The sequence below is a fragment of the Nostoc sp. genome, assembly GCF_036917195.1.
Taxonomy (GTDB): Bacteria; Cyanobacteriota; Cyanobacteriia; order Cyanobacteriales; family Nostocaceae; genus Nostoc.
This window is the reverse complement of the sequence record NZ_JBALDG010000066.1, coordinates 57,672-115,342: the sequence shown is the minus strand read 5'-3', so window position 1 is coordinate 115,342 and position 57,671 is coordinate 57,672. Positions and strand designations below refer to the sequence as shown.

Annotated in this window: 53 protein-coding genes, 1 tRNA gene and 3 pseudogenes (2 of these 57 cut by a window edge); 36 read left to right on the top strand and 21 right to left on the bottom strand. The window is 40.5% G+C overall.

Features of this window, described 5'->3' with window-relative positions:
• Positions 1 to 1,124, bottom strand: partial view of an NAD(P)H-hydrate dehydratase gene (locus tag V7K40_RS20875; protein ID WP_334963033.1) — the 5' portion only. Its footprint begins 439 nt before the window's first position; only the first 1,124 of its 1,563 coding nucleotides appear in the window; it begins with the start codon at positions 1,122 to 1,124; its stop codon lies beyond the left edge, outside the window.
• A 224-nt stretch (positions 1,125 to 1,348) separates the two neighbouring features.
• Between V7K40_RS20875 and V7K40_RS20870 the strand changes: the two genes are divergently transcribed.
• Positions 1,349 to 1,480: a hypothetical protein gene (locus tag V7K40_RS20870; RefSeq protein ID WP_334963031.1), complete on the top strand. Its 132-nt coding sequence runs from the start codon at positions 1,349 to 1,351 to the stop codon at positions 1,478 to 1,480.
• 348 nt (positions 1,481 to 1,828) lie between these two features.
• Here the strand turns inward: V7K40_RS20870 and V7K40_RS20865 are convergent, their stop codons facing one another.
• Positions 1,829 to 2,122 (bottom strand): hypothetical protein, encoded by a 294-nt coding sequence (locus V7K40_RS20865; RefSeq protein ID WP_334963474.1) that lies wholly within the window; start codon positions 2,120 to 2,122, stop codon positions 1,829 to 1,831.
• Positions 2,123 to 2,437: 315 nt separating this feature from the next.
• Between V7K40_RS20865 and V7K40_RS20860 the strand changes: the two genes are divergently transcribed.
• The 4 genes and pseudogenes from V7K40_RS20860 to V7K40_RS20845 all read left to right on the top strand — a co-directional run bounded on the left by V7K40_RS20860 (position 2,438) and on the right by V7K40_RS20845 (position 4,084).
• Positions 2,438 to 3,643, top strand: a complete 1,206-nt coding sequence (locus tag V7K40_RS20860) for a peptidoglycan DD-metalloendopeptidase family protein (protein WP_334963029.1) — start codon at positions 2,438 to 2,440, stop codon at positions 3,641 to 3,643.
• 65 nt (positions 3,644 to 3,708) lie between these two features.
• A tRNA-Arg gene (locus V7K40_RS20855) sits at positions 3,709 to 3,781 on the top strand.
• 102 nt (positions 3,782 to 3,883) lie between these two features.
• A pseudogene (locus tag V7K40_RS20850) lies at positions 3,884 to 3,952 on the top strand (hypothetical protein); the annotation flags it as partial.
• 6 nt (positions 3,953 to 3,958) lie between these two features.
• On the top strand, positions 3,959 to 4,084 hold the full coding sequence (locus V7K40_RS20845) for a hypothetical protein (protein WP_334963027.1): 126 nt from the start codon (positions 3,959 to 3,961) through the stop codon (positions 4,082 to 4,084).
• Positions 4,085 to 4,159: 75 nt separating this feature from the next.
• Here V7K40_RS20845 and V7K40_RS20840 read toward each other — a convergent pair whose 3' ends face one another.
• Complete coding sequence (locus V7K40_RS20840) at positions 4,160 to 4,405, bottom strand: hypothetical protein (RefSeq protein WP_334963025.1); 246 nt, start codon at positions 4,403 to 4,405, stop codon at positions 4,160 to 4,162.
• 725 nt (positions 4,406 to 5,130) lie between these two features.
• Here V7K40_RS20840 and V7K40_RS20835 point away from each other — a divergent pair.
• The 3 genes from V7K40_RS20835 to ylqF are packed head-to-tail and all read left to right on the top strand — an operon-like array spanning position 5,131 to position 7,877.
• Positions 5,131 to 6,549, top strand: coding sequence for a DUF3370 domain-containing protein (locus V7K40_RS20835; protein WP_334963023.1), 1,419 nt, complete (start codon positions 5,131 to 5,133; stop codon positions 6,547 to 6,549).
• 31 nt (positions 6,550 to 6,580) lie between these two features.
• Positions 6,581 to 6,964, top strand: a complete 384-nt coding sequence (locus V7K40_RS20830; protein WP_334963021.1) for a VOC family protein — start codon at positions 6,581 to 6,583, stop codon at positions 6,962 to 6,964.
• 31 nt (positions 6,965 to 6,995) lie between these two features.
• A complete protein-coding gene (ylqF, locus tag V7K40_RS20825) occupies positions 6,996 to 7,877 on the top strand; it encodes a ribosome biogenesis GTPase YlqF (protein ID WP_334963019.1) in 882 nt (293 codons plus the stop codon).
• A 473-nt stretch (positions 7,878 to 8,350) separates the two neighbouring features.
• Here ylqF and dnaA read toward each other — a convergent pair whose 3' ends face one another.
• Positions 8,351 to 9,733 (bottom strand): chromosomal replication initiator protein DnaA, encoded by a 1,383-nt coding sequence (gene dnaA / locus V7K40_RS20820; RefSeq protein WP_334963017.1) that lies wholly within the window; start codon positions 9,731 to 9,733, stop codon positions 8,351 to 8,353.
• A gap of 154 nt (positions 9,734 to 9,887) precedes the next feature.
• Here dnaA and V7K40_RS20815 point away from each other — a divergent pair, with 154 nt between their 5' ends.
• Complete coding sequence (locus V7K40_RS20815; RefSeq protein WP_334963015.1) at positions 9,888 to 11,132, top strand: HhoA/HhoB/HtrA family serine endopeptidase; 1,245 nt, start codon at positions 9,888 to 9,890, stop codon at positions 11,130 to 11,132.
• 211 nt (positions 11,133 to 11,343) lie between these two features.
• Complete coding sequence (gene def, locus V7K40_RS20810; RefSeq protein WP_334963012.1) at positions 11,344 to 11,874, top strand: peptide deformylase; 531 nt, start codon at positions 11,344 to 11,346, stop codon at positions 11,872 to 11,874.
• A gap of 156 nt (positions 11,875 to 12,030) precedes the next feature.
• Here the strand turns inward: def and galE are convergent, their stop codons facing one another.
• Positions 12,031 to 13,035 (bottom strand): UDP-glucose 4-epimerase GalE, encoded by a 1,005-nt coding sequence (gene galE / locus V7K40_RS20805; protein WP_334963010.1) that lies wholly within the window; start codon positions 13,033 to 13,035, stop codon positions 12,031 to 12,033.
• Positions 13,032 to 14,441 (bottom strand): sugar transferase, encoded by a 1,410-nt coding sequence (locus V7K40_RS20800; protein ID WP_334963008.1) that lies wholly within the window; start codon positions 14,439 to 14,441, stop codon positions 13,032 to 13,034. The genes galE and V7K40_RS20800 overlap by 4 nt, the downstream gene beginning before the upstream one ends.
• A 1,140-nt stretch (positions 14,442 to 15,581) precedes the next feature.
• On the opposite strand from V7K40_RS20800, the gene V7K40_RS20795 reads away from it, so the two are divergent.
• From V7K40_RS20795 to V7K40_RS20715, 17 genes are all read left to right on the top strand, one after another.
• On the top strand, positions 15,582 to 17,801 hold the full coding sequence (locus V7K40_RS20795; protein WP_334963006.1) for a polysaccharide biosynthesis tyrosine autokinase: 2,220 nt from the start codon (positions 15,582 to 15,584) through the stop codon (positions 17,799 to 17,801).
• 261 nt (positions 17,802 to 18,062) lie between these two features.
• On the top strand, positions 18,063 to 19,226 hold the full coding sequence (locus V7K40_RS20790) for a glycosyltransferase family 4 protein (RefSeq protein WP_334963004.1): 1,164 nt from the start codon (positions 18,063 to 18,065) through the stop codon (positions 19,224 to 19,226).
• A 7-nt stretch (positions 19,227 to 19,233) separates the two neighbouring features.
• Positions 19,234 to 20,010, top strand: a complete 777-nt coding sequence (locus tag V7K40_RS20785) for an FkbM family methyltransferase (protein ID WP_334963002.1) — start codon at positions 19,234 to 19,236, stop codon at positions 20,008 to 20,010.
• Between the two features lie 116 nt (positions 20,011 to 20,126).
• Positions 20,127 to 21,161, top strand: a complete 1,035-nt coding sequence (locus V7K40_RS20780) for a glycosyltransferase (protein WP_334963000.1) — start codon at positions 20,127 to 20,129, stop codon at positions 21,159 to 21,161.
• 31 nt (positions 21,162 to 21,192) lie between these two features.
• Positions 21,193 to 22,152: a glycosyltransferase family 2 protein gene (locus V7K40_RS20775; RefSeq protein WP_334962998.1), complete on the top strand. Its 960-nt coding sequence runs from the start codon at positions 21,193 to 21,195 to the stop codon at positions 22,150 to 22,152.
• 100 nt (positions 22,153 to 22,252) lie between these two features.
• Positions 22,253 to 23,341 (top strand): hypothetical protein, encoded by a 1,089-nt coding sequence (locus V7K40_RS20770; RefSeq protein WP_334962996.1) that lies wholly within the window; start codon positions 22,253 to 22,255, stop codon positions 23,339 to 23,341.
• A gap of 50 nt (positions 23,342 to 23,391) precedes the next feature.
• Entirely contained in the window at positions 23,392 to 24,252 is an 861-nt protein-coding gene (locus V7K40_RS20765; RefSeq protein ID WP_334962994.1) for an FkbM family methyltransferase, read from the top strand.
• 19 nt (positions 24,253 to 24,271) lie between these two features.
• Positions 24,272 to 25,048 (top strand): FkbM family methyltransferase, encoded by a 777-nt coding sequence (locus V7K40_RS20760; RefSeq protein WP_334962992.1) that lies wholly within the window; start codon positions 24,272 to 24,274, stop codon positions 25,046 to 25,048.
• Positions 25,049 to 25,183: 135 nt separating this feature from the next.
• Positions 25,184 to 25,867 carry a class I SAM-dependent methyltransferase gene (locus V7K40_RS20755; protein ID WP_334962990.1) on the top strand — a complete coding sequence of 228 codons (684 nt, stop codon included), beginning with the start codon at positions 25,184 to 25,186 and terminating at the stop codon, positions 25,865 to 25,867.
• A gap of 434 nt (positions 25,868 to 26,301) precedes the next feature.
• A complete protein-coding gene (locus V7K40_RS20750; protein ID WP_334962988.1) occupies positions 26,302 to 27,843 on the top strand; it encodes a hypothetical protein in 1,542 nt (513 codons plus the stop codon).
• A 191-nt stretch (positions 27,844 to 28,034) separates the two neighbouring features.
• Positions 28,035 to 29,465 (top strand): hypothetical protein, encoded by a 1,431-nt coding sequence (locus V7K40_RS20745; protein WP_334962986.1) that lies wholly within the window; start codon positions 28,035 to 28,037, stop codon positions 29,463 to 29,465.
• A gap of 86 nt (positions 29,466 to 29,551) precedes the next feature.
• Positions 29,552 to 30,646 carry a glycosyltransferase family 4 protein gene (locus V7K40_RS20740; protein ID WP_334962984.1) on the top strand — a complete coding sequence of 365 codons (1,095 nt, stop codon included), beginning with the start codon at positions 29,552 to 29,554 and terminating at the stop codon, positions 30,644 to 30,646.
• A 100-nt stretch (positions 30,647 to 30,746) separates the two neighbouring features.
• On the top strand, positions 30,747 to 32,618 hold the full coding sequence (gene asnB, locus V7K40_RS20735) for an asparagine synthase (glutamine-hydrolyzing) (RefSeq protein WP_334962982.1): 1,872 nt from the start codon (positions 30,747 to 30,749) through the stop codon (positions 32,616 to 32,618).
• 6 nt (positions 32,619 to 32,624) lie between these two features.
• Positions 32,625 to 33,827, top strand: a complete 1,203-nt coding sequence (locus V7K40_RS20730; RefSeq protein WP_334962980.1) for a glycosyltransferase — start codon at positions 32,625 to 32,627, stop codon at positions 33,825 to 33,827.
• Complete coding sequence (locus tag V7K40_RS20725; RefSeq protein WP_334962978.1) at positions 33,824 to 34,780, top strand: class I SAM-dependent methyltransferase; 957 nt, start codon at positions 33,824 to 33,826, stop codon at positions 34,778 to 34,780. Before V7K40_RS20730 ends, V7K40_RS20725 begins: the two co-directional genes overlap by 4 nt.
• A gap of 1 nt (position 34,781) precedes the next feature.
• Entirely contained in the window at positions 34,782 to 35,621 is an 840-nt protein-coding gene (locus V7K40_RS20720; RefSeq protein WP_334962976.1) for a glycosyltransferase family 2 protein, read from the top strand.
• Between the two features lie 18 nt (positions 35,622 to 35,639).
• The gene (locus V7K40_RS20715) at positions 35,640 to 36,830 is read left to right on the top strand and encodes a glycosyltransferase family 4 protein (RefSeq protein ID WP_334962974.1); all 1,191 of its coding nucleotides are present in this window, start codon (positions 35,640 to 35,642) and stop codon (positions 36,828 to 36,830) included.
• Positions 36,831 to 36,919: 89 nt separating this feature from the next.
• On the opposite strand, the gene V7K40_RS20710 is transcribed toward V7K40_RS20715, so the two are convergent.
• The 4 genes and pseudogenes from V7K40_RS20710 to V7K40_RS20695 all read right to left on the bottom strand — a co-directional run bounded on the left by V7K40_RS20710 (position 36,920) and on the right by V7K40_RS20695 (position 39,939).
• Positions 36,920 to 37,762 carry a methyltransferase domain-containing protein gene (locus V7K40_RS20710; RefSeq protein ID WP_334962972.1) on the bottom strand — a complete coding sequence of 281 codons (843 nt, stop codon included), beginning with the start codon at positions 37,760 to 37,762 and terminating at the stop codon, positions 36,920 to 36,922.
• 93 nt (positions 37,763 to 37,855) lie between these two features.
• Positions 37,856 to 38,053: pseudogene (locus V7K40_RS20705) on the bottom strand (IS982 family transposase); the annotation flags it as partial.
• 166 nt (positions 38,054 to 38,219) lie between these two features.
• Complete coding sequence (locus V7K40_RS20700) at positions 38,220 to 38,480, bottom strand: hypothetical protein (protein WP_334962970.1); 261 nt, start codon at positions 38,478 to 38,480, stop codon at positions 38,220 to 38,222.
• 406 nt (positions 38,481 to 38,886) lie between these two features.
• On the bottom strand, positions 38,887 to 39,939 hold the full coding sequence (locus V7K40_RS20695) for an aldo/keto reductase (RefSeq protein WP_334962968.1): 1,053 nt from the start codon (positions 39,937 to 39,939) through the stop codon (positions 38,887 to 38,889).
• Between the two features lie 481 nt (positions 39,940 to 40,420).
• Here V7K40_RS20695 and V7K40_RS20690 point away from each other — a divergent pair, with 481 nt between their 5' ends.
• Positions 40,421 to 41,368, top strand: coding sequence for an AraC family transcriptional regulator (locus tag V7K40_RS20690; protein ID WP_334962966.1), 948 nt, complete (start codon positions 40,421 to 40,423; stop codon positions 41,366 to 41,368).
• 204 nt (positions 41,369 to 41,572) lie between these two features.
• Here V7K40_RS20690 and queA read toward each other — a convergent pair whose 3' ends face one another.
• Positions 41,573 to 42,757: a tRNA preQ1(34) S-adenosylmethionine ribosyltransferase-isomerase QueA gene (queA, locus tag V7K40_RS20685; RefSeq protein WP_334962964.1), complete on the bottom strand. Its 1,185-nt coding sequence runs from the start codon at positions 42,755 to 42,757 to the stop codon at positions 41,573 to 41,575.
• Between the two features lie 272 nt (positions 42,758 to 43,029).
• Here queA and V7K40_RS20680 point away from each other — a divergent pair, with 272 nt between their 5' ends.
• Positions 43,030 to 43,419: a hypothetical protein gene (locus tag V7K40_RS20680; RefSeq protein ID WP_012412259.1), complete on the top strand. Its 390-nt coding sequence runs from the start codon at positions 43,030 to 43,032 to the stop codon at positions 43,417 to 43,419.
• A gap of 64 nt (positions 43,420 to 43,483) precedes the next feature.
• Here V7K40_RS20680 and V7K40_RS20675 read toward each other — a convergent pair whose 3' ends face one another.
• Together V7K40_RS20675 and V7K40_RS20670 are read right to left on the bottom strand one after the other, a co-directional pair.
• Positions 43,484 to 44,005, bottom strand: a complete 522-nt coding sequence (locus tag V7K40_RS20675; RefSeq protein WP_334962962.1) for a YraN family protein — start codon at positions 44,003 to 44,005, stop codon at positions 43,484 to 43,486.
• An 86-nt stretch (positions 44,006 to 44,091) separates the two neighbouring features.
• Positions 44,092 to 44,607, bottom strand: coding sequence for a hypothetical protein (locus V7K40_RS20670; protein ID WP_334962960.1), 516 nt, complete (start codon positions 44,605 to 44,607; stop codon positions 44,092 to 44,094).
• An 87-nt stretch (positions 44,608 to 44,694) separates the two neighbouring features.
• On the opposite strand from V7K40_RS20670, the gene V7K40_RS20665 reads away from it, so the two are divergent.
• A complete protein-coding gene (locus tag V7K40_RS20665) occupies positions 44,695 to 45,204 on the top strand; it encodes a pentapeptide repeat-containing protein (protein WP_334962958.1) in 510 nt (169 codons plus the stop codon).
• Positions 45,205 to 45,737: 533 nt separating this feature from the next.
• The gene (locus V7K40_RS20660) at positions 45,738 to 46,514 is read left to right on the top strand and encodes a Uma2 family endonuclease (RefSeq protein ID WP_334963472.1); all 777 of its coding nucleotides are present in this window, start codon (positions 45,738 to 45,740) and stop codon (positions 46,512 to 46,514) included.
• Between the two features lie 168 nt (positions 46,515 to 46,682).
• Here V7K40_RS20660 and V7K40_RS20655 read toward each other — a convergent pair whose 3' ends face one another.
• The 3 genes from V7K40_RS20655 to V7K40_RS20645 form a co-directional block, all read right to left on the bottom strand.
• On the bottom strand, positions 46,683 to 47,012 hold the full coding sequence (locus V7K40_RS20655; protein ID WP_334962955.1) for a clan AA aspartic protease: 330 nt from the start codon (positions 47,010 to 47,012) through the stop codon (positions 46,683 to 46,685).
• 32 nt (positions 47,013 to 47,044) lie between these two features.
• Positions 47,045 to 47,317 (bottom strand): hypothetical protein, encoded by a 273-nt coding sequence (locus V7K40_RS20650; RefSeq protein ID WP_334962953.1) that lies wholly within the window; start codon positions 47,315 to 47,317, stop codon positions 47,045 to 47,047.
• 261 nt (positions 47,318 to 47,578) lie between these two features.
• Positions 47,579 to 49,333 carry an N-acetylmuramoyl-L-alanine amidase gene (locus V7K40_RS20645; protein ID WP_334962951.1) on the bottom strand — a complete coding sequence of 585 codons (1,755 nt, stop codon included), beginning with the start codon at positions 49,331 to 49,333 and terminating at the stop codon, positions 47,579 to 47,581.
• Positions 49,334 to 49,418: 85 nt separating this feature from the next.
• Here V7K40_RS20645 and V7K40_RS20640 point away from each other — a divergent pair, with 85 nt between their 5' ends.
• The 3 genes from V7K40_RS20640 to V7K40_RS20630 all read left to right on the top strand — a co-directional run bounded on the left by V7K40_RS20640 (position 49,419) and on the right by V7K40_RS20630 (position 52,879).
• Positions 49,419 to 51,056, top strand: a complete 1,638-nt coding sequence (locus V7K40_RS20640; protein WP_334962949.1) for a CTP synthase — start codon at positions 49,419 to 49,421, stop codon at positions 51,054 to 51,056.
• 125 nt (positions 51,057 to 51,181) lie between these two features.
• Positions 51,182 to 51,604, top strand: a complete 423-nt coding sequence (locus tag V7K40_RS20635; protein ID WP_334962947.1) for a hypothetical protein — start codon at positions 51,182 to 51,184, stop codon at positions 51,602 to 51,604.
• A 564-nt stretch (positions 51,605 to 52,168) separates the two neighbouring features.
• Positions 52,169 to 52,879 (top strand): SDR family oxidoreductase, encoded by a 711-nt coding sequence (locus tag V7K40_RS20630; protein ID WP_334962945.1) that lies wholly within the window; start codon positions 52,169 to 52,171, stop codon positions 52,877 to 52,879.
• Between the two features lie 85 nt (positions 52,880 to 52,964).
• Here V7K40_RS20630 and V7K40_RS20625 read toward each other — a convergent pair whose 3' ends face one another.
• The 4 genes from V7K40_RS20625 to V7K40_RS20610 all read right to left on the bottom strand — a co-directional run bounded on the left by V7K40_RS20625 (position 52,965) and on the right by V7K40_RS20610 (position 55,588).
• Positions 52,965 to 53,150 carry a hypothetical protein gene (locus tag V7K40_RS20625; RefSeq protein WP_334962942.1) on the bottom strand — a complete coding sequence of 62 codons (186 nt, stop codon included), beginning with the start codon at positions 53,148 to 53,150 and terminating at the stop codon, positions 52,965 to 52,967.
• A gap of 58 nt (positions 53,151 to 53,208) precedes the next feature.
• The gene (locus V7K40_RS20620) at positions 53,209 to 54,105 is read right to left on the bottom strand and encodes an ROK family protein (protein WP_334962940.1); all 897 of its coding nucleotides are present in this window, start codon (positions 54,103 to 54,105) and stop codon (positions 53,209 to 53,211) included.
• 339 nt (positions 54,106 to 54,444) lie between these two features.
• A complete protein-coding gene (locus V7K40_RS20615; RefSeq protein WP_273762828.1) occupies positions 54,445 to 54,618 on the bottom strand; it encodes a hypothetical protein in 174 nt (57 codons plus the stop codon).
• A 73-nt stretch (positions 54,619 to 54,691) separates the two neighbouring features.
• A complete protein-coding gene (locus tag V7K40_RS20610; RefSeq protein WP_334962938.1) occupies positions 54,692 to 55,588 on the bottom strand; it encodes an ABC transporter permease in 897 nt (298 codons plus the stop codon).
• 123 nt (positions 55,589 to 55,711) lie between these two features.
• Here V7K40_RS20610 and V7K40_RS20605 point away from each other — a divergent pair.
• Both V7K40_RS20605 and V7K40_RS20600 read left to right on the top strand, forming a co-directional pair.
• Positions 55,712 to 55,990, top strand: a pseudogene (locus V7K40_RS20605) (element excision factor XisH family protein).
• Positions 55,978 to 56,313, top strand: a complete 336-nt coding sequence (locus tag V7K40_RS20600) for a XisI protein (RefSeq protein ID WP_334962936.1) — start codon at positions 55,978 to 55,980, stop codon at positions 56,311 to 56,313. The pseudogene V7K40_RS20605 and the gene V7K40_RS20600 overlap by 13 nt, the downstream one beginning before the upstream one ends.
• A gap of 113 nt (positions 56,314 to 56,426) precedes the next feature.
• Here the strand turns inward: V7K40_RS20600 and trxB are convergent, their stop codons facing one another.
• A protein-coding gene (gene trxB, locus V7K40_RS20595; RefSeq protein ID WP_334963470.1) for a thioredoxin-disulfide reductase crosses the window boundary here: on the bottom strand, positions 56,427 to 57,671 show its 3' portion. The gene runs 126 nt beyond the window's last position; the window shows 1,245 of its 1,371 coding nt (coding positions 127–1,371); the start codon falls outside the window, past its right edge; its stop codon occupies positions 56,427 to 56,429.

Here is a 57,671-nt window from a genome sequence, read left to right as displayed (position 1 = left end):
CCTATTTGTGCCAGGATATTTAAACCATCGGCATCAAGAAGCAAAGTGCGTTCGCTTTCTATGACTTGTTGCACAATGGGCGTAGCATCTCGTGTTAAACCGGGACCACAGGCGATCGCATTAAAGGAACTTAGATCAGTTTTTTCTGGTAATTGCAATTGAGCGATCGCTCCAGTTTCCGTCTCTGGACAACCGATAATTAGAGCTTCTGGTAAGTGTGACACCAAAAGAGATTTCAGCGATTCCGGTACGGCAATCGAAAGCATCCCCACACCACTAGCCCTAGCACCCAAAGCAGTTAAAATTGCTCCACCTGCATAGCGCCGCGAACCGCAAATCAGCAGTAAATGTCCTTCCTTATATTTGTGGGTGACTGCTGGACGAGGTAGGGGTAAAGTAGCAAGTGCCGTTGCTAATGTAATACGTTTAATCCTGGGTGCAGCTTTCAGAACAGCTTCCACATCAGCTAAAGGAATATCGAAATCGATTAACTCAGCTTTGCCGAGATATTCCAACGCCTGATCTTGGAAGAAAGCTAATTTCCATAAACCCAAGCAAAAAGTGTGAGTGGCGCGAATCGCAGTTCCCAATACTTCGCCTGTGTCAGTGTGTAAACCTGAAGGTAAATCGATGCTATAAATCGGCACAGACAATTCATTGAGCTGATTAATTGCAGAGGCAATGGGATCAGTGAGGTTTTTTTCTAAACCATACCCAAACAAGCCATCAATCAACAAATCAGAATCTGGCAGTTGCTCAATTGTTTGATAAATTGGAATGCCCAAACTCTGAGCATACTGCAAGTGCTGCGAAGTTAATTCCTTAAGCTTAGAGAAAGGAGAATAAATCCAAATCTTATACCCGCGAAAGTGTAATTCACGGGCTACTACTAAAGCATCCCCGCCATTATGACCGGGGCCAACAAGAATTCCGACACGAGAAGGAACATCTTCCTTTTTAAGGGGATTTGGGAAGATATCTTGAATGCGACGGGCAATTAATCCCGCGACCTTTTCCATCAAAGCTACTACAGGCATTCCTGCTGCAAAGATCCGCTCTTCAATATCGCGCATCTGACCAGCAGTCACTACCACTTGCGAAATTTTTTCTTGCTTGTTCTGCATCAGTCTTGAGTGCTGAGTTATGAGTTTCACTAAACAAGAGGTTCACTACTTTACTCATCAGCTTACCTTGAATGTGCTTATCACATAGCAACTTTTCACTTTGCTGACTGACGTTATTTGAGTAAATCGCGGTAGTCGATCAATTTATTAATACAGTTTTGCGTAAAAGCCTAGCGTTCTTAATGCAGGGGGACGCATTGGCATTGCAGAGGAACGCATTAATAATGCAGCCGACTACATTAACATTGTATCAAGATGCATTGGCATTGCAGAGGGATGCATTAACATTGTATCAAGATACATTGGCATTGCAGAGGGACGCATTAACATTGTATCAAGATGCATTGTCATTGTAAGGTATTGCCAAATTTAATTCGCTACGAATTAATCAAATGCTCTACTGAGTCAGTTCGTTGATAGGTAGCCTTCCGTTTCCACGCCGATTAGGAGGTACTGCCACAGGCTGATTTAGCACAGTGAAAAATCACTCGGTTTTTTAACCAAACCATTTCCTGACTGTTGCAGAACAGTTCCCATGCCTGATTGACTAAACTCTTCAGTGCCTTAACCAAATTACAGGTGATACTGGCCATGCTGCAAGCGCTTGAAGAATATTTCGATTTACTGTTCCATAGCAGCAAGGCATTCATAAAGTGGCGATCGCCCGATCCGCAAATCTGAAAAGAATATCGATAATCAGATAACTAGGAATTCTCTTTAATAGTGACTAATCCATGTATGCCTAACGCTGCGATTACTCCTTTCAGTAATCCCCAAGTCCCATCGGCAAATACATTGATGCGATGAATGTAGGTGCGATAATAGGCGGACTCTAACTGTCTATCATTTACTTTTCCCACCTCTACCAGGTTTTGCACATACCTTTCAGCTTTGATCAGTGCTGCATAATCGAGATTAAACCAATATAACGATACTCCCACCACTGTCAAACCTGGAAAAACCAAGGTAATTAAGAGAATTCCTATACGTGCATTCATATATCTCATCGGCTGATATACCTGCTTAGGGACTGACATAGCTGGAATCCTTGTATTACCTGAACTTTTCACGGTATCTGGAAAACCTCTCTAAATCTCTCTCCTAAAAGGAGAGAGACTTTAAACTTTCCCCCTTCCCGCGTCGGGAAGGGGGTTAGGGGGTTAGGTTTTTCGTGGACTTTTTCAGATGCCGTGAAAAGTCAGTTGTATTACAACTTGGCAGACCAATTTAATAATGCGTTGGAGTAGGTAAATCAGATTTTGGGAATAATCCTCATAGGGTTTGTAAGCATCGTTTTGGTTGGGCTGCACACTATGAGAGCGCGATTTATCGGAAAAAAGCAGATTTTTGGCTGTTTATTTATTGCATTTTGCTGCATTTTATGTATTTGTTTAGCATTAATTCCAGCCCACGCAACGTCCACAGAGTCTATTGATACTTTGCGACAACAGCAGCAACAAACGAATCAGCAGCATCAGAGTGTGGTTAACGATCGCGATCGCTTAACAAATCTCCAACAAGAGGCCCAAAAACACCTCACTGGTTTGAAGCAAAATCTGCAAACCACAGATAGCTACATTCAAGAGAGCGAATCACGATTACAACTCGCTACCCAACGCCTCCAGCAGTTAGAAGCTGATTTAGCTGTGACGGAACGTTCATATCAGGAGCGGCAAATAGCAACAGTAGCACGATTGCGTTATCTCCAGCGATCGCCTGCATCTGTAGGATGGGCAGTTTTGCTCCAAAGTGAAAATATCAGCGATTTTATCAGCCGCCGTCATCAGTTGAAGTTAGTGTATCAGGCAGACCAGAAAATTTTGGTAAAACTCAACGCTCAAGCAAACCTGATCAATAAACAGAAAACGGACGTAGAACAGCAAAAAAACGAAATTGCTTTGATTCGTGAGCAACTGTTAGCACAAAAAGCCGATTATCAAACTCAGGCGCAATCACAATCAGAATTGATTCAACGCCTCAATAGCGATCGCCTAGCCTTGGAAGCGGCGCAAAATCAGCTAGAAAGGGAATCCAAAAATCTGGAAGTCTTGATTCAACAAAAGGTAGCAGAAGCTAGAGCAGCAGAAGAAGCCCAAGCAAAAACCAACGGCCAGACAAGCATGATCATTCGGGGAACTGGTGTGATGGCATATCCTAGTGATGCTCCTACTAGCAGTCCCTTCGGCTGGCGGATACACCCAATCCTCGGCTATCGTCGCTTTCATGCCGGGTTAGATTTTGCCGCTAGCTATGGTAGTACAATTCGGGCAGCCGATTCAGGAAGAGTGATTTTTGCTGGGTGGTATGGTGGTTATGGCAGAGCTGTAATTATCGATCACGGCAATGGCATGACTACACTGTACGGTCATACCAGCGAGTTGTATGTTTCCGAAGGACAAGCAGTTGAACGCGGACAAGCGATCGGTGCTGTCGGTTCTACAGGTTTCTCAACTGGCCCCCATCTCCACTTTGAAGTTCGTCGGAATGGTACACCAGTAGACCCAGCTAATTTTCTTTAACTCGTAAACCAAGTTTCTCTAGGCTGCAAATTTTATCACAGACATGCTATAATATGGGAGACTAAGGGCGCGTAGCTCAGTGGATAGAGCAACAGATTCCGGTTCTGTGGGTCGGGGGTTCAAATCCCTCCGCGCTCGTTTTTTATTTTAGATTGCCAAATTATTTGTCTGCGTTGACAGATTAATGCTGCTGATTATTTTGTGAAAGGCGATCCGAAGAATATTTTAACAAAATAAGGGATTAAGGCGGTTTGTGAGGTTTATCGCAATTGGGAAACGCGAGAGAAGCTGAGTAAAGTTGTTAAGTTAGAGGAATTGAGGGAAGCGGATTATAATCTTAGTCCGTCGCAGTTTGTGGATGTTAGCGATAAAGTTGTGCATCGGGCGATCGCGGATATTTTGACAGATTTAGCAGCAGCAAGACAGGGAATGGGCGGATAAAGATTTAGATGAGGTGTTAGCAAAGTTGAATTTATAACGTTTTTCATATAAGGCGATGCCTACGGCTGGCTATGCCTACGCATTTGTTATTTCGGCGAACGCATTTGTTATTTCGGCGAACGCATTTGTTATTTCGGCGAACGCATTTGTTATTTCGGCGAACTCATTTGTTATTTCGGCGAACTCATTTGTTATTTCGGTGTTCGCATTTGTTATTTCGGCGAACTCATTTGTTATTTCGGCGAACGCATTTGTTATTTTGGCAAACGCATTTGTTATTTCGGCGGACTCATTTGTTATTTTGGCATCTCCATAACGCACCCTACGAAACTACTAAGTAACCACGCAAAATTAATTACAGTCATTGCGAGCGAAGCGTTCGCGGAGTGTCTCGTTGGCGCAGCCTCTTGTAGAGAAGAGAAGCAATCCCAACCCCTGCGATTGCTTCATTCCGCTTCGCTCCATTCGCAATGACATTGTGTAATTAATTATGTTTAACTACTTATAAGAGTTGAAACTTATGCTGGTCATACTTGTGTGTACACCCAAGCCTACAAGGAGAGAGGCTTTAACGCTTACTCCCCAATGCTAGTAGGGAAGGAGTTGGGGGTTAGAATATTCGTAGGTTGGGGCGAAACCCAACAAACCCTGCAAAATGTTAGGTTTCGTTCCTCAAACCTACCTACACGTCTTATAGTGTTAGTGAGGTTTTTGATTACTTGCCATCTCTGCAAAAAGCATAAAACTTTACAGTTATATCAGCCTGCCAGCAGCGATAGTAATAAGCTAAGGGTTACGCAGAAATGAAAGGTCAAAACTCAAACATATATTTTGCGAGTGCGTAGCAGTTGCGGTCATGCGATCGCTTAAACCATCGACACTCCCTTTGAACATCAAAGCCGCATACTGAACTTGGCACTACACTTAAAATTTAACAGCGATGGCTGCGCCCGCCGTAGGCATCGCATTCTCCGAAATCTGCTTCCAGGAAGTTGTAGTAATAACTTGTTATATTTGACACCACAGCTTTCTTGACGCTCAAATTTATGCTAGCTAAATTACCATCACCTCTATTCATACTTCTATTAGGATTTGGCATAACTCAAACCTTTGGATGTACATCTGATAAAGATAATTCAGCGATCGCTCAAACTTCACCAAAGCCAGCACCCCAAGAAATTGTGCAACCAGGAGAAGTTCTGGCTCTACCAGGTGAGTTGGATAAAATACCCGTTTTTAACAGCAATAGCCCAGAATGGATTAAAACTGAAGGTATTTTACTTTCTACCTTTCCTACAAACGGTAAAAAAGTTCCAGCAGCGCACCTCAATTTTCCCTTTCAGGGACGCTTTGACTTATTCGCCCACCATTACTCCCACACTCCCAAGGATTTACAAACGTTATATTTGGGCGTAATTGTGTATAACCCTGGTAAAAAACCTGTAACACTAGATGTGTTGCAAGCGGCAAGTTATTTAATGCAAGATGCGCCTTTTGTCACCTTATCCCCCTACATAGAAAATAATGATGGTAAGGCTTACTCAGGGCCAGGCGATCGCGCTGTTGGTGATGTACTCAGAGGTGTTCGACAAGCAGATTTTCCCGCAAAGCTGATAATTCCCCCAGGACAAAGCCGGATGTTGTTAAATCATCCTATTCCTGTACGAAATCTAGAAAAGCCAGTGAATGGTCGCTCTACCTTTATGCGGCTGCGTAGTAGCGATCAAGTTTATGCTGCAAGTTTAGCAATGTTTGCCAAGAAAAATTCTGATAATACAGAACGCCCACCGACTCTTGCAGAATGGCAAGCTTTACTAAATACCGGGAACTTCGCCGGGCCGCGAGATAAAACCCCTACTTCTCCAAATGCTACCAGTGGCGCACTGATTTATGGGCGTGTAGCTGGGGTGTCTAGTGGTTCCCAGTGGCAAGCAAAGTTGGTGGATAATCCCCAAACCACAATTCTAACTATTCCCCAGCCTGGCAAAGCTATTTCCTATACTTTAGACACATTGCGAAATGGTCGATTGGGCACTCAACAAATCCAAACGGCCAAAATGCTGGTACGTTATCCAGATACGGCATACGAAGCACATGGCAATTATGCGGTGGAATATAAACTCACCTTACCCTTAAGCAACAATACCAACCAAAACCAGACCGTGACTGTGACTTTGGAAACACCTTTGAAGGAAGATAAATTATCCCAAGGTGGTGTGCGTTTTCGCAAACCATCCCTAGATTTTCCTTTCTTCCGTGGTACAGTACGGCTACGCTACTTTGATGACCAAGGTCAACAAAAGACGCGCTATGTACATCTATGGCACAGAACTGGTCAGGTGTTAGAACCATTGGTGCAGATTGTACTTCCACCTTCGACTAAGCGGATAGTACAGGTAGATGTGATTTATCCACCAGATTCGACACCACCACAAGTGCTGAGTGTAAGAACTTTAGAAAAGTGATCTCAAAAAAATCAAATAACTTAAGGCTTGTATGGTTTTCCAGTACACTAACGCATTTGTCACCATAGCATCGGTTAATTGTGAGGAGTTAGTGAATTTCTATACTAGATTTCTGGAGCAAAAGCCAATTATTTTGATTGCGAATATCTATGCTGAGTTTAATTTGGTTGGTATGCGATTAGGTATTTTTAAACCCAAGAACACAAATGAATCGGAATTTGAAGCGCTCGCCAAAAGTAAGATAAGTTTGTGTTTAGAGGTGAGTAACTTAGAAGATGCGATCGCTGATCTCACAGCTTTGGGCTATCCCCCACCAGGAAAGATTTCCATTGCTGACCACGGCAGAGAAATTTATGCCTATGACCCTGATGGCAACCGTCTGATTTTACATCAAGCCATAGTGAATGATAATTGATAAGTGATAATAATTTATTTGGTAATTGACTATGGCTATAACTCAAAACTATAAATTAAACCTGATTCAATGGTATCCAGGTCACATTGCTAAAGCTGAAAAGAAGCTCAAAGAACAGCTCAAGCGCGTAGATGTGGTGTTTGAGGTGCGAGACGCCCGGATTCCCTTAGCGACTCACCATCCCCAAATAGGCGAGTGGGTGGAAGGTAAAAAACGGGTGTTGATACTTAACCGAGTAGATATGATTACGCCGCAAATGCGATCGCTGTGGATAGATTGGTTTAAACGTCAGGGAGAAGTCCCTTATTTTACTAACGCTCAACATGGTAAAGGTATAGCAGAAGTGGCACGGGCAGCGCAAGCCGCTGGGGTAGAACTCAATCAAAGAAGAAGCGATCGCGGCATGTTACCCCGTCCAGTGCGGGCTGTGGTGATTGGTTTTCCTAATGTTGGTAAATCAGCTTTGATTAACCGTCTGTTAGGAAAGCGAGTAGTGGAAAGTGCAGCCCGTCCTGGGGTGACTCGCCAACTGCGCTGGGTGCGAATTTCTGAACATTTGGAATTGCTAGATGCTCCTGGTGTCATCCCTGTAAGGTTGGAAGACCAAGACGCAGCATTGAAATTAGCCATTTGTGATGATATCGGTGAAGCATCTTACGATAATCAGCTAGTAGCAGCAGCCCTAGTGGATTTACTAAACTATTTGGAAGCTGTAGCCACAGATTTGTTACCAAAAAAACCATTACAGTCCCGCTACCAACTCGATTCGGTATCAGACACCGGAGATGTCTATTTGCACGCCTTAGCGGAGCATCGTTACAAAGGTGATATAGAGCGAGCTGCAAGGCAACTTTTAACAGATTTTCGCAAGGGTTTGTTGGGTGAAATGAGTTTGGAATTACCTCCTAATTAATGATTTGTAAGAAAATTCACCCCCGGCTGTCGCCGTCCCCCCGATCCCTTGGGGAGCCAGTGCGTTGGGCGGTGCCGACTTGAAGCATCACAGGGGGTATTGACAGTACAAAATTCTCATGAATGATTTAGGATTGCTATATATTGTCAAATTGCCAAAAGATATACTTACCTTCAGAGGTTGTTTGAAAAGTCTAATTTATTACTGTTTCTTTTTGATATTAGGCTAGTTGACTATCTGTGGAAAACTTGTGGAAAAACTCAGGTAATTTTCCACAAGGTAATTATACTTAATTAAGTTTTATCAGCAAAATATCAAGTTTTCCACAGAATCTTCCACAAAAAGTAAGATTTTTTCCATAATCTAAGTTAAATTTAATCAATTTTTATACGTTACTTAATATTTTCGACTAATTATTTAGCCGTTAACACTAATGATCGGAGCGCTGGTTGTGGAAAACTTAAAATACATCTTCAGGATGGTTTTTGAGAACGACTAGTCATATTGATGCGATCGCTTAGTTGGCGTAGTGTTTGTGCTAAAGTGCGATCACTCTCATGGAGTTGGGTAATTTTATCGCAACTATAGATTACCGTTGTATGGTCTTTACCACCAAACTCCTCGCCAATTCTCGGCAAACTCAGGGATGTATGTTGACGCATTAGATACATTGCTATTTGACGCGCCCAGCTAATCTCTCTTCGTCGTGAGTTACCTTTGAGGTCGTCTATTGAAACATCAAAATTATGCGCCACAACCTTTAAAATTGCTTCTGGGGTAGCTGCCATTTTTTCGTTAGGCGGTTCTAAAACTGGTGTAATATTTTCCACCGTCATCGGTAAGCCCCAAATAGAAATATAAGCCACCGCCCGAATTAAAGCTCCTTCTAATTCTCGAATATTAGAAGTATAGTTAGAAGCAATATATTCAATCACGTCGCGGGGAAGACAAATATTTTCATCCTCGGCTTTTTTCTGCAAAATTGCCATTCTAGTTTCTAAATCCGGCTTTTGGATGTCTGCAATTAACCCCATAGAAAACCGAGAACAAAGACGTTCTTGCAAGCTAGGAATCTGGTTAGGAGGACGATCGGAAGCAATGACAACTTGTTTACCAGCTTCATGTAAAGTATTAAAAGTATAAAAAAATTCTTCTTGGGTGTATTCCTTCCCTTCCAGAAACTGAATATCATCAACTAATAAAACATCAGCGGCTCGGTAATGTTCTCGAAAACTTTGCATACTATCTTTACGAATCGCTGTAATTAAATCATTAGTAAACTGCTCAGTAGAAACATAAAATATTTTACAATCAGGAGAAATTTCCCAGCGATAATGACCAATAGCCTGCATAAGGTGAGTTTTACCTAAACCTACGCCACCGCATAAAAATAAAGGATTAAACTCCCTACCTGGAGATTCCGCAACTGCCAAAGAAGCAGCGTGAGCCATCCGATTGTTAGCACCAACTACAAATCGCGAAAATATATATTTTGAGTTTAATTCAGTAGTTTTTTGGTTATGATTAGGAACAGCTTCAGAAATACTGCTAGGATTTGGTGATTCCCAAGAAATCTCTCGTTCACTAAAATGAGAAACTTCATCACCTTGAGCAACAGTAATGTAAATACCCACCGGATGACCTAGAATATCTTGTACTACATGAGCAATGGTATTGATGTAATACTTCTGTAACCAATTACGAGCAAATGGGTTAGGAGTACGGATAACCAAACAATTATTTTCTAATCGCTCCGCACTAGCAGTTTTGATCCAAGTTTCAAAGGTGGGTCGGGATAGTTCAAGCTGTAAGCGCTCTAGTACCTGACTCCACAGACTTTCTATAGGAATTTCCATTATCCACCACCTTTGCTGCTAATCGTCACAATAGAAGATAAAGCACCAATTTAGCATTGAGACACGCTAGACCTAGAATAAGCTTTTAAGTTGTAATCATTTTGGGACATACCCGGTAGGCACACCACCGATTGATACGGAGAAGCAACGACACATGAAGACAACAAACCATGATTTGGCGCCCAAAAAGATTTATACCAGGGGTTTTCCCCACAGGTTGTGGATGCTCTCATATGGGGTAGTAGTGGTGTTCTTGGGGAGCTGCTCTCTTCTACCAACCAAGACCTTTGAGACTCAACAAAGCCAGACTCAAGACCAAAAAACAATAGAACCTAATCCGGTAATTGTCCCCCCACCGATTTTCTCGTCGTCGTCTGGAGATCCTAATTTTGTGGTAAAAGTAGTGCAAAATGTGGGGCCTGCGGTAGTTCGCATTGATTCTTCCCGAACAATCACTTCTCGCGTACCAGACGAATTTAACGATCCATTTTTCCGGCGGTTTTTTAAAGACGCAGCGCCACAGCCTAGACAACGGGTAGAGCAGGGTAGCGGTTCTGGATTTATCATTAATTCTTCAGGTCAAATTGTAACCAATTCTCATGTGGTAGATGGTGCTGATAGAGTGACTGTCATACTCAAAGATGGCCGGACTTTTGACGGGAAAGTTTTGGGTGAAGATCCAGTAACAGATGTGGCTACGATCAAAATTGACGCTAATAATCTGCCAACTTTATCTGTGGGTAACTCCGATGCCTTGCAACCAGGAGAAGCAGTAATAGCTATCGGTAACCCTTTAGGCTTGAATAATACCGTCACTTCTGGGATTATTAGTGCTACAGGTCGCTCTGGTAGCGATATCGGTGCTAGTGACAAGCGGGTTGATTACATCCAAACAGATGCTGCGATTAATCCTGGTAACTCCGGTGGCCCATTGTTAAATGCTCGTGGCCAGGTAATTGCGATGAACACAGCTATTATTCGAGGCGCTCAAGGTTTAGGATTTGCTATTCCCATCAACACTGTGCAAAAAATTGCCCAAGAATTAATTGCTAAAGGCAAAGTCGATCATCCCTATTTGGGTGTTCAGATGGTGACATTGACACCAGAAAATAAAGAAAGAATAAAAAATGTAGCAGGCGATGGCTTAAATATTACAGCAGATGACGGCGTTTTGCTAGTTGAGATTGTGCCGCGATCGCCTGCATCTGTGGCTGGACTACGAGTTGGCGATGTGATTAAAAGCATTAATAACCAGCCTGTTACTAAAATTGAAGAAGTACAAAAGCTAGTAGAAAAGAGCAAAATCGGTACTAAGTTACCAATAGAAGTAGAACGCAATGGACAAATTGTCCGAGTAGGAGTCCAACCTGCTCCTTTGCCCGTGAGACGTGAAGGATGATGTTACAAGTAAGGAGTACTGAGTGCTGAGTGGGAGAGAATAACTAATGCCCAATACAACTCTTGGAGAGGCTGCGCCCTAAGCGTAGCTATGCCGCAGGCTTTACGACGTCGGCTCCATCGAGTGTTCGCCCAGCGTCTCGTAGAGAAGCCGAGATGCTCAGTACAAGTGCCCAATGCCCAATACCCCATTACCAAAAGGAGTTTTTATCATGACTGAATTAGCGCCAATAATTCAATTAGGCAATCCAACATTGCGCCAAAAAGCTGCTTGGGTTGAGAATATTCAAGATGAGCATATCCAAAAATTAATTGAAGACTTAATCGCCACTGTTGCCAAGGCTAACGGCGTAGGAATTGCTGCGCCTCAAGTAGCACAATCCTATCGTTTATTTATTGTGGCTTCCCGTCCTAATGCCAGATACCCCAACGCCCCAGAAATGCAACCTACTGCCATGATTAATCCCAAAATCATTGCTCATTCAACTGAAGTTGTCAAAGATTGGGAAGGTTGTTTAAGTGTTCCAGGAATTAGGGGGTTAGTTCCTCGGTATAAATCTATTGAAGTGGAATATACTGACTGTCAAGGCAACTTACAAAAGCAAGAATTAACCGATTTTATCGCTCGGATTTTTCAACACGAGTCCGATCATCTCGATGGTATCGTATTTGTAGATCGTTTAGAGAACACTCTCGATATGATCACTGAGCAGGAATATCAACAACGAGTCGTTAACAATTAATAAAAGGGACTAGTACAGCACTTTCACTCAAGATGTATCATTAAGAACATCAGACTAGATGTTCCTAGATTACATCTGATGTTTCCTTTTTACTTAATAGCGATCGCTTTTCAGGAAAAACTTTTTGGTTTACTGACACTGATTCAGTACTCCGAATCAATATATGGAGGATGTCACCATCAAATCTTTCTGGTGCATTTCCCAAGCTAGGGTAGTGTAGACAATTTGATCTAAGTCATTATATTTTGGTTGCCAACCCAGTAATTTAGAGATTTTATTAGCACCAGCGATCACACAAGCAGGATCACCAGGGCGACGTTCTGTTTCAATAACCGGAAAATCTACCCCAGAAATAACCTTAACCCGTTCGATAACTTGACGGACACTGTATCCTTGTCCATAACCACAGTTGAGAATTTGGCTTTCGTTACCTTGCTCTAGATAGGTTAAAGCATCTAAATGTGCTGTTGCTAGGTCTTCAACATGAATATAGTCTCTAATTGCCGTTCCATCTGGTGTAGGAAAATCTGTACCAAAAATTTTTACTCCTAGTCTGCGTTTGAGTGCAGCATCACACGTAACTCGAATTAAATGAGATGCTCCTTTTGACATCTGCCCCAATCGCCCACCAGGTTCTGCTCCAGCAACATTAAAGTATCGTAAAATTACGTAACGTAAATCAGAAGCCTTTGCATAGTCACGAATCAACCATTCACAAGAAAGTTTTGATCGCCCATAGGGGTTAATAGGTTCAGCTGGTGTAGATTCAGTAACAGGACTCGTTTCTGGTTGTCCATAGACAGCTGCTGTACTGGAAAAGATAATTTGCTTGACACCCATGTTGCTGCAACAACGGAGTAAATTCAGGGTGTTGCGAGTATTGTTAGCGTAATAGTCTAGGGGACGAGAAACAGATTCGGGTACATTCAGACTGCCAGCAAAGTGTAAAACTGCCTTAAATTGATGCTGACAAAATACCTGACAGAGACATTCTAAATCTTTTAAATCACCGATAATTAACTCACCATGCAATACTGCTTGGGGTGAACCTGTAGAACAATTGTCATACACTACAACATCGTAACCTGCTTCGCCCAACTTACAAACTACGTGGGAGCCAATGTATCCTGCTCCACCAGTAACTAAGACTTTTTTATTCATCTGCCTTTACCCAGTAATACTACCCGAATAGTTTTGAAGATGATCGCTAAATCCAAAGCTAGGGAATAATTTTTGATGTAATAGAGGTCGTAAGCTAATTTCTCGTAAGCATCTTCTACTGATGCGCCGTAGGGATACATTACCTGCGCCCAGCCTGTGATTCCGGGTTTGATGACATAACGTAAGTCGTAGTAGGGAATTTCTTGTCGCAGCTTGATATCAAATTCTGGCCGTTCTGGACGGGGGCCAATGAGGCTCATTTCTCCCCAGAGAACGTTTAAAATCTGTGGTAGTTCATCGATTCTAGTCAGGCGTAACCAGCGTCCGAATCTAGTAATCCGAGGATCTCGTTCGTTTGCCCACTGCACTCCCCGTTTTTCGGCATCCTGATACATGGAACGAAATTTGTAAACTCTAAAGGGCTTTCCTTCCAAACCAGTCCGCATCTGTGTGTATAACACTGGGCCTGGACTATCTAACTTAATTGCTAATACTACTAGCAACATCAGTGGAGATAAAAACAGAAATAATGACCATGCCAGAATAATGTCTAATAACCGCTTGAGCTTTTGACTAATGCTGTCACCCGCTAAATTAAAACCAGCACCAAAAGCCAGCCAGTTATCCTGAAGCAGAAATGAGGGAAGTTTGTGCCACAAGGTTTCACAAATATCGGGAATCCCGTAGATGGAGACACCAGATAAACGTAACTGCATCAACTGCTGTATCTCTGCACCAGATAATTCCATTGGGGTTGTTACTACTACCCCTGACCAAGGTTGTTGACTCCATTGGGGTAAGTCATTGAGGCTCCCCACAAAAACTCGATTACTTTTTGCTAACTCATTGATGTTTGGCTCTGCTGTTGCTAGAACAACCAAGCGCCCTAATGAACTGTGTTCTAGAAAAGTTTTGCTAAATAAAATGGCTTTTTTACCTGCACCTAAAATTAGCCAACGGCTGTGTTGAGCTTGCGATCGCACCCACTTGGCTGCCCATATTCTTGATCCCATAGCCCAAATGGTAAATATGCCTAAGCTGGGGAGCAAAATTCCTCGTTTCAAGATCAGATATTTATCCCAAACACCAGTAAAGTAAATCAGAGCTGCAATAATACTACCAACAACAACATTACTAATCAAAATGCGGAATGGAGCGCGTAACCCTGCTATTTGGGTATCTGGATGGTAAGTATCTGCTAAATACAGCCCTGCGAGAACTAGGAAAAAAAATAAATAAATTAAAGGGTCAAAACTATTCAGATTTTGATTCAATCGTAACCATAAAGAGATAGACAAACTCAACAATAAACCCACTATATCCCCTAATAACAGTAATACACAGAGGAGATTATCTGTTTGAGAGAATTTTTTGGTTTCTTTGCCAACAGCAAGAGTAATAGTCATTTGCGGAAATTAGGAAAAATTAGAAAAATTACAGCATAGATATAATGAAATTGGACGCAAGCAATAATTACCATGAAATTTTAATGTGAGATTTCAATAGTTAAAAATATTTTCAAACCGTCAGCAAACTAAATGATAAGCAATCGAAAACAAAAGCCTGGCTTTACTAAAAAAACCAAGTTTCGTGAGTTTAATCAAAAAAGTCATATTGTATGTTTTACCATATCTTTATTAGCCCTTTATTTTTAATCCTTATTTTAGCTATCCAACCATGTAGAAATTACGTAAATATTTGAATTTATATACAAATAGTATTTTATTTTTGAAAAAGCTCCGTACATCTGGAGAGACATAAAATCAGATGATAATTCAATTTCGCTAAACCTTACTGTAAAAAGCTTATGACGAAATTTGTTGTTCATTTATCACTATATATTTATTGATTTACTTGGGACGGTGGTTACTGAGCGGCTTGCCTTGAGCGAAGCCGAAAGGAGCCGAAGTAGTCGAACCTATGTCGTACCCCTACGGGGAAGCAAGCTACGCGCAGCGCGATGCCCTAAGCCGAAGGGTCTCGTAGAGAAGTGCTGGCTATTCGGCGTCGCTAAAATATTCCTTGGGTAAATACATTAGCAGTGTTTATAGTAAATTATACATTAAAAATTAAGTAATATAATCAAGAAAAATCCGTAATAATACGTAGTTTTTTTCACAGAAAAACCTTGATAATCTTTAACTAAATCTTCATGGATTATTCAGATACAGTTGCAATCAATAAGGAGCAATTTTAAAGAACATTACACCAGTTGATAAGTAGGTAGGCATAATTAAACGTAATATGTCATTGCGTTTGCGTAGCTAACGCGATGACAGTCCATATTATATTTATTTACACCCATCCACTTATATCACCTCTCCTGTTCTACTTCTTTGCTCTATATTCAGTTCTAACTTCGGTGCAATACAGTCGAAACGTCATCCTGAATTTGCTGACACAAACACTTCCCTCTCATTGCCAAGGAGAGGGTTGGGGGTAAGGTTTAATAAATGTACTTCATGCAAACAAGAAGTGCTTTATATCAGTACAAATGAGCCAACTAAATGTTTAACAGTTTCCATATGTAGAGTATTAGGTGAATTATGCCTTCTCATCAAAACGAGCAAGACCTGATTAATTTTCAACACTATTGGCTGACTGTAAAAAGACGTTGGTTACTGATAATAACCATTATGGGGTCGGTCTTAGGAGTCACAGTGTTGGTTACTTTTAGTCAAAAACCAATTTATGAAGCCGAGGGCAAACTCCTTTTTAATAAGCAAAGTAGTGTCTCTTCCCTTACAGGTGCAAGTGAGCAGGTGGGACAACTGGGACAACTCAGTGGAGTGACAAGTCTCTCTAACCCTTTGGAAACTGAAGCCGAAATCATTCGCTCCTACCCCCTGAGTCAAAAAACTATTGCTAAGTTGCAGCTCAAGGATAATCTGGGACAACCATTAGCAATAGATAATTTTCTGCCTAACTTGAAAATCAAGAGTATCCGAGGGACGGATATTTTACAACTTTCTTACCGTAGTGCTAATCGTCAAGAAGCCACAGCTATCGTCAATACATTGATGAGTGCTTATCTGGAAAATAATGTTCGGATTAACCGTTCCGAAGCCACAGCAGCACGGAAATTTTTAAGCAAGCAATTACCTCTAATCGAGGCAAAAGTCACAGAGGCGGAAGCAGGACTGCGTCGGTTTAAAGAAAAATACGAGGTTGTTTCCCTAGAAGAAGAAGCTATACAAGGAGTCAAAAGGCTGAATGATTTATCCAGCCAGATAACCCAACTACGCGCGCAGTTGGTTGATGCTAAGAGTCGTTCTGGTGCTTTCCAAAATCAATTGGCATTGAACACACGACACGCTATGGCACTCACCAACTTAAGTCAATCTAAAGCAGTACAACAAGTGCTATCAGAATATCAGAAGGTTCAAGACCAGTTAGCAGTGGAGAGGTCACAATTTACCGATGAACACCCAGTCATTACTAATTTATTAAGTAAAGAACAAGCTCTCAAAAAGCAGCTAGAAGGAAGAGTGACCCAAACTCTGGGTAGTTCACAGCCTATCCCAGAGCAAGATTTACAAATAGGAGAACTCAAGCAGACTCTAACTGCTAATTTGGTGCAAGTGGAAGTAGAACGGTTGGGATTGGAGAATCAAGTTGGTGTGTTGATGAAGGAATTTGTACTTTATCAAGCACGTCTCAGAAGCCTACCCAAACTGGAACAACAACAGCTACAGCTACAACGACAACTACAAGTAGCACAAATAACCTACGAGCAAATACTTAAACGATTGCAAGAAGTTGAATTAGTAGAGAACCAAAATGTAGGCAACGCCACGATTGTTTCTGAGGCTTTAGTTCCTAAGAAGAAAATTTCTCCTCGTATTAGCTTGAATTTGGCACTAGGGGGATTTTTAGGATTCTTCTTAGCTATTGGAGCAGCTTTATTGCTAGAAGCTGTAGACAAGTCTGTAAAGACAGCAGAAGAAGCCCAAGAGTTATTGGACTATCCCTTGTTGGGTACAATTCCGGTTTTTGATCAAAAAGCTAGACTGGCTCGTGGTGAGAGTCCAACCGAATTAGTGGTACTCAATAACCCTTATTCATCGGTTAATGCAGCCTTTGAAATGCTCCAGACTAACCTGGGTTTTACGCTTTCTGATAAGGAACTGAACGTGATTGTGGTTAGCAGCTCTGTGATGAATGAGGGCAAGTCTTTTGTGGCAGCTAACTTAGCAGTTGCTACTGCCCAGATGGGACGGCGAGTGCTATTGATTGATGCAGATATGCGTCGCCCTCGTCAACACGAAATGTGGCAGCAATCTAACTTAATGGGGTTAAGTAATGTTTTAGTGGGGCAAGCTACGTTAGCAGAAGCTGCCAAGGAAGTGGTGATAAATCTAGAATTGCTCAGTTCTGGCACCATACCGCCCAACCCTGTTGCACTACTAGACTCACAGCGGATGAATGGGTTACTGCAACAAGCTGCCCAAGATTATGACTGCGTGATTATTGACACTCCGCCTTTAAGCCTTCTGGCAGATGCCTCGATTATAGGCAAAATGGCAGATGGAATCTTGCTAGTTACACGTCCTGGTGTAGTTAATTCTGATACGGCTAAGACTACAAAGGCACTATTAGAACATTCGCGTGTGACTGTGTTGGGAATGGTAGTGAATTGTGTAACTACTGATCATAATGACTACAGCTACTACTACTCCAATACAAATACTAGAGAAAATAATTCTAGGAAGAAGGATAAGATTAAGTCTAACTTAAGTAGAATCACTGGATTAAGACTGCTTTAACTGGTTAATAATTTGGGGAAATCAGTGGTTTTTCTGAGGTGGTTCCAGATTTAGGTTGTATAAAGTTATAGGCGCAATATGAAGTTAATGTGGATGATTTAGGAATTCACTCATGAATTTTAATATTCATAGAGGATTCTTGTTTACTTTTTGAAATATGCCAATGGTGTTCAACAAACACCAAATTTTAACTTCTAAACTACTTAATTTTTTATAAAAGTAATTTAGAACCCCTAAAAGATACTGGATAAAGTAAATAAAATGTTAATAAAATTGGCAATTCTCCTTACTCATCCAGTTCAGTATTTTGCACCTGTATTTCGTGAGTTAGCACAGCAACCAAATTTACAATTGAAAGTATTTTTTGGTTGTAATCATGGTGTAATACCAAGGGAAGATCCTAACTTTGGCGTAGTCTTCCAATGGGATTGTCAGCCAACAGCAGGTTTTGAACACGAGTTTTTATCTCACAATTATTTGGAAGATTTAAAAGGCTTAAGAGGTATCAGATTAGCGACTAAAGCTTTTACTGCTATTAATCGCTATCAACCTGATGCTGTACTAATTTTTGCTTATTCACCTACTTTTATTACCGTTAGTACTCTGTTGCTATGTCTAGCTGGACACAAATTAATGCTCAGAGCAGATACAACAGATGAGGCCTTATCGCGTTCTTATATTCAGGACAAAATACGTCAACTCTTCTTGTCTTTTTATTATCGTCAATTTACTCATTTTTTTCCTATTGGAACAGATTCTATAAATCATTATTTGCGGATGGGAGTAGATAAGAGTCGTATGACATTAGCTCACTACGCCATTGATACAGAATTTTTTCAAAAACAGGTGGACTTTTGGCTACCACAGAGGGAAACTTTACGAGCTAACGCAGGTATTGGAGAACAAGACCATGTTCTGATTTATTGTGGCAAGATGTTTCCACCAAAAAATCCTTTAATAATTCCTGATGCCTTAGAAAATTTATCACCATTGGAAAAACAAAAAATTTGGTTTTTTGCTGTGGGAGATGGGGAATTAAGAGAAGAGTTTGAACGAAGAATAAAAGTACAGCTAGGTGAAAGAGCAATTTTTGTTGGTTTTAAAAATCAGTCAGAATTAGGTCGATATTATGCAACGGCAGATACATTAATTTTACCTTCTCAAACAGGAGAAACCTGGGGATTAGTTGTTAATGAAGCCCTTCATTTTGGGTTGAGAGTTATTGTAAGTAATAAGGTTGGTTGTGCAAAAGAATTGATAACAGATATTGAACTTGGTAGAATTTTTTCATCTAATAACTTTTTTGAATTGGCAAAGATAATTTCGCAAGACATCTTGCAAAATAACTTAAAACCTAGAGAATTAAAATTATTACCTAATTCAAGTAAATTAGCTAAAAATGTTTATGCTCAATTAATTGCGTAGGTAATATATGATTGCATTTAATTTTAGTAATATTCGCTCAAACAATCCAATTGGGAAAATTATTCGTTTTCCTTTATCTTTATTACCTACAAAATCTATACTTCCTATTCTGCAAGGCCCAGCAAAAGGAATGAAGTGGATTGTGGGAAGTGGAGTACATGGAATGTGGCTAGGCTCATATGAAGTAGATAAGCAGAAGCTAATGACTGAGTTATCGCTTGAAGGCACTACTGTTTTAGATATTGGTGCAAATGTAGGTTTTTTTAGTATCTTATTGAGCCGTCTAGTTGGTGCAACAGGTAAAGTAATATCTTTTGAACCATTACCTAGAAATCTTGAGTTTATTCATCAGCATATACAGTTGAATCAAATAGATAATGTTGAGATTATTTCAGCAGCAGTCAGTGATAAATTCGGGAAAAATAACTTTGCTAGTTCTCATTTACACGCACAAGGATATTTGACAGATAACGGAGATTTAGAAGTTTCTGTAATTACTTTAGATTCGTTACATAATTTAAATAATCTAGTTAGCTTAGTTAAAATAGATGTTGAGGGCGCTGAAGCAAATGTATTGAAGGGTGGAGAGAAATTTTTTCAAGAACATAGACCAATTATATTATTAGCTACACATGGGAAAAAACCAGCTAATGATTGTCAAGTTATTTTGCATAAATACAACTATTCTATGACATTAATAAATAAAGATTTATATGGATTTGATTGCGATGAATGGTTGGTCAAACCTAATAACCAAGTTGCTAGTTATCAACAAGCACCTTAATTTAAATAAAAAATTGTATTTTTATGTATTTAGTAATACCTAAAAATCTATTTTTTGTATCAAAAATAAACTATTTACGAGCAATAACTAGCAAGTTACGTTAATAAATGTTCATTATGAATTATAAAATACTAATTGTCGGCAATATTTCGGAAAGTTATCAATTAGGTTCTATGTTGGTTAGAGCATCTCAAGAATTAAATATTTTGTTTAATACCAACGATACAAATTGGAATTACTACGCTCCCTCTATGAAATATTCATGGGGCAAAATAATTTTTAAAATATTAAATAAACGTCCTTTAGAGTGGTGGTTTTTTAATAATAATCTTATAAAAAATATTGTTAATATATCTCCAAAAATAGTTATATCTAGTGGCATTTTACCTTTGAAAAATACAGTATTTGATATCTGCCACAAAAATAATATAAAAATTGTAAACTATTTAACAGATTCTCCTTGGAGTAAACAAAATAGTTGCTCAAAATTTATTAGTAATTTATCTAAATATGATTGCATTTTTAGTACAAAAAAACTTCTTATGACTGATTTAGTTAAAGCAGGTGCAAAAAAAGTTCATTTTTTACCTTTCGCATTTGATCCATTCCTCCATCATTCTTTGCCGATAACAGCTAATGAATGTGAATCCAAATTTTTTCCAGATGTTTGCTTGATTGGAGGAGCTGATGCAGACAGAATACAATTTATTGACAAATTTTTACTTAATTTTAAAGGCAAGTTAGGGTTATATGGAAGTTACTGGCATAAAAATGAAAAATTAAATAAATTTTATCATGGTGTTATTTTTGGTGATGATTTTTGCAAAGTAGTGCATAACAGCAAAATAAATATTGGTTTAGTCAGACGTGCTAATAAAGATGAACACTCAATGCGTTCCTATGAAATACCTGCTTGTGGTGGAGCAGGTATTTATGAAGATACATCTGAACATCGTGATTTGTTTCAAGGTTATCCGGAGTATGGCTTTTTTAAATCATCTGAAGATTTAGCTAAAAAATGTAATTGGTTACTTGAACACCCAGTAGAAAGAGAGGAGATGCGACAGCTAGGTATTGAACTTATAGTTACAGGAACCAATACTTATACTGCTAGATTAAAGACTATTTTAGAATGGTGCGCTCAGAATTAAATATGCTCATACTGTTTCTAACTATTGTAATATGATTAGTGCTGTTCTTGTTACATATAATCGTGCAGAAAAACTAAGATTAGCAATACAAGATATTCTAAATCAATCTTTTGCAAATTTTGAACTTATTATTTGTGATGATTGTTCGCCAGATCATACAAAGGAAATTTGTGAAGAATTTGCTACCAAAGATAATCGGATTCATTATGTTAGACGCGATCGCAATTTAAGAATGCCTCACAATCTTAACGAAGGTATCAGAATGGCAAAATATGAATATGTTGCTATTTTACATGATGCTGATAGGTACGAGCCAGAACTGTTTGCTCTATGGTACGAGGCATTAGACAAATATCCCAATGTAGCATTTGCTTTCTATCAACATACAACCATTAATGACAACGAAAAAATTGTCCGCATATGTAGAGAGCCATTTGAAGGAGTAGTATCAGGTAAATATCTACTACGCCAGATATTTTTTCGTCGTTGGGGATTTGATTCACCCGTATTTGGTATTGCGATAGGCCGAAAATCACTATTTGAAAAATTGGGAATGTTTAACTCAATATATGGCTTTTATGCCGACGTTGATATGTGGATGTCACTTCTCCATGACTGGGATGCATTTTATGTTGCAAAACCTGTTGTCCAAAGCTATATAGAAACTCGACAGTTTGATGATAATACCTGGAAGATCAGTTCGATGATAAAAGGGATGCATCTCAAGCATCGAGAAATTGAGTTTTCTCAATCTGGTTGGTTACGCCTAACTATCGAACGACTTATCTATTATGTTTACTCCTACATAGTTAACATATATTATCTTTTGCTAAATTATAAGCATAAAGACTTTAATAATCTAGTTTTAGCTAAAAACTTTCTTAAAAAAGATACCTTTTTTTTACTTCCTTTTTGGTTAATTTTGATTGTTTTATACCCTTTGAGAGGGATACTTAATTTTCCCACTTATATTTCCAGTAAAAATAATTGATCGCTCATAGAGAAGGTAGAAAAATAGTATTGATAATAGCATTAAATGCTGAAATTGCTTGATGTCTGCCAGTATTAACAGCAGTTTAAGGAGAAGACTTATGACTTCATTTTTAAGTTTTCTTTCTAATAAAGTAGAAAGATATATTGAAGTATTGTTTAAAATCGACAACTTTCGTCGATTCAGAATGATTAAGGGGAAAGCAATTCTTTACTTACCATTTTTAAAAAAATTAGATAAACATCTTTTAAAAAGAAGTGTTAGCAATCTGAGTAGGGAAGCACTTAATACGACAGACAATATTTCTCCTTGCTTTTTAACTGCAATCCCTCATCCAACAACTGGGATAGGTCATGCTTTTTCGGAATGGAATACGGGTCGAATTATTGCTAGAATTTGTGGACTTCAATTTGTCCATATATCGTTACCTTCTGGATGGAATAAATTTCTTGCTCTTGAAGGAAATAATATTTCTCTTAAGGAAGTACTAAAAATACCTAGTATTAGGATTGTTAGGTTACCTGAGTTTAATTATAGAACAACAGATCCATGTCTCGAAATCAAAAATATTATTAGTTCCTACAAGCCCAAATATCCCACTCTATTTGTTTTGGCAGATGGACAAAATTTATATCAACATCATCTCTTTTTAAATGAGCTAAAACTCTGCTACTTTAGCTCGCATTCACCGTCTAAAATTTTATTAGAGATGAAGTATGGTAATAAAAGAATGCTTACAGTTGCAGTTCACATAAGAAGAGGCGATATAGAATTAATGCGCCAAAAGCATCACAGCAATTGGAAGGAACGTTATCTAGAATTAACATTCTTCTCAGAGCTATTGGAAGTTATCAGAAATTCTCTTCCAGCTTACGATATGACCTTTAATATCTACTCTCAAGGTATCGAAAAAGACTTCTTATCTCTGTTATGTTTCAAGGATACGAATCTGTTTATCAACTACGATCAGTATGAGACGATGAATGATAAGGTATTTAGTGACATACTTGTTTTAAGCCCTAGTGGATTTTCATTTATGGCTGGCTTAATTTCAAACAGTTTTAAGATAGCAAGATACCCCTGGTGGCATGATATTCCCGACGATGAAGACTGGTGCAGAGTGTCTAATAAACCATCTCAAGACTCTCAAAATATAGCTAATAAACTTTCATCTTTTTTTAGCAATTAGTTAGTTTAACATTGAATTAAATTCTGAGTAATTTTTGACATTATAAATTTATGCAAATAGTCAAAGTTTTGAAGCCGTTAGTTGATCGGTTCCCAAGTTTAGCACAGATGTATCGAATCTCGCGAGATAGACAATTTCTTTCAGAAACACCCAAAGATACACCAATGGGTTTCAAATTTTCTGGTGATCCAGTTATGCAACAGGGACTATTTGAGACTAGAGAATGGGATGTAGCAGTCAAATGTTTAGAAAAAGTAGATGTTTTTATTAATATCGGTGCAAATATTGGCTATTACTGTTGTCTAGCTCTGAAATTAGGTAAATATGTTTTTGCTTTTGAACCAATTGATTTGAACGTACAGTATCTTACTAAGAATATCAGTGCTAACAAATGGGATGAGAGTATCGAGATTTTTCCACTTGCTCTAAGTAATAAAGTGGGTCTAGTGAATATTTATGGTGGTGCGAAAGGAGCATCGTTGGTCAAGGGGTGGATGGGGATACCGGAGCACTATGTTAGGACTATTCCTACTACAACCCTAGATAATGTTCTGTGCGACAGGCTTTCAGGTAAGCAATGTTTTTTTTTAATAGATGTTGAAGGTGCAGAAAAAAATGTATTAGAAGGTGCAACCAAGCACTTATTACTAAAACCCAAACCCATTTGGATGGTAGAAATTGCAACTGAAGAGCATCAGCCTCAGAGCATTAAGATAAATCCAAATCTTATTGCAACTTTTGATTTTTTTTGGAGAAACGGTTACGAATGCTTTACTGCAGATGGATTATTTCGTAGAATTTCCAAACACGAGGTTGTCAATGTTAGCGAAACTGGTCATGATAACTGGTCAGTACATAACTTCTTGTTTATGGATGACAGTATAGCTAATCAAATACGAAATACTTTATAGATTGCTGAGTTAATCACATATGTCCTTAATTAAACGCAAACTTGCAAAATTTATCAATCAGTTGGGATACGAAATTAGTCGAAAACCTTCCTTCAAAGTAGTAGGTGAGGTACAAGATGCTTTTAACGAACAAAAGAGAATTTGTCAAGTTTTGGCTAAAGATGTTAAAGTTGTCTTTGATGTTGGTGCAAATATTGGACAATCAGCAGCTAAGTATAGAAGTCTATTTTCTTTGGCAACAGTATATTCTTTTGAACCTTCTAAGAGTTGTTATAACGAGATAGTAACTTTAGCCAAGAAAGACTCAATGATAATTCCTTTCAATATTGCTCTGGATTGTGAATTAGGAAGTAGCGATTTTTATGATACAGGTGGTCAAACTGCTTCACTTCTAGCACCGTCAGATCAGGTATCTTACTTCTATCCAGAAACTTACTTTGAAGTAAAGCGCGTAATAAATGTTCCTGTCAACACGATTGATAACATATGCACAGTCCATAATGTGTTTAATATTGATATTCTTAAAATGGATACTCAGGGGACAGAAGACAAGGTATTAATTGGTGCTGAGAATATGCTTAAAGGTGCTCATATTGATTTAATTTATACTGAAGTGTCTTTTACTGAAATTTATAATGATCAGGTTATCTTTTATGAGCTTTGCCGCCTACTGAATCAATATGGTTATTATCTTTTTAATTTATATGACTTCGTTAGAGGTTCTAATGGTGTAATAGTCGGTAATGATGCACTTTTTCTAAGAAAAGAACTATATGAACTTGTTATTAAAAAGTGAAAGTTAACTTAGAGCCTGTTTAAGAATAGAAAGTTTAATCAACACATTTTGGGACTTTGGAAGCTTTTACCCCAGAAGTGGAATGTTCGCCAAAGGAAAAGTTTTATATTACCGCCAAATAGGATTTTTATGACTATGTACAAACCACTAAATAGTAATTCACTATATAGTAATCAAGGTAATCCTTCTATTCTAAAGTTATTAGATGAGAGCGATCGCCAGATATTAGATATTGGTTGCGGCGTGGGGAGTAATGGAAAGTTAATTCATGAACTTTATCCTTTTACTCAGGTTACTGGGGTCACATGTTCACAGACAGAATACCAAAGAGCGTCGCAACAACTAAGCCATTGCATTTATGCAGATGTTGAGCGAGATACTTTTTATTTAAACCAGGAGTTTGATGTTTTACTTTTCTGTCACGTTTTAGAACATTTGGTAGATCCGGTTGCGACAATTAAGAAATTATTGCCGTATTTGAAAGTAGGCGGCAAAGTAATTATTGCCCTACCAAATATTGTTAACTGGAGAGAACGTTCTAAGTTATTGCTAGGCAAATTTGAATATACTGATGGTGGCATTATGGATAAAACTCACTTACATTTCTATACCTTCCATACCGCACCTCGTTACCTTATTGCTCCTATATCTCAGCTTTGCTTAAAATCTCACTTTGCCAGTGGCAGTTTTCCTTTAGGCAGATTGCGTAACAGGCTAATGGGTGAAAAGGCAAGGCAAGCAATGGATCGTTTAGTCTGCGGTTGGCTACCTAATCTTTTTAGTCACGACATTTTAATGCAAGCCATTAAACTTAATTAAATTTAAAATATTAATTTATGCAAGAGTTTCCTGTAATACTTTCAAAAACATTGCGCTTTGCTGCTCATATACTAATGTTTGACTGTAGTCAGTTTATTCTAAGAACAATTGATAATTGTACTCCATTTGTATGACATACTTATTTTAAGCCCTACCATATCTTCATTTATGGCTGGCATCGAAAAATTAAAAGGTATTGATAAATCATGATTTCAATTTACGAGATCGCTCCTTTGGTAATCCTTTGGCAAATGGATAAAGTCGAGTTTAGAGAAAAATTAAAATATCGCTAATCATACTAAAGTTTTCCTCAAATTTATTGCAAAATACTATATTTTTAAAGATGTTACATTTATTAAATCTAAAAATAATACAGGATATTGATGTTTTCTTATCAGTAATCTGTGAAATAAACCCCATCAAGGTATTTATGTATGAATGTAGAAAGACGTGCCTTAAATGGCATTGTTGTTAATATTTTCTCATTTGCTTTCAATTTGGGTCAGACTGTTTTAATTGTCCCAATTCTCATTAAATTTTGGGGTGTCGAGAGTTATGGATTATGGCTAACGATATCTGCATTTCTAAGTTTATTGCAAACTATTGATAATGGTCATCAAAACTATGTTGGTAATGAGTTAACTAAGTTTTACATAACTGGATATGGTACAGAAAAATTAAAACAGACATTAGCTTCTAGTATTTGGATGGCGGGAATATTAGGCTGTTTGCAATTAATAATATTAATTGGAATAATAGCTTTTGGTTTTATAGAAAAAGTTTTTGGAAGTAGTTCAATAATAACAGAAAATCAAGAAATTGGAGATGCACTTATTGTTTTAGTAATTACATGGATATTAACTGGTTCTGTTGGGGGTATTCTATCTCGTCTTTACTTACCACTTGGAATGTATGTAAGGTTTACCACCTGGGGAATAATTGCACAGTTTTTTAAAGTAACTAGTATTTTATTGACTGCTATATTAGGAGGAAAACTACTTGTAGCTTGTATAGCTAGCAGTTTGGTTTCCTTACTTGTATACATATTTTTCTTTAGAGAAGTATATCAAATTTTTCATAACCTTTATCCATTTTGGACTAATGGTAGTTGGAAAATAGCATTTACTAATGTTTTTAAATCGTTTTTTGTTACAGGTGTTGGATTTTTATTGCAATTACAAAATAATGGGTTAACTTTATTTGTGTCTGGCATAGTTGGAGCAGCATTTATTCCTGCACTTAGCACTATGCGAACTCTTACTAATACTTTTTTAGCGGGAACTGCAATTGTTACAATGTCATTAATACCTGAGATGACCCGCTATCATACTCAAGGTGAACATAAAAAATTAGCAGATATGATTTCTACGGCTTGGTGGTCAGGGGGTCTATTAATTAATCTTGGCTTAGTGATTACACTACCATGTATTGAGCCAATATATTTGCATTGGACAAGAGGTCAAATCAGCTTTAATTGGGTGCTTTACCTAATATTAGCTTGGTCAATTTCGCTAAAAAACTTTGGTAATCCTCAAAGCATTTATCTAATGGGGATTAATCAGATAAAAGCACAAACAACAATTGCGGTTGTGCAAACGGCAATTATTTTAGGCATAACTAGCCTTTTTTTGGCTAAATATGGTTTGGTTGCTGTGGGGATAGCAATAGTCTGTAGTGAAATCATTGGTTCAGTGATAATAGCAACAATTTATACCATTATAGAACTGAGGAGTCTGGGTGGTAACTTACTCTTTACTAGAATTGTTTCAGCTTTTTTTGCTGTTGTCATAGTGGGGTTGACTTATATATCTGTAGGACTATATTGGTTGAGTCCGTTAATTGCATCAATAGTTGGAGGAATAATTTTGATAGGACTATATTTATGGCAATGGCAATATTTATCTATAGATGTACGTTATAGGCTAATTAAACTATTTTATAAATTTACATCTTTAAACTATAAGCATCCGACTTGAGTCTTGCTAAGTATACTGAGAACCAAAGTTTTCTCCGGCAACCTTTCAGTCAGTTTGGATTTTCAAAAATCAAATGGATTCCTATAGTCAAGATTAACATCAAGTCTAAATTACAAGTTGACCAATTCTAATTTGTTATCCAATTAAATGGATATGGGATTATAAGTTACAGAACTACTACATTCACAAAAATGAATAAATTTTCTTATTTAGACACAACATTAATATTTATACTAATATTTTCAGTTATTCCAGGTTTTTTTGGTCTTTTTGAATTTTCTTTAGGAATTTTTGCTGTCATCCCTTTAATTCTGATGATGCGTTTGTCAGTATTAGATGGAAGTTTGGAAACTCGGATGCTATCAATAAGCTACTCAATCAGTCAATTTATTTGTTGGGTCATTGGGTTCTTAGGTTGCATATATTTTCTATCTCCAAAAGGTTTCAATATTGGAACTCATACCGTAGTTACAATGGTTTTAATTAACTTAGTCATGTGGGGAAGTTTAATCGGTACTTTAGTTGCTAAACCTTTTAAAAAATCTCAGTCTAAAAGCTTAAAACTTAATGAAGAAATCACAAATGAATTAACCTCTAAAGGATTTGAAATAACTGGCGCTATTTTTGCACTTTTTCTGGTTATCAATTATTTAAGTAGTGGTTTTTTCTCTAGGCAACAGATCGGAAATACAGTGGAGCCTGGAACCATATTATACTTTTTAAGTGCTTTTAGTACATTACAGTATTTATTTTTTCTATTTTTAGGATTTCGCTTAAATCGACCACTTCTGAATCAATCAAATATTGTTAATCTAATAATTGTGCTTTTCTCTATGCTAATAGCTAGTCTAACTGGTGGACGTGGCATGAGTATTCGGATGCTTATTTATACTATTTTAGGAAGCTTTTATTCAAAGCTTAAGTCTAAAGATATCAAAAAAGTTATTGTAATTTCAATCCCATTCGTTTTGTTTTTTAGTATTATAATTGGCAATGTTAGAGGAAACTTAGATTTTAGTGACTCTAGAAATCTAATTACTCGTATAACACTTATAGGTAAAGCTGCCACTGGAAATTTAGAAGCAACGGGATCTGATTATGATGACCCTCTTTATATTACTTTTACGAGAATTGCAGAGCCTACAGGACAAATAGTAATCGACCATGTTGCTGAGACTGGATCTTATATTGGGTTACGCAACTTTGAGCGTATTGCAACAGCATTTATGCCTAAAATTCTAGGCGACAAAGAGCCTATGGATGATGGAGGGGAAAGATTAAGAGATGAATATGGTGTATATATCACTCAATTTACTAACGCACCTATAACTTCTATGGCTGATGCTTTTGAGAGGGGAGGTTATGGAGCGGTTTTTATGTTTTCACTAATTATGTCTTTCTACTTAACAAAACTAAGTGGATATATTGGCAGGTTAAAAAAACAATTACTAAGAATAACTTTAAGGGTATCTTTTGCTTACACTTGCTCTGTACTTTATGCTCCAAGTATTCTTGGATGCATCAGCGTTGTAACTTACAATTTTCTTAGAGATGGTTTGTTGATATGGGCTTTGATATTTGTGCTAGAAGAAACAACGAAAAAAATTAAAAATGTACAGTGAAAAACCTAGCAAGGAACTCTATAAAAGTAAGCTTAACACTTTTTATCAACACTTTAATTAGGAATATATATCATTTGTTTAAAAAAATGAGGATATTTTTTTTGTTAACAGATGCCTTTGGAGGACGAGGGGGTATCTCACAGTACAACCGAGATTTTATTAACTGTCTCTGTAGTGCCAAAAATTGTGATGAGGTAGTTGCTATTCCAAGGCACGTTGTCGATCGCATTGAAACTTTGCCTCAGAAACTCACATATATTACTTCAGGAATAAAAGGTAAGTTGGCTTACATTTGTACCATTTTTCATACCATCAGAGCCAACCCCAAATTCAATTTAATTGTCTGTGGTCATCTTTATATGCTACCACTTGCCTGGCTAGTTAAACTGTGGACAAAAGCGCCTATTCTTCTAGAAATCTATGGCATCGAAGCCTGGAAGCCTCATAACAGCCTAGTTAACTATTGTCTTCCAGCAGTAGATTCTGTTGTCTCTATCAGCCAAATTACATTGAATCGCTTTCAATCCTGGGCAAAAATACCCAAGGTGCAACAATTTTTACTGCCAAATGCGATCGCTCTCGAACAGTATGGCCATGATGAGAAAAATTCTGAACTTATCTCCCGATATGGACTGAAGGACAAGATAGTTCTGATGACATTAGGACGCTTGGACTCTTATGAACGATATAAGGGGTTTGATGAAGTAATCGAGTTGCTGCCTAAATTGAGTGAAATAATTCCTAATTTATCCTACTTAATAGTGGGAGAAGGATCGGATAGAGAGAGATTAGAGGAGAAAGTGCGATCGCTTAATCTTCAACCAAAAGTGATTTTCACAGGATTTATTTCTGAAGCCAAAAAAGCCGACCACTATCGCCTAGTAGATGTTTATGTGATGCCGAGTAAGGGAGAAGGATTTGGCTTTGTTTTTTTAGAAGCAATGGCTTGCGGTATTCCCGTAGTTGCAAGTAAAGTTGATGGCAGTCGTGAGGCAGTACGAAATGGTTTATTAGGCATTCTTGTTAATCCTGATGATCCAGAAGAAGTAAAGGCGGGAATTATAGAGGCGTTGAAGCGTCCCAAAGGAGTAATACCGCAAGGATTAGAGTATTTTTCCTATGAAAATTTTGAGCAGAGGTGTCACCAGATTTGCGACCAAATATTCCAAGCATCTATATAGCGGGTGAAAAATTTTCTCGATTACAATTCAAGAATCACTCAACAACTCTGCTCAAAATCACAGTTATATTGCTCAATCTACCAATCAAATCCTTAAACACATGTGCGGTATATACGGTTACATAGGCAGAGAAGACTTTAATTCATCAAATGTATTAGCTGCTCTGCATCATCGAGGCCCTGATTCCCAAGGTACATGGCAAAAAAATGTAGGAGCAAACCACATTCACCTACTGCATACTCGTCTGGCAATTCTTGACCTTAGTCCTGCTGGGCATCAACCTATGGTAGATGTAAAAACGGGTAATGTGATTATTTTTAACGGTGAAATTTATAACTTCTTGGAACTACGCCAAGAATTGAAAGCACAGGGTATAGAGTTTAACTCTCATAGTGATACAGAAGTTTTATTATTAGGTTATCGTGTCTGGGGTGAGCAAATAGTAGAACGCCTAGACGGTATGTTTGCTTTTTTATTGTTTGACTTTATTCAACAACGCCTTTTAGTAGCACGGGATCACACTGGAATTAAACCACTATACTATGCTCAAACTCGCGGCGGAGGCATTGCTTTAGCATCGGAAGTACGCGCATTAATTACGTCTGGATTAGTAGCAAGAGACTGGGACGAACAGAGTATCTACGAGTATTTAATATACGGCAGCGTCCAAGAGCCACGGACTATCCGACAAGCGATTAAAGCTTTTCCCCCTGCTCATTATGCTTATATTGATTTGCGGGCAGAGTTAGCCACTATATCTACACCTATTCGTTATTGGAATTTAGCCCAACACGTATGCAATCACATAGGGGAACCGACATCTCACATAAGTCATACCGAAGTTTTGTTACATACTCTTAAAGAGCAACTTATTGCTGATGTTCCTGTAGGTTTATTTTTGTCAGCCGGGATAGACAGTACAGTGCTTGCTAGTATGCTAGCTCCAGTTATGCAAGATCATCTCTCTACTTTTACCTTTGATTTACAAGACTCTACTAAAGATGAGAGTAATTTGGCAGCTATGACTGCACAAAAACTCCAGCTGAAACATCATCTAGCTTATCTATCTCATAAAACGCTAAGTACTTGGTTAGTTGATAGCTTTACAGCAATGGATCAACCATCATCAGATGGTACAAATACTTATCTTATTTCTAGAGCTTCATTACAACACAGCATAACCGTTGTTCTTAGTGGTTGTGGTGCAGATGAGTTACATGGTGGCTATCCTCATTTTGTTTTTATAGCAAAGTTATATCAACTAGGAAAGTGTTTGGGTGATATGAAGTCTCTACTTCTGCCTTGGATAGAAAATATCAAGGGCTGGCGTAAGCATTCTATTTATCAAGAAAGATTAAATCTTTTATTCCAGCAAATAGATTCACCTTCCAGAATGTTAATAGAAACGCGGCGTTTCTTTACCCCTAAGCAAATATCTGACTTTTGGACTGTAGCACCAGATTTTTACAATTCAGTGGCAAATTGGGATGATGAAACAGACAACAAACTTAATCTTGATGTGGAGACTTTAATTTCTCTTGGTGAAATTAAAGGCTACCTGAGAAATACCTTACTAAGAGATAGCGACTGGGCTACAATGGCGAATCAGCAAGAACTACGCGTACCCTATTTAGGTAGGCGCTATATGGAAAAAGTAATGCAAATTCCTTGGAGTGAGAAACGAACAACTAAAAAACAGAAAAAGCCTCTTTTATCTGGTCAGATTCCACCAACCTTACAGCACGCTCTGAACCGTCAGAAAACAGGCTTCGATTTAGATTATGCAATGTATTTAAGCGGGCCTCTGCGAGACTGTTTACACGCAGCTTTTACTCACCTTAATCAAGCTCACGGCTTTCAACTAAATGCTGACCGAGTAGAACATGATTTAAAAATTGGCGATCAGGCAAAACAAGTTCGTCGTTACTGGGCGCTAACAAGCCTTGGGTTTTATCTGCAAAATCATAGCTAGGTAATAATGCAAACCCAACTCAAGATTCTGCATTACATCCCCGTTTACGCCCCTGCTTGGCAGTTCGGTGGCCCCGTACTTAGTGTTAGCCAACTTTGTGAAGAATTAGCTGCCCTTGGTCATCAAGTAGAAGTGTTTACTTCTAATACTGGGTTAAATAATCAACCAGAATTGCCCCTCAATCAGCCAGTCATCCGTAATGGAGTCAAAGTCACATATTTTCAGCAAGAACCAGGAATTGGTATTCATTGCCCAGGTATGGAACAAGCAGTAACAGCAAGAGCCAGGGAATTTGACATTATCCATATCACAGGTGTTTGGCAGCGTACCAGTGGAGCTGCTTGCAAAGCAGCCAAAAATCAAGGTATTCCCTATGTTGTTTCCCCTAGAGGCGCACTTGGCCCTTATTCCTGGCAGCAAAAAACAGCTAAAAAAATACTGTATTATTTATGGCAAGAACGCTTCAATATGACAAATGCAGCTGGTATCCACTACACTAGCAAGCAAGAATTACAGGAGTGTCATTGGCTAAAACTACCAGGAAAATCTTTTATCGTTCCCAATGGCTTAAACACTGAATTTTGGCAACCTGCTTTAGAAGCAGCAAAAGCATGGCGTAAATCTCAAAACCTCAGTGAAGATGACTTTATCCTTTTGAATGTAGGCCGTCTCCACCACAAAAAAGGGTTAGATTTATTACCTCAGGCTTTAGCACGGTTGCGCCATCTCAACTGGCGGATGGTTTTTGTAGGTGGCGATGATGATGGTACTAAAGCAAAACTACAGCAGCAGTTTCAATCTGCAAACCTATCAGACAGAGTTATCTTTCTAGAAAGATGCGAACCTAAGAAACTGCCAGCAATATACTCTGCTGCTAATTTGTTTGTTTTGCCCAGCCGTCATGAAAATTTTGGTAATGTCGTTGTCGAGTCTCTAGCCTGTGGATGTCCTATTTTAATTTCTAATAAAGTGGGGCTACATAATGAGGTAGCTGAACGTGGCGTGGGGTGGGTGCGTTCTAGAGTTGCATCAGAGTGGACTGAAGCTATTGAGGAATTGATTCAATTTCCTAGCAAAATGCAAAAAGTAATATCTGCATCCAAAAAATGTGTAGAGTCTACTTATTCTACAAAGAAGACTGCTCTACAAATGGGCAGCTATTATCTTGAAACCATCAATAAACAGTATATAAATGAGAGTAAAATATGAAAAATAATCACAAATGTATTCTTTGTGGTTCTTACAATATTGTTTCTCAATGGAAAAATGTTAGAGGATATAATATTAGCAAATGTTTGGATTGTAGCTTTTTATTTTTAGATAAAATAATTAATGAACAAGAATTAAAAAAATTTTATTCTCAAGATTATTTTATGGCATCATATGCTAGAGGTGAGCAGAATTTAATTGATGCAGCAAAAAATCCTAAAATTTTTTCTGAAGCTAAGGATTATGCAGATTTAATTCAGTCTTATAACCCTAGAGCTAAGAATGTAGCTGAAATAGGCTGCTCTTGGGGGTATTTGTTATATAATTTGCAAAGTTTTGGTTACTATGTTAAAGGCTATGAATTAAGCCAAACAACAGCAGAAGCAGGTAGTAAACAGTTAGGTTTAGAGATAATTCCAGGTTTTTTTGAAATACAAGATAACCAATTTGATGTCTTAATTCTTAGACATGTACTGGAGCATGTGCCGAATCCTCAAGATTTGTTGGCAAAAATTTATGCTTCTCTTGCTAAAGATGGATTATTCATATTAGAAGGACCAAATCTAGACTCTATAAGTTCACAATTATTTGGTAAAAATGTTTCTTGGATATCTCCACCTGAGCATATCAGTTTTCCTAATTTTAAATCTCTTATACTTGCAAGCGAAAAAATAGGTTTTACTTGTATCTATAAAAGTAGTAGTCGTGGCCGGGGAATATCAATTTTCCATCAGGCACTTTTAAATAGTGTAGGTTTAATTTTTGGAGGCAAGGAAAGGGCAAAAGTCGCTTTAGGGGGAATTAATGAAAATGCCCATACCCAGGGTTTAAGTAATGTGAAAAGGGCTGCACTGAAGACTGTTAATTTTCTAGATTTTCTTTCTTCACCAATTCACCCATTCTTAAAACAAGCATTACTAGAAGAAGAAATGTTAATAGTATTTAAAAAATAGTATGGCAAAGTTGCTTATCGCTTCAGCAATTATTCTTACTAAAAATGAAGTTTGCAATCTTGACCGATGTATAGAATCTTTACAGTGGTGTGACGAAGTTATTGTCTTAGACTCAGGTAGCACTGACGGAACAATACAATTGGCAGAATCACTGGGAGCTAAAGTTTTTACCCATATTCCATCTCTACCGTTCAAAATTTCTGAGCAGCGCAACTGGGCTTTACAAAATTGTAATTTAAAGAGTGAATGGGTGCTATTTATAGATGCTGATGAGATTATTCCATCCAATTTAGCAACAGAAATTCAGCGTGTATGTTCTACCCGTAATCAACAATATAACGCTTATGAACTGCCTGCGCGTTATCTATTTTGGGGTAAATGGCTTAAGCTTACACAAGGATATCCTAATTGGCATTCCCGTTTGCTCAAACTAGGAGAAGTCACTTTTATAGGTGGTGTTTGGGAACACTTTGCTTCAGGTGCTAAAGTTAGCAGAATTAATATTCCTTACGATCATTATGCTAATTCTAAAGGATTTGGAGATTGGTTAGAACGGCACGATCGCTATTCTTCTTGGGATGCTCAAAAAGTTGTGGAATTTCTGGAAACAGGCAAAGCATCTGCTCTGGGAACTGAACGCAAACTAAAACTTAGATTATTAGCAGCTAAACTTTGGTTTATACGCCCCATTATCAGATTTATACAGATGTATTTTCTAAGATTAGGTTTTTTAGAAGGAATAACGGCTCTTATTTTCTGTCTACTCTATGCCATGTATGAATTTATGATAGTAGTCAAAATCATAGAACTGAGACGTAAAAAATCTGGATTAGCTCTTTGATGATTCCACAATAAATACATGGAACAAATTACAATTATCACTCAATACTTTTACCCTAGCCATGCTGCTACTGCTCAACTAATGACCGATTTAGCAAAAGGGCTTTCCCAAAAAGGCTATCAGGTAAATATATTCACAGGGACTCAGGCAAAAGACACTACTCCTGAATTATCAAATCAAGCCAAAATCAACCGTGCCTTCTCTCCTATTGCAGCCAGCACTAGCATTTTAAGTAAAATTATTAGCTCAATATTTTTCCTTTTAGATGCTTTAAAATATGTAATATTTTTACTACCTCGCACTACGCCACTTTTAATCGCTTCTAATCCACCATATGCTGGGATTTTAGGTACTATTTTTAAAATTGTTCGTGGGGGAAAATATCATTTTTTACTCCAAGATATCTTCCCAGAATCTGCTGTAATGTCTGCCATTATTCAGCAAAATAGCTTTTTATTTATCTTTTTTAAAAAACTAATTTATTTAACTTACAAATATGCTGACAATATTATTGTCCTCAGCACTTCCATGCAGTGTTTTTTGGAGAATAAATATCCGGAGTTAAAAGAAAAAATTAAAGTCATTGAAAATTGGGCAGTAGAAGATATTATTAGTTGTAAGAAACAAGCAAATGATTTTGCTCAACAGTATAAACTTGACAAAGTTTTTACAGTTTTATACTCAGGTAATCTGGGTAGATTGCATGATATAGAAACCATTGCTGAAGCAGCCAATATACTTAAAAATACTCCTATTCAGTTTGTGTTTATTGGTGATGGGGCTAAAACAGAAGTAGTAAAGCAAGCAATTCAATTCAATAAACTAAAAAACATCCTCTTATTACCTTACCAGCCCAGAGAAATACTACACCTCTCTCTTACCGCTTGTGACCTTTCATTGGTCAGCCTAATACCGGGCGCAGAATCAATAGTAGCTCCTTCTAAACTCTACGGTATGTTAGCAGCAGGAAGGGGAATTATTGCTATCTCCTCAGTAAACTCATACATTGACCAATTATTAACAAATTCTGGTTGCGGTATTAATACTCCTCCTAATAACCCTCAACACCTTGCCAATTTAATCAATGAATTAGCTAGTGATAGTATAAAAATTAAGTTGATGGGAGAGAAATCACGTCAAGTCTACGAAAACAAATATACTTTCAAACGGGCGTTAGCTGAATACGAAAAGCTCCTATTTGGTATTTAATCAAACCTGTAACTTTGAGCTTACTAAGTAAGTGGGCAAGCAAAAGTAGATACACCACGGGGTAGTGGCGCACAGCTAACTGTGCGCCCCTACTTATTGCCGCACAATAAGCCAAACCGAATTAACCCACGCTGATAACCGCGACGCATTAATCCCAGTGATAATGCCCCTTGGATGGTAGCCCAACCAGCATTTAGTAAGCCCCAAAGCGCTTGGGGAGTGAATGCAGAATCAATTACCACATTCCAAAAGGGGGCGACAGCAGTTGACCAATCAGCAGTGCGGATATTATGTAATGGTAGTTGATGGGCGATCGCTTCGTACTCTGGCAAAGAAATCACATAAGGCAAACAATACACCCGATAAATATCCAGCAAGTGTTTTTGTTCATCCGCCGTTAGTGGGGACTCATCAGTTGGTCGATGACACCAAGTCACCATAATTAACTTGCCACCAGGCTTCAATACTCGGTAGCATTCCTGGAGAAACTTCTTTTTATCTGGCATATGTTCACCGCTTTCTAGCGACCAAACCAAGTCAAAAGAATCGTCAGCAAAGGGCATTGCTTGAGCATTTGCAACTTGGAACTGTGTTCTCAGACTCAAATTAACCGCCAAGGCGCGTTCTGTTGCTCTCGCGGCTTGCACAGGACTCAGTGTAATTCCTGTAGCCTTAGCATTAAACTTTTGTGCAAGGTATAAAGAACTGCCGCCAATGCCACAACCCACATCTAGGATATTTTCTGCTGCTTGTACCCCTGCCCAATTGAGCAGTTCTTCGATTAAATCAATTTGAGCCTGACGGCGGTCTTTTTTCTGGGTACCATCGACGCCGTAATAGCCGTGGTGCATGTGTTCACCCCAAATCTGTTCCCACAGCCCGGAGGAAGCATCGTAAAATTGCTGAATTTGCTGGTAAAGTGTTGCACTCATGAAAAAAGCAGTGTTAAGACAAAGCCGAATTAAAAAAAAACATACAGATAGGCTACCATGTGTATTTTTTATTAAAATAACGCGATGTGCGACTTAATATTCCGTAACAAGTTCGTCGAACTGAAGAGAGTCACAATTGTGGTGATTAAGCCAAAAGCAGACGGTATGAGCTAAAATCTTACGATTGAGACGACTGGTGAGATGCCACAGATATCTGGCTCGAACCTTCTCTATATGGAATCTGTCAACAAGTTGGCCAATTACTGTTTCATTGATCGCGCGGTTCCATCGTTAAACTTTGGTGACTTTAAACCGCAGATGTGCTAGTGATTGAGCAAACAATCACTTGATTGACATCGTTATCATCTGGCTGAGATATGGCATACAAGATGGCTCTGGCGATCGCATCAGGAGCTAGCGCTGCGGTTTTGCGTTGTTCTTTCAGAGCTGCTTTGGCTTAATTGTCTGTCGTATCAGAAGCAAATTCAGTCTCAACCACACCGGGGGATATTGTGGTCACGCGGATATTTTTCGATTCCTGACGCAATCCTTCGGAGATAGGTTGAGTTGAATTCGCTGAATAATGATCCCGATGCTTACAGGCACGTCCAAATTTGTGCATAACTAGTTGATCGGCTTGCGGTGCTGATGCCGTATGCAGTCTATGCGCTAGTTTGATCGCAGATGCAAGACCAATGCCTCGCGCACTGCCAGTCACGAATGCTACGCGCCCGGCGAGCGGTCGTGCAGGATTGACAGGTTGTGCTACCTCCTACCTAGCTGATGAGAGTGGCTGTTGGGTGCTTGGCTGTTTAGTCGAGGAGGGTGAGTGTTGCTTACTTGACTAGGCGAAAGCCGTTGCCGCTACAGCGGTAGTGGAAAACCCTACTTTGCCAGTGAGAACTGCTCTACGGGAAAGATCGACAATTTGTAATTCATTTAGACGGTTTCTAATCGATTATTTTTCTAGCAAGTGGAGAACGAAAAGCTACTGTATCACTCCTCGTGCTGATGCTTTAAAGCTTGGCTCCAAATCTGAACGTTAGTCGGGGAGAAATCGCCCCCCAACTAGAACATCGAGTTACTGAAGTCACAGCCGAAATAAGGGGATAGCGAAGACTAACTTAGGCGCTGTAGGTCAACAGTTTCCGAGGATTGTCGATCGCTTTGTAGATGCTACCAAAAAAACGATCATGCCCGGCATCGCTATTGATAAAGTCATGGGGAAAGCCTAGCTCAATTTGACTGACTTCATCGAGGCGCTTGAGATGTTCAGGCGGCAAGACGATATCGACGCACGCTAAGTTGTCTTTGACGTGTGAGAGCGATCGCGCTCCAATAATCGGAATTGCAGCGCTGCTTTGGGCACGAATCCAGGCGAGTGCAACTTGCGAAGGAGAATACCCAAGTTCTTGAGCGACTTGACCTACGACTTTTGCAATCTTCAAGCTGCGTTCTGGAATGTTCTCTCCACGCGAATTTGATTGCCCATTGCCGTTGTGATTGTATTTGCCCGTCAGTACACCACGCGCTAACGGCGACCAGGGGGTGACGGTCATCTCTAATGCCTGTGCCATCGGCAGCAAATCTCGTTCGGCTGTGCGGTCAATCAGGTTGTACAGAATTTGCAAGGCGACAAAAGGGGTCCAACCGCGACACTGAGCTAGCATATTTGCTTGTGAGACAATCCAAGCAGGCGTATCGGAAATCCCGACGTACATCACCTTCCCTTGCCGCACCAGGTCATCTAGGGCACGCATGATTTCTTCAATGGGAGTTGTGAAGTCCCAAACGTGTAGCCACAGCAGATCCACATAATCAGTGTTCAGTCGTTTGAGGCTGCGTTCAAGCGACTGCATCAAATTCTTGCGATGATTGCCGCTATCATTGGGATCGCTACCTGTGCTATTTAAGCGACTTGAAAGAGAATACTTGGTTGCAACGACAAAGCGTTCTCGATCCGGAGCAATCAATTCACCCACAATCTTTTCGCTGCTGCCATCTGTGTACACGTTTGCGGTGTCGATAAAGTTGCCGCCAGCATCCACAAACGTCTCAAACATCTGGCGACTTTCATCTTTGGAAGCCCCCCAGCCCCAGTCTTCGCCAAAGGTCATGGCACCGAGGCAAAGTTCAGAAACGCGAAGTCCACTTTTACCCAATAGTTTGTATCGCATGGTTGATTCTCCTTGTGAGTTATTACAGTGTTCAGATTTACAGCAGTAGAGCCGAGTGCTGACTTCTCATTAATAGTCAGTCGGACAGTAAGCCGAAATGTTCAAACTTGTCATTCAATGAACCTCCAATCTGATCGTTTGCCCTGTCCTGCCTGGCAGAGCTTTTCATGCTTGTCTTTTGGCAGCCTACATAGACAGGCAATTACAAACCGTAAGATGGAGTCACAATTTCAATGTAGGATCTTAGGGGCGTGGTCGGGTATAACGATCGTCAATAATTATTGAACAATCCTGCAAAACTTAGGGTCAGCCCACCTATCAAGCAGCCCAGAAGTGTTGAAAGATAACGCGACACAGAAAAAATGGGGATTTTGTCGAGCATCAGCGGTATTGCGACTGGAATTCAGTCGGCGCTGCTCGCTGATCCATTAGAGCAATGATCTGCTCCCAGAAGCGCTGGTATAATTTAATGTAAAATTTTATGGTTGAACTCAACACTTCTGCAAAAAGCCATCAAAATTTAATCCTCGAAGCTCAAAGGTCACAAGCTAATCGTGCAGAGCTAATTGATCGCATCGCACGGCTTGCCCAAGGGGATGGAAGTGTTCAGTACAAGCAAGGACTTTTTCTTATCAGTTGTTCGGCACCAACTCAGCCCTTACATGTTATCCATGCGCCTGCTTTCTGCGTCGTCGCTCAAGGCAGTAAAGAAGTTTTGTTAGGCAATGACCGTTATCGATATGACTCTGCCCACTACCTGCTTTCCACAGTCGAATTGCCCACCGTTAACCAAGTCATTGAAGCGTCACACAGAGAGCCTTATCTAGGCTTGCGGCTAGAATTTGACCCCTCTTTGATCACAGCGGTCATGATGGAATCTAAATTTTCCCTTCCCCGCTCTGAGACTGAGGCTAGAGCCATTACTGTAAGTCGGCTAGACGGGGGACTGCTGGATGCTGTAGTGAGGCTTGTCAGGCTGCTTGATCAGCCCGCTGAATACGATTTCTTAGCCCCGCTGACCATCCGGGAGATTGTCTACTGGCTTTTGGTTGGTAAGCAGGGAAAAAGGCTTTGCCATCTCGCTGTAGTAGCAGGGAACGCCCACCGGATCGCGAAGGCAGTGGAGCTTATTCGTCAAAACTTCGACCAGCCGCTTAAGATTGATAGTGTTGCGCGAGATTTGGGGATGAGCGCTTCAAGCTTTCATCATCACTTTAAAGCCGTTACATCAATGAGTCCTTTGCAGTTCCAAAAGCAGATTAGGCTTCAGGAAGCCCGGCGACTCATGTTGGGAGAAGACCTCGATGCGTTCACTGCTGGGAATCGCGTCGGTTATGAAGATGCGTCGCACTTTAGCCGCGAATACAAAAGGCTTTTTGGTGAGCCACCCTTGCGCGACGTTGATCGTCTGCGGGAATCGCTGTCTTAAGCGAGGGTAACGCCGTGTGCAACTTTTACTCAAACCTAACCCCCCAGCCCCCTTTCCTATTAGGGAATGGGGAGAATTCAAAGCTTTTCTCCTTGCAGGAGAGAGGAATGGATTTTCATAACAGTTAAAACCTCAGGAGCATTTTTAGAAAACCCACAAATAATCGCAGTGGACGGATTAAAAGTTCAGCGAACCGTATTGCCCTCACGCCTGACTTAGGACTCTTATAGCTGACGGCAAAATTAGCATGGCATCGCCGAATGAATAGAAACGATACCCTGAAGCGATCGCTTCGTTGTATATATTCAATAACCGTTGTCTGCCAATTAGCGCACTTACTAACATCAGCAAACTGGAACGTGGTAGGTGAAAATTGGTAATCAGACCATCAACCACCCGCCATTGGTAGCCAGGATAAATAAACAAGTCTGTTTTACCACAAAATGGTTGTAAATTCCCAGATTGAGCCGCCCCTTCTAAAGCTCGTACTGCCGTTGTTCCCACAGCAATAATCCGACCGCCATCTGCTTTAGTGGCGCGGATTTGCTCTACTGTGGCAATGGGGACTTCAATCCATTCTTCATGCATGTGATGGGTAGTTACATCCTCCACTTCCACGGGGCGAAATGTACCTACACCAACGTGCAGCGTTACAAAAGCTTGATTGATTTTGCGATCGCGCAACTTTTGTAATAATTCTGGGGTAAAATGTAGTCCTGCTGTCGGAGATGCAATCGCTCCTGGCAGTTTGGCATAAACTGTCTGATACTGATCATCAGCAGCTGACGAGGCAGTGATGTACGGTGGTAGCGGTACTTCACCAAATACCTCTAACAGTTCCACCAAAGACTTTCCCTCTGGCACATCAAATTGCAACAAACGCCCCCCGGTTGCTACGTCTGTTTCTAGAACCGTAGCTGTGAGTTGAGGATTGGGGACTGGGTAGGAATCTTCCCAATCCCCAATTCTTAATCCCTGATCTCTAATCCCCAATTGCCTTGCTTCAAAAATAATCTTCGCTCCCTGTTTGAAGCTTTTTCCTGGCTTAACTAAAGCTAACCAACAGTTATACTGCCGTTCTTCCAACAGCAACACTTGGATTTTAGCACCAGTGGATTTATGGCCATAAAGCCGCGCTGGAATAACTTTTGTATTGTTCATAACTAACAAATCACCAGAGCGTAGCAGTGCAGGCAAATCATGAAAAATGTGGTGCAGGGGTGCTGTTTCGGTGGCTGTGGTGGGAGAATTAATCACCAGTAACCGTGAGCTATCTCGAGGAACTGCTGGGTTTTGGGCAATGAGTTCTGGAGGTAGTTTGTAGTCATAGCCAGCTACCGAGCAATCTAATTCCAAATCTTTTTCTTGTGGGCTAGAGGTGTCTTTCAAATTGGCTTGTACTAGTTTTTAGTTTATTTAGTATTTATACTCTCTTAAAAAAGCTGGTTTGAGCTTTCCCTTCTAAAGGAACTTTAAGGCATCTTCGCTCAATTTTCTCGCTAGGCTATAAGATTGATACTATTAAGTAACACGGAAAACTTAACATAAAAATTGGGTAAACCTCCCCATCTAAATACGGGGGATTTTACCCTACCGGGAACAGATACTGATTGACGAAGATAGATATGTAGGATTGGCTTTGATCCCAAGCACCAACAAACATGGAATACTTGTATTATCTGGCAAATGCCAGTCTAACCCTGAGGGTCGTTCAACACCTGCACGCTAGACCCCAGACACCAGTTTCTTTCGTCACCGTAATTCATCAAATTGATGGCTGGGTGGTTAGGATCAAACTCAAAGGTCAAGTCTCGCCTCAAGAAGATGGCGACTTTCGGGCTTTTCTAAATGAATTAGGAATTAGTTACGAGCCGCCAATGAGGGTACAAATGGCACTTTGGAGTTTGGAAGCGGGACAGTGCCCTGTGGACGTGATGCGTCGCTATCAGGTAGCGATCGTTTCTCATGGTAGTCCAGAGAGAGACGAAATCGAAGCCTTCCGGCAACAGTTTGTCCGGGGCTTGGGCTACTGTCCAGAAACTTTGGCGTGATCCAATCTTGGTTGTAACGCCGCTACAAAATTATTGGTAATCAAGATATTTTATCCATTACCAATTAACCATTATCAATTGAAGAGTCAAAAGCTGCCAGAATGTATTCTTGCAGCTTAAACTTATATCCGGCTGCTGATGAAGTAGCTAGAGCTTCTTGAGTTGCTGTAACCCCAGTCAGATTTTTTGATATCTTTTGACAGTAAACAATAGCAACATCAAATCGGCAAGAATAATCTGCCTTCTCAGGGAACTGGGCTAAGAATATTCCAGCTGTCCGCCAGATTTTTGCTTGCTTTTGTGAGGTGATTGCGCTTCTTCCCCCTGCATCCCAACTACCCCAACTGCGAGTTTTAACTTCAATAAATGCCAGCACCGAGTGCTGAGTCCTGAGTTCTCCTACTGCTTTTTTGCTCTCCTGCTCCCCTGTTCCCCCTGCTTCCCCTGCACTTCCATCATGTTGGGCGATGATATCAATTTCTCCCCAGCGGCTAGAAAAGCGGCGATGAAGAATTTCCCAACCTGTAGATTGCAACCATTGGGCTACTAGGTCTTCTCCTAATTGACCACTATTTGGACAATGCATATAAACTTTAGTATTCTCGGTTATTTAATTCAACAGGAAAATAAGAGTTTCTAGCAGTTAGCCAAAATCATACTCCCATGATGTGCTTATTCTTCCCTTCCTGGCGTGGCATTGCCAACAGTCAAATTGAAGTAAACATAATTGGGGTAAATATCCATAAATTGGTGATGCTCGACATATATGCCACCACCGCATTCCAGAAAGTTGATGAAAGGCTCATAAGGATCAGGAAGACCATTCGCCGGGACTGCATCAAATTCCCGTAGACGACACCAAAATAAGTAATTACATACCCCTTGCACAACATAGACACTACCACGCCTAGTTGCTATCCGGTCGCTGTTGTATAACTCGTCCAGCCATTGCATTAGGAAAGACGGGAGTTCAATGTCAGAGCGAATCTGGAGAGCAAGATTTTCAAAAATATGCTTCTGTCCGCTCTGTAAAAACTTTGCCCATTGTCTTACCCGCGACAGAAATTCTAACATCAGTTCTGTAAGTGTTTCGTCTTTCTCCCCCATTCCCAACGTATCCCACTGGATAGCTTGAAGTCGTGCGAAGGCAATGTTCAAATCGTCGTATGAACTTGAATTAGTATTCATAAAAATATTTTTAAAGGATTTTTGCGCTAACATCTCTGACTCAAGGATAATGAGATGGAGGAGGGTTCGCTATTGGCTAAAAATTGCATGAATTCTAAGTTAAGCGCCCGAATTTGGGCAAGCATACTCAGCTTATTCTTTTGGGGAATAGTTGGCATCACCGCAACCGTAGGTTTTGCTCCAACAGCTTTGGCACTCGAATATAATAAAGAAATTTTGGTCGATACTGATTTCTCAGGACGTGATTTAACAGACTCCAGCTTTACCAAAGCTAATCTCCGCCAGAGCAACTTCAGCCACGCTAATTTGCGCGGTGTCAGTTTCTTTGCAGCAAATTTGGAGTCTGCAAATTTGGAGGGATCTGATTTGAGAAATGCCACTTTAGACTCAGCTCGTTTAGTTAGAGCAAATTTGACAAATGCACTGTTGCAGGGCGTGTTTGCTGCTAATGCCAGATTTGATGGTGCAATCATTGACGGGGCAGATTTTACTGATGCACTGCTGCGTTCCGATGAGCAAAAAAAATTGTGCAAACTTGCCAAAGGAACTAATCCCATTACAGGACGAGATACGCGTGACACGTTGTTTTGTCCTTAGTATTTTCTACCTGTACATTTGGTAGGGCCATTGGGCATTGGTTATTTCCCCTCTGCTCCTCTGCTCCCCTACTTATAAAATAGTGATATATCTTTATGCATCTTGGGCGATCGCACTGCCATTACTCAATAAAATAGCGATCGCTCCCACTATGCCGTCTATTTTAAAAGACATCCATTTTCAAAATATAAGATTTCTAAAACTTAACGCACTGTACAAATTAATCGTGCTGTGCAGTAACAAAAATAGGTTGTTTCAGGCTTTTCTTAATTATCCTTTGATAGTAAATAGACCATACTGTAGGGGCACAGCAATGCTGTGCCTTTACAAAAAATGTGGTTTTTAAACTTCTTCATATTTGGTATTTATTGTCAATGCGTAAGTCCTAATTTCATGTATTTCTATTCGCAATCCAAAGAATTCTGGCACTGTACAAGCACTGAAATCAAGATATGGCAAGGTGTTATACTAGCTCGTAATACCTTATGGGAAGCCTAAAGCACTACAAAAATAGCCGCAATACTTTTCAAAGCATGAGTGAAATACTTGCTGATGTTGCCATACCACCTCAGTTTCCCGATCACACTCAACTACCAGAGTCTGATGGTACGTTTGTGAAAAATTTTCAAGAGCATCCCCAAACCATAATTCTCACAGACTCAATTGCTCAGGTTTTGCAACGTCTACATCCAGATGGACAGTATTGTATTGGTCAAGATTGTGGTATTTACTGGCGAGAGACTGAACCACCAGAAAAAGGAGCAGCAGCACCGGACTGGTTTTATGTCCCTGGTGTACCACCAAGGGTAGATGGCAAAAACCGCCGCTCCTATGTTTTGTGGCGGGAATACATACCCCCATTGATTGCTATAAAACTAGCTAGTGGTAATGGCGATGAAGAACGAAATGTCACTCCTTTACCTCTAGCTGGTAGTCGGGAAGGGGCAAAACCAGGTAAATTCTGGGTATATGAGCGAGTAATCCGAATTCCCTACTATGGCATTTATCAAATTAGTAATGACAAACTGGAGGTTTATCACCTGGTAGATTTTTATTACCACAAGATGCAGCCAAATGAGCGAGGCAACTACCAAATTCCTCCTTTAGGAGTGGAACTAGGGTTATGGCAGGGAAGCTACTTGAATAATCCTGAGCAATTTTGGTTGCGCTGGTGGGATTTAGAGGGAAATCTGTTACTGATTGGTCAAGAAGAAGCCGAGTTACAAAGGCAAAGAGCCGAGCAAGCAGAACGAAAAGCTGCACAATTAGCAGAACGGCTCAGGGGAATGGGTATCGACCCAGAAGAGTAATATTTACTAACGTTATGGCAAGCCGAAAAACTTAGTAATCACAGGCAAAAGTTTACCACAGACTTCAACCAGCTTTTCAGTGCAAGGCAAATCAGTGATGTCTACGACGGGCTACGCCAACGCACCTTTCAAGAACTTGAGCACCGTTTTTGCTATCTTCTGCATAGGTTATAGAATTTCATCCACCAGAACCGTACCACCTTCAGAAAAATCTATACTGAGATGATAATCTTCAAGCAGGGCAGTTCCAATAAGTGGACGACCCATTGCTAGAGCTGCAATATTACGCTCCACACCATTCCATACAACTGTTGCCAAATAAACATCGGTTTCGACACTGGAATTGTTAGCGAGGTTTGCGTTGATGTTGATGAGGTAGGGCAAGCCAAGAGCAGCAATCACGGAAGACGGCAAGGTTAAGAACCCTTCAAACCCTGTATCAATAACACATTTGATTTCTACATCTGAACGTTCTCTTGGAAGAATAATCACACTCATTCTTGCCTGAAGTCCAACTACAGTCCCGTGTATCACTGTGCCGTCCTGAGTAATGTACCACCAACTGCATAAACGGCATCAAAACCAATTCTTTCTCCCCAAAGTGCTGCATCAGTTTGCTTGGATCGTAATCGAAGACTCGTTTCGACTAAATCATCACCGATTTCGTAATCTCCTGTTTCAACATTAATCGAGATAATTTTGCCAATGTTCTCTTGTGTCTCAACTTTGGCACGGATACTTTTTTGATAGAGTTCCTTTCCACGTCGGGCGGCTTCTTGGCTACTGAGCGTAGGGTGGGACATAAATAAATCCCCTGTTTAAGCTGCTAGATTCTTGACTTCATTGTAGAGCAGAAGCTATATAGGTTAGAGAGTAATGTTTGGTTTTGTAGGAGTTAGGAGAGCGATCGCCTCAAAGCAGCAAATAGTAAAAAAGCTTGAACAAAGACCGATCGCAACATTGAGCAGGAACTAGCTAAAAAATAGCGTTGGCACTAGCCTTGTCGTCAGACATCGCATTCCACTAAATACAACGAGGGCACAACACTAGTTGTACCTCCAAATTTACCGAACACTCATAAACCACTCAGTAATTCCCTGAGCGATCGCCTGAGCTATCTTCTTCTGTTCCTCTGGGTTCACCACCTGCTCAAATTCATCAGGATTGCTCATAAAACCCAATTCCAGCAACACTGATGGCGCAGCCGTTGGACGTGTCAGCGCCAGGTTATCCCAAAACACACCATAGTCAGGTCTGCCGAGTTTTTTGATTACATAGTTGTGTAAAAACATTGCGAGATTGTGGGCTTGGGGTTGATACCAAAAAGCGGCAAATCCCTTGGTTTTTTCGGCATCGCCATCATCGGGTAGTGAATTGTGATGTATAGAAAGAGCAATGCATGGTTCTTCTTGACTGATAATTGCCTGACGTTCTGCTAGGGAAACCTCCTTATCATCCTCCCGCGTCATTACCACCGTTGCTCCTTCCTTGACCAACTCGTCGCGCAGCAACTTAGATACCACCAAATTGACATCTTTTTCTAAATATCCAGTTGGGCCACTGGCACCCGATTCTTTACCGCCATGCCCTGGATCGAGTACAATCTTGAAATTAGCTAAAGGCTTTCGTCTTATGTTCCCGATTTTAGGCGGATGACGCAAAGCCAAAACCAGGGTTGTACCGTCGTATCTTAGCTTGTATCCCCACTGTTGAGCTTTTTTGAGGTTGAAGGTGTATTTTACTTGTTCTGGAGCCACCTGTTGCCAGTCTAGGCGATAAATTAGGGGGTCATCATTCAGGCGAATTATGTCCGTTTGGGCAGTAGTATTGTAGAGAGTGAGAGCGATAGCTTGCTCACTTTGTTGTACGCTCACAGGTACGGGGACTTGCAAGGGGAAAACTATCTCTGTCGCACCAGGGAGTTGACGGTATCCGACACTGCGAATTATTGTCTGTGGCGGAATTGCACCAGGTAGAATGCGGGTTTCCTGACTATTAATCCAAGCGCCGTAGTCTAGGCGCAACCATTCACCTTCCCTACCTGTTACTGTTGCGCGTGTGCCTTTGGGCAGTGGTGTGAGTCGAGAATAATCGGTACTCGGGCCAGTCCGAGCAACGCCTGAATCTACTATCACCTCAGAAACTGGCAACTGTGCTCTTGAGAGGATTTGAATTTTACCAGATCCTGGTTGAGTTATCGTCTTGCCATTGAGCGTCAGTTGAAACTGAGGTTGTCCCAGATCGGCGGCTGTTGCCACTGTGGTGCAACCTTTATAATTGCCTACGCTAGACTGGGCATGAGGCTGATTTTGCCCTGTCAAAGCTGCCAAATTACTTGGTAGTTGTCCCTGTTGAGGTTGGGGTGAAAGGGCAATAATTTGATTGGCCAGGTTGACAGATACATTGGCATTGGGGGGTGCGATCGCGCTAAAACAAATTAGTTCTCCTGGTAATCTGGCAATGTCAGATGCAGGAGTCAGGGAATCTTTAGCAAAGGCTAACCCCTGTGGTAGCTCAGGGCCAGCGGTAAGCCTTGTTACCTTAATCTGGAGTTCTTGATTGTGGTGACGCACAGTAAAAAGATTCTCCCCCAACTGCAAGGGGAAACTAGGAGAAAAATGACCAGCCTTGCTGCGGATAATTGGCTTACTATTGATCAAAACCTGACTATCTGGTGGTGCAGTGCCCAGAAAAAAGATTTTTTGGGCACTTGTCTGGTAGTTTGTTTGGGGAAAAATGACTATAAGAGATGACTCGGCCAACGCTACGGAGGATGTGAGAATACAGCCTAATATTACTAATCCTAAGAGGTTTTTCACGACAAAATCACAGAAGATTACACCACAACAACTGTGGCACAATGACGGGATGTATTTTTAGAAGTTGTTAGAAATTCAAACGACTATGACTAAGTTTATCTTTGTAACTGGAGGCGTAGTCTCCAGTATTGGTAAAGGCATTGTAGCAGCAAGTCTAGGGCGTTTGCTCAAGTCGCGCGAATATTCCGTGTCGATTCTCAAACTTGACCCTTATATCAATATCGATCCTGGCACGATGAGTCCCTTTCAGCATGGGGAAGTATTCGTTACCCAGGATGGTGCGGAGACAGATTTGGACTTGGGGCATTACGAACGCTTCACTGATACCTCAATGTCACGATTGAATTGTGTTACTACTGGCTCGATTTACCAGGCAGTAATCAATAAAGAGCGGCGCGGAGACTACAATGGCGGTACTGTACAGGTGATTCCCCATATTACCAATGAAATAAAAGATCGGATTTTGCGAGTTGCTAAAAGTACAAATCCCTCTGTAGTGATTACAGAAATCGGCGGTACGGTGGGAGACATTGAATCACTGCCGTTTTTGGAAGCAATTCGCCAGTTCCGCAAAGAGGTGGGACGGCAGAATGTACTGTATATGCACGTAACGCTGGTGCCGTGGATTGCCTCTGCGGGTGAGATGAAAACTAAGCCAACACAGCATTCAGTTAAAGAACTGAGATCCATTGGCATTCAACCAGATATTTTAGTTTGTCGGAGCGATCGCCCCTTACCCAAGGGATTAAAGCAGAAATTGTCTGGATCTTGCGATGTGCCCGAAGAATGCGTCATCACTTCCCAAGATGCCAAAAGTATCTATGAAGTACCGCTGAATCTGGAACGGGAAGGAATGGCAGAACAAGTGCTGAAGTTGCTACAAATGGAACAACGTAAACCAGATTTGAGGCAGTGGCAAACCCTGGTAAAACGGTTACATAGTCCCAAGCACGAGGTAGAAATTGCCATCGTTGGTAAATATGTGCAGTTAAGTGATGCCTACCTATCTGTAGTGGAAGCACTGAACCATGCTGCAATTTCCACCTATGGTGAAGTGCGCCTACGTTGGGTGAACTCAGAAGATTTGGAAACTGAACCAGCTGAAAATTATCTTACGGGTGTCGATGGCATAGTTGTGCCAGGAGGTTTCGGTGTTCGGGGAGTGGATGGCAAAATTGCCGCCATTAAATATGCCCGCGATCGCCAAATTCCCTTTTTGGGCTTATGCCTGGGAATGCAATGTTCTGTAATTGAATGGGCCAGGCACGTAGGGGGATTAACAGATGCCAACAGTGCCGAATTTGACGCCTATACAACTGATCCGGTAATTAATTTATTGCCAGAACAGCACGAAGTAGTGGATTTAGGGGGTACAATGCGCTTAGGACTATATCCTTGTCGTGTTCTTCCTGATACTTTGGCTTTTAAGCTTTATCAAGAAGATGTAATTTATGAACGACATCGACATCGATATGAGTTCAACAATGCTTACCGCGATCTGCTATTAAAGTCTGGCTATGTGATCAGTGGTACTTCTCCCGATGGACGCTTAGTTGAAATTATAGAATTACCCAAGCACCCATTCTTTCTTGCTTGCCAATTTCATCCAGAATTTCAATCGCGCCCCAGTACCCCTCATCCCTTGTTTAAAGGGTTTATTCAAGCAGTGATCGCTCTTTCTCTCTCGACATCTGGTAAACCTACACCATTAGAGGTGTCATAAAAATTCATAATTCATAATTATTTTTTTTAATTTTGAATTCCTGCATAGCAAAATTAACTTAAGGCTTCAATAGACTTGGACATACAGGGTGCATTATTCGTAAATTTCGGACTTGAGGAGATGTTGTGGCGTACTGGATGAGAATCCTTTACGAGAGGAAAGAATATCTAGTGAATTTTGAGCGTGTCCATGCTTTTTGTTATGAACTGAATGGCAGGGTTACTTTTTGGTTACCCGATAGTGCAATTCCAGTAGTAATTAACCCGCAAAGTAACTTGGAAGATTATCAAAAGATTCTTGATTATTTACAATGTGTGACGGCGTTGGAATTAGATCATGTCCACTGGGTAAAAATTATTTACGAAAAAAACGAATATGTAATTAATCTCAACTGCATCAGTTCCTTTTGTCATGAACCAAACGGCAGGATAACTTTTTGGTTGCCAGATGGTACTATCCCTATCATCATCAACCCTGTAAGTAATCCGGAATCTTATGAAAAAGTTGTGAAATACGTTAAGAAAGCAACAGGATATTCTTTGTCTTAGTATTAATTAGTAAGGTTTGCCCAACTTTTTATTACTGCTGGGATCTGTATGCTCTTATGTGTCGTGGGTTATCGTAATTTGATCAGTACTGGAATTACTAAGTGGCGTTTGGCTATAACCTTGAGATTAAGTTAACTTTTGGTCAGGCTATGGTTCACAATTTGGTCATTTAGGAGATAAAGGCACACTTAGAAAATAGGGTTTCAGGGCAACGCCTAGGCCAAAAGCCTATAAAAAGTCAATGTTAATACTTAATAATATAAATGATTTTGCGTAAGAGTTATTGAAGTATTTAAAGATTACATTTTAAAGCGTGAAATGTGGATTTTACAGTTGATTTTGATTTCGTCTGAATACGCAAGGGTTTGATCTCAAGTATAGACAAGAGATTTGAGTTACTTCAAGGAGAACACAACGTAGAGAACAATATCGAAACTCCTGTGATTTTTGATAAGATACCAACAGTTTTGGAGAGCGGTTGAGACGGTAGTTTGAAGGCTATCTGCTGGTGTTCGAGATCAAGCTGAATGACAGAGTTTTTCTTGAAAAAGAGGAGATTTGATTGTGAGCGAAACCGTTGTTGTAATTGGTGGGACATCAGGTATGGGGCTGGCAACTGCACAGGTACTCAGCAGTGAAGGGTATCGCGTCATCATTTCTGGTCGTTCTCAAGACACGATCAATAAGGCACTCTCTCAAGTTGCGGGGGACTGTACGGGATTTCCACTTGATTTCACAGATGCTGCTTCGGTTGCATCCTTCTTTAAGCAAGTGGGTTCTCTCGACGACTTAGCATTAGTTGGTAGCGGGAAAGCAGCGTGGGGCAATTTTCGTGATCTGAAAATAGAGGATCTAAAAGTTGCATTCGACCAAAAGTTTTACGGTTTTTTCCTGTGTACTCAAGCGGCTTTAAGCAAACTTCGTGCTGATGGTTCGATCACGTTTGTCATCGGTGGTGCAAGCCGTTCAGCAATCCCCGGTACAACTGGGGTGGCTGCGGTGAATGGCGCAATTCAAGCAATGGCATTCACGATGGCAAAAGAGCTTGCTCCTCTACGTGTGAATATTCTCTCTCCCGGTCTGTTTGACACTCCGGTTTATGATTGGATGACTCCTGAGCAGAAAGCAGATTTCTTTAAGCAAATGGGCGGAGAGTTCCCTGTTGGGCGGGTTGGAAAACCTGATGAAATTGGTCAAGCAGTTTCCTACTTTATCAAGAATGGATTTACGACAGGAGCGATATTAGATGTAGATGGAGGGGGACGATTACATTAAGTATTGGTTAAATCGGTTGGGTTGCTTTAGAAACCTAACCAGTCTATTTTCTGGTGATCGGGGCGTTGGCCTGGAGCAGCGCGATCTAGCTAAGGAGCAGGTGGCGCATGAAACTCAGACGGTGCTTATTCAAGTTTAAATAGTTGCTTTTGACTCGCACCTTGACGTGTAACGGCTTGTCGTTAGACATCGCTTGCTTTTCATCATCAGTCAGAGTTGGTAAATTTTCTATCCGCAAGGAAGTTGGTATCTGTGGCAAGTTGCAAACCAAATTTTTTTTCTAATTCGTAAAGACTGATGTCTCTAACTGGGATTGTTTGAAGCATAATCTAAAACCCTGAATAGTTTTGCCATGCCAACTTTGCTGCACCTACTATCCCAGCAAAATTGCCTAACTGCGCTGGCAATATTTGTAAACCCGCTCGTGATAAAGGCTGCACTCGCTTCTCAATTTCTGCCTTCACTGCTGGGAAGAAAAACTCAAAGCTGCCACTGATCCCACCACCAATCACGATCGCTTGCGGTGTAAGGACATAAATCAAACTTGTCAAACCAATTCCCAAATTCTTACCATATTCTTCCCAAAAAGTCAATGCTGTGGGATCTCCTTGTTGGGCAAGAACACCTAATTCGATGGGTTCCTTGAGAGTGCGGCGGCGAATTGCAGTCACACAGGCATATTGTTCCAAAGAGCCTTGATTGCCACTATTACAAATTGGCCCATCTGGGTTGAATGAAATTAAACCCAATTCTCCGGCGGCTCCTTGATGTCCAACAAATAGTTTGCCATCTAGGATAATTGCGCCACCAACCCCAGTTCCTAAAGTGAGCAGAATCAGATTTTGAAAGTGGCGACCGGCTCCCAGCCAAGCTTCTCCCAAAAGAGCGCAATTAGCATCGTTAGCGATCGCAGTAGGTTTGCCAGTTTTAGCTTCTAGCCAGTCTGCTAAAGGCACATCGCGCCATCCAGGCAAGTTAATCGCGATTTTGGCAATGCGTCCGGTTGCATCAGATGGGCCAGGAGTCCCAACACCAATAGCAACAGTTTGATTATCTGGATCAATTTGGGCGATCGCATCTACAATCATCGCCAGCACAGCCTCTGGTGTTGTTGGTTGGGGAGCTGTCACAGTCAAAGATTGCAGACAAGTACCATCAGCTGCAAAACGCCCCAGCTTAATTGCTGTTCCCCCCACATCAATACCAATTACTTGAGAACTCACCACTTTAAAATCCTCACACCAAGCCGCAAATTTTCGACTTTAACAAGCATCGTAGTACAGCTTTGCACAAGTTCGTAGCAAATAAAATGGCCATCTAGCAAACCTTCGCGTACCCTCTGCGCTTACCTCTGCGTTTAAATTTCCTCAATTCGCCACTATTTTCTGCAAATCTGTACTTAGCGTCTTAGGGCGAAAAAATTCTAGATTTTCCGTCTAATTGAGTGCGAGTCGTTTTCATCGCCGATCTATTCGCGCAGCGTCTCCCCTTTTCCCAAAGGGAGAGGCTAGCGTTAAGGGAGAAGACACCGGGCTTTCCGATCTCTGTGACTGGCGTCCCCACATCTAGAAGGAGTGGGCTTTCTGCTCTAATAACTGTAAATTAGCAACAGTCGTGGTCCGAAAACTCGATTGCTCCTGCCAAGCTGTAATTGGCGCACCTCGTAAAATACCAGCAAGGGCAACGGAAAGGATAAACCCGCCAGTAGCGGCAGCAATTAACGTTAGGTTATCTTTCATACAAATCTCTCTATTGTTATTCGTAATTTGTCAGTGGTTTTTTGCTATTAACCACTGACCTATTGACTAGTGATTAGTTTCGGATTCTATTTTCTCTCCGTAAACGAGGATTGACAAATTCGTTTAACCCTTCACCAAGTAGTGATAACCCTACCACCATGCATGTCATCGTTAAACCGGGGAAAAGCGTAGTCCACCAAATGCCAGTAGGTAGAGCTTCTAGAGCTTGTTTTAAATCATGTCCCCATTCTGCCACTTCTTCGGGAAGTCCTAGCCCCAAAAAACCCAAACCGCCCAACACCAAAATCGCATCAGCGGCGTTGAGTGTGAATAGGACGGGTACGCTTTGAATGACGTTGAAAAACAGATAACGGGAAAGCACAACCCAAGTGGAAGCGCCCATTGCTTGAGCAGCTTCGATGAAGACTTCAGTTTTCACGCTCACAGTGTGGTTGCGAACAACGCGGTAATATTGGGGGATGTAGGCAATGCTAATAGCGATCGCTGCATTTAATATCCCACGCCCCACCACAAAGGCCAGTGTCACAGATAGCAGTAGTCCCGGTAGGGTGTAGATGCTATCCATAATGAACAGCAACACTTTATCCAATTTACCGCCGAGATAACCACTCAGCATCCCCAAAGGTACACCGATAATCATACTCAGCGCTGTTGCCAAAATTACCACCTGCAAAGCAGCTTGAGCGCCGAACAATGTCCGGGAGAACACATCATAGCCCAGGCGACTAGTACCGAACCAATGTTTAGCTGAGGGTGGCTCGTGAATTGGATTAGAGAGAAAATCTTTGGGGTTTTGCAGCCATCCCCAAGCCTGGAATACGGGAGCGAAGAATGCCAGGAAGATGAAAAATAGGGTAATGGCTAACCCGATGAGCATGAGTTTCTGAGAAAGATTGGGACTTTTGGCAAACTGTAAAAATGTCGGTAGCCGCCGTTTTGTAATGGCCATGTGCGATCGCCTGGATCAAGCAAGATACGCTGACCATTTTACATATCAGATTGGGGATTAAGTAAACATCCTTAATAAAAATCCGACTGTTTCGCGTGAATACAGAGCTACACTGAGATAGAGGTGAGATTATGCTTATTTTTGCTAATAGCTGTAGAAATTAAAAGTTTTGTTAGTCCCTCAGAAATGGCAGACTTAAAAGATGCTATCGGGGGATTTATCATGTATCGTGCTGTTATCCATCGCCTATAACCAAAAATAACATTATATTTGGCAGTGCGCGACAGCGTATTTACAGCTTTGTTTGAGGAACCAATTGGTACACTTTTAATAAAAACTGAGAATCTAAAGTTACTCGTTTTTAATCCAGAAACGGAGAGGATTATTCAATGGATACCTTAGATAATTATCGACGGATCATCAAAGAAATATTAGTACCCTACACGCAAATTCCTTATTCGCACGCAGTTATTGAATGTAAAGTAGTCTTTGATAGCGAAAATGACAGTTATTTGCTGATAAATTTAGGCTGGGATGGTGTTAAGCGAATTCACGGTTGCTTAGTTCATATTGATATTATTGATGGCAAAACTTGGGTGCAACGAGATGACACAGAAGATGGTGTTACCTATGAATTAGTAGCAGCAGGAATTCCCAAAGAGAAAATTGTATTGGGATTTCACCCACGAAATGTTAGGCAACACACAGGATATGCTATTGCCTAACTTATTAAGGCTGTCACTAAAGCGAACTGTAGGGGGTATTGGGTATCGGGCAGAGTCTTCCCCATTGCCCCTTATCCCCAGAGGAGACCCCGAGTTCCCCAATACCCACTATCTCAAAGATTACTTTCAATTAACTGGCGGTATTCGCTCTTTTGCTTGACGCCTTTGACTTCCTTCACCAGTTCTTTATTTTTGAACAATTGAACAGTTGGCGTTCCTGTTACACCAGCATTTTCAGCAATATCTCGATCTTTGTCGATGTCAATTTCCACAAAGTGAATTTTGCTGTCAAATTCATCCACCACTTTATTTAAAATTGGCTTCAGAGTATGACAAGGGCCGCAACCAGGAGAGACATATTTAACAAGAACTAAGCGATCGCTTTCATGGAACAATTTCCGTAAGGCATAACCTCCCTGATGGCGCGTCCCATTCAAATTAAATCCAGCTTCTTCCTCGGCTTCAGTCTTTTTAGCTGGCTGATGTTCTAATTCATTATCTGCTGTTTCTACCTGTTGATGGAATTCTTGAATCAAGCCACTGGATGACAACCAACGTTCTGCCAACATCGCCGCCATACAGCCAGTACCCGCAGCCGTAATTGCTTGCCGAAACTCATGATCTTGCACGTCGCCAGCGGCAAAAACGCCCTCTACACTGGTTTCCACTGTACCGTGCTTGGTGATAACGTAACCGATTTCATCCAGTTCTAACTGACCTTTAAATAGAGAGGTATTGGGACTGTGACCAACAGCGTAGAATAAACCCTTAGCGTGCAGTTTGCTCTCTTCACCAGTTTTGGTATTGCGGACTTTCACTCCATCCATATGACCGTTACCGAAGATATCCACGGCTTCTGTGTTCCAATGCACCTGGATTTTTGGGTTGCTCAAAACTCTGTCTTGCATGGCTTTAGAAGCCCGCATTTTATCGGTGCGTACCAACATATTTACCTTAGAGCCGTATTTTGTGAGGTAAATTGACTCTTCCGCCGCCGAGTCGCCAGCACCAATCACAGCCAGTTCTGCGCCGTGGAAAATTGGTGTCGCACCATCGCAAATTGCACAAGCGGAGATACCCCGACTCCAAAATTCATGTTCGTTGGGTAAACCCAAACGCTTTGCAGTTGCGCCAGTAGCAATGACGATGCTATTGGTTTTTATTTCTCTTTCTTGCGATCGCACTGTAAATGGACGCTGACTCAAGTCAACTGATATAACATCTTCAGTATATAGTTCAGCCCCCCAGCGCTCCGCCTGCGCCTTCATCTGATCCATCAGTTCTGGCCCGGTAATCCCTTGGGGAAACCCTGGAAAGTTCTCAACTTCCGTCGTTGTCATTAGTTGCCCACCAGGCAA

Coding starts and splice junctions, on each gene's coding strand:
- V7K40_RS20665 (WP_334962958.1), top strand. CDS start 44,695: ATGAATTCTAAGTTAAGCGCCCGAATTTGGGCAAGCATACTCAGCTTA.
- def (WP_334963012.1), top strand. CDS start 11,344: ATGACTGAATTAGCGCCAATAATTCAATTAGGCAATCCAACATTGCGC.
- V7K40_RS20790 (WP_334963004.1), top strand. CDS start 18,063: ATGTTAATAAAATTGGCAATTCTCCTTACTCATCCAGTTCAGTATTTT.
- V7K40_RS20770 (WP_334962996.1), top strand. CDS start 22,253: ATGACTTCATTTTTAAGTTTTCTTTCTAATAAAGTAGAAAGATATATT.
- V7K40_RS20740 (WP_334962984.1), top strand. CDS start 29,552: ATGAGGATATTTTTTTTGTTAACAGATGCCTTTGGAGGACGAGGGGGT.
- galE (WP_334963010.1), bottom strand. CDS start 13,035: ATGAATAAAAAAGTCTTAGTTACTGGTGGAGCAGGATACATTGGCTCC.
- V7K40_RS20865 (WP_334963474.1), bottom strand. CDS start 2,122: ATGAATGCACGTATAGGAATTCTCTTAATTACCTTGGTTTTTCCAGGT.
- asnB (WP_334962982.1), top strand. CDS start 30,747: ATGTGCGGTATATACGGTTACATAGGCAGAGAAGACTTTAATTCATCA.
- ylqF (WP_334963019.1), top strand. CDS start 6,996: ATGGCTATAACTCAAAACTATAAATTAAACCTGATTCAATGGTATCCA.
- V7K40_RS20765 (WP_334962994.1), top strand. CDS start 23,392: ATGCAAATAGTCAAAGTTTTGAAGCCGTTAGTTGATCGGTTCCCAAGT.
- V7K40_RS20610 (WP_334962938.1), bottom strand. CDS start 55,588: ATGGCCATTACAAAACGGCGGCTACCGACATTTTTACAGTTTGCCAAA.
- V7K40_RS20750 (WP_334962988.1), top strand. CDS start 26,302: ATGAATGTAGAAAGACGTGCCTTAAATGGCATTGTTGTTAATATTTTC.
- V7K40_RS20745 (WP_334962986.1), top strand. CDS start 28,035: ATGAATAAATTTTCTTATTTAGACACAACATTAATATTTATACTAATA.
- V7K40_RS20690 (WP_334962966.1), top strand. CDS start 40,421: ATGGTTGAACTCAACACTTCTGCAAAAAGCCATCAAAATTTAATCCTC.
- V7K40_RS20670 (WP_334962960.1), bottom strand. CDS start 44,607: ATGAATACTAATTCAAGTTCATACGACGATTTGAACATTGCCTTCGCA.
- V7K40_RS20715 (WP_334962974.1), top strand. CDS start 35,640: ATGGAACAAATTACAATTATCACTCAATACTTTTACCCTAGCCATGCT.
- V7K40_RS20795 (WP_334963006.1), top strand. CDS start 15,582: ATGCCTTCTCATCAAAACGAGCAAGACCTGATTAATTTTCAACACTAT.
- V7K40_RS20755 (WP_334962990.1), top strand. CDS start 25,184: ATGTACAAACCACTAAATAGTAATTCACTATATAGTAATCAAGGTAAT.
- V7K40_RS20710 (WP_334962972.1), bottom strand. CDS start 37,762: ATGAGTGCAACACTTTACCAGCAAATTCAGCAATTTTACGATGCTTCC.
- V7K40_RS20800 (WP_334963008.1), bottom strand. CDS start 14,441: ATGACTATTACTCTTGCTGTTGGCAAAGAAACCAAAAAATTCTCTCAA.
- V7K40_RS20655 (WP_334962955.1), bottom strand. CDS start 47,012: ATGAGTGTGATTATTCTTCCAAGAGAACGTTCAGATGTAGAAATCAAA.
- V7K40_RS20725 (WP_334962978.1), top strand. CDS start 33,824: ATGAAAAATAATCACAAATGTATTCTTTGTGGTTCTTACAATATTGTT.
- V7K40_RS20760 (WP_334962992.1), top strand. CDS start 24,272: ATGTCCTTAATTAAACGCAAACTTGCAAAATTTATCAATCAGTTGGGA.
- V7K40_RS20615 (WP_273762828.1), bottom strand. CDS start 54,618: ATGAAAGATAACCTAACGTTAATTGCTGCCGCTACTGGCGGGTTTATC.
- V7K40_RS20860 (WP_334963029.1), top strand. CDS start 2,438: ATGAGAGCGCGATTTATCGGAAAAAAGCAGATTTTTGGCTGTTTATTT.
- V7K40_RS20675 (WP_334962962.1), bottom strand. CDS start 44,005: ATGCATTGTCCAAATAGTGGTCAATTAGGAGAAGACCTAGTAGCCCAA.
- V7K40_RS20870 (WP_334963031.1), top strand. CDS start 1,349: ATGCAGCCGACTACATTAACATTGTATCAAGATGCATTGGCATTGCAG.
- V7K40_RS20780 (WP_334963000.1), top strand. CDS start 20,127: ATGAATTATAAAATACTAATTGTCGGCAATATTTCGGAAAGTTATCAA.
- V7K40_RS20730 (WP_334962980.1), top strand. CDS start 32,625: ATGCAAACCCAACTCAAGATTCTGCATTACATCCCCGTTTACGCCCCT.
- dnaA (WP_334963017.1), bottom strand. CDS start 9,733: ATGGAAATTCCTATAGAAAGTCTGTGGAGTCAGGTACTAGAGCGCTTA.
- V7K40_RS20695 (WP_334962968.1), bottom strand. CDS start 39,939: ATGCGATACAAACTATTGGGTAAAAGTGGACTTCGCGTTTCTGAACTT.
- V7K40_RS20830 (WP_334963021.1), top strand. CDS start 6,581: ATGGTTTTCCAGTACACTAACGCATTTGTCACCATAGCATCGGTTAAT.
- V7K40_RS20680 (WP_012412259.1), top strand. CDS start 43,030: ATGGAATACTTGTATTATCTGGCAAATGCCAGTCTAACCCTGAGGGTC.
- V7K40_RS20835 (WP_334963023.1), top strand. CDS start 5,131: ATGCTAGCTAAATTACCATCACCTCTATTCATACTTCTATTAGGATTT.
- V7K40_RS20815 (WP_334963015.1), top strand. CDS start 9,888: ATGAAGACAACAAACCATGATTTGGCGCCCAAAAAGATTTATACCAGG.
- V7K40_RS20720 (WP_334962976.1), top strand. CDS start 34,782: ATGGCAAAGTTGCTTATCGCTTCAGCAATTATTCTTACTAAAAATGAA.
- V7K40_RS20660 (WP_334963472.1), top strand. CDS start 45,738: ATGAGTGAAATACTTGCTGATGTTGCCATACCACCTCAGTTTCCCGAT.
- V7K40_RS20650 (WP_334962953.1), bottom strand. CDS start 47,317: ATGTCCCACCCTACGCTCAGTAGCCAAGAAGCCGCCCGACGTGGAAAG.
- V7K40_RS20775 (WP_334962998.1), top strand. CDS start 21,193: ATGATTAGTGCTGTTCTTGTTACATATAATCGTGCAGAAAAACTAAGA.
- V7K40_RS20640 (WP_334962949.1), top strand. CDS start 49,419: ATGACTAAGTTTATCTTTGTAACTGGAGGCGTAGTCTCCAGTATTGGT.
- V7K40_RS20785 (WP_334963002.1), top strand. CDS start 19,234: ATGATTGCATTTAATTTTAGTAATATTCGCTCAAACAATCCAATTGGG.
- V7K40_RS20600 (WP_334962936.1), top strand. CDS start 55,978: ATGGATACCTTAGATAATTATCGACGGATCATCAAAGAAATATTAGTA.